This is a genomic window from Chitinophagaceae bacterium, from assembly GCA_016710165.1.
Taxonomy (GTDB): domain Bacteria; phylum Bacteroidota; class Bacteroidia; order Chitinophagales; family Chitinophagaceae; genus Ferruginibacter.
The window spans coordinates 403,263-460,933 of the sequence record JADJLJ010000002.1; the positions used below are offsets into that span (position 1 = coordinate 403,263).

General features: G+C 46.4%; 46 protein-coding genes, 1 tRNA gene and 5 pseudogenes (2 of these 52 cut by a window edge). 28 read left to right on the forward strand and 24 right to left on the reverse strand.

The genetic code is table 11. The features are described 5' to 3' along the window. The 10 genes and pseudogenes from IPJ02_12175 to IPJ02_12220 form a co-directional block, all read left to right on the forward strand. Nucleotides 1–286: the 3' end of an alpha-L-fucosidase gene (locus IPJ02_12175; GenBank protein MBK7376283.1), read on the forward strand. Its footprint begins 1,151 nt before the window's first position; 286 of the gene's 1,437 nt are visible here — the last part of the coding sequence; its start codon lies off the left edge, out of view; the stop codon is at nucleotides 284–286. Between the two features lie 14 nt (nucleotides 287–300). After that, nucleotides 301–2,430 carry an alpha-L-fucosidase gene (locus IPJ02_12180; protein ID MBK7376284.1) on the forward strand — a complete coding sequence of 710 codons (2,130 nt, stop codon included), beginning with the start codon at nucleotides 301–303 and terminating at the stop codon, nucleotides 2,428–2,430. 9 nt (nucleotides 2,431–2,439) lie between these two features. After that, a complete protein-coding gene (locus IPJ02_12185) occupies nucleotides 2,440–3,633 on the forward strand; it encodes a sugar MFS transporter (protein MBK7376285.1) in 1,194 nt (397 codons plus the stop codon). 2 nt (nucleotides 3,634–3,635) lie between these two features. Next, nucleotides 3,636–4,400 carry a glucose 1-dehydrogenase gene (locus tag IPJ02_12190; protein ID MBK7376286.1) on the forward strand — a complete coding sequence of 255 codons (765 nt, stop codon included), beginning with the start codon at nucleotides 3,636–3,638 and terminating at the stop codon, nucleotides 4,398–4,400. Nucleotides 4,401–4,408: 8 nt separating this feature from the next. Further along, entirely contained in the window at nucleotides 4,409–5,263 is an 855-nt protein-coding gene (locus tag IPJ02_12195) for a fumarylacetoacetate hydrolase family protein (GenBank protein MBK7376287.1), read from the forward strand. Continuing rightward, nucleotides 5,260–5,601 carry an L-rhamnose mutarotase gene (locus IPJ02_12200; GenBank protein MBK7376288.1) on the forward strand — a complete coding sequence of 114 codons (342 nt, stop codon included), beginning with the start codon at nucleotides 5,260–5,262 and terminating at the stop codon, nucleotides 5,599–5,601. The genes IPJ02_12195 and IPJ02_12200 overlap by 4 nt, the downstream gene beginning before the upstream one ends. Beyond that, nucleotides 5,598–6,420, forward strand: a pseudogene (locus tag IPJ02_12205) (amidohydrolase family protein). The gene IPJ02_12200 and the pseudogene IPJ02_12205 overlap by 4 nt, the downstream one beginning before the upstream one ends. Before the next feature lie 2 nt (nucleotides 6,421–6,422). Further along, nucleotides 6,423–7,193: an SDR family oxidoreductase gene (locus IPJ02_12210; GenBank protein MBK7376289.1), complete on the forward strand. Its 771-nt coding sequence runs from the start codon at nucleotides 6,423–6,425 to the stop codon at nucleotides 7,191–7,193. Nucleotides 7,194–7,197: 4 nt separating this feature from the next. Next, nucleotides 7,198–7,998, forward strand: a complete 801-nt coding sequence (locus IPJ02_12215; protein MBK7376290.1) for an alpha-L-fucosidase — start codon at nucleotides 7,198–7,200, stop codon at nucleotides 7,996–7,998. A gap of 1 nt (nucleotide 7,999) precedes the next feature. After that, on the forward strand, nucleotides 8,000–8,632 hold the full coding sequence (locus IPJ02_12220; protein ID MBK7376291.1) for an alpha-L-fucosidase: 633 nt from the start codon (nucleotides 8,000–8,002) through the stop codon (nucleotides 8,630–8,632). A gap of 65 nt (nucleotides 8,633–8,697) precedes the next feature. On the opposite strand, the gene IPJ02_12225 is transcribed toward IPJ02_12220, so the two are convergent. The 5 genes from IPJ02_12225 to IPJ02_12245 all read right to left on the reverse strand — a co-directional run bounded on the left by IPJ02_12225 (nucleotide 8,698) and on the right by IPJ02_12245 (nucleotide 14,725). Continuing rightward, entirely contained in the window at nucleotides 8,698–9,252 is a 555-nt protein-coding gene (locus IPJ02_12225; GenBank protein MBK7376292.1) for a hypothetical protein, read from the reverse strand. A 33-nt stretch (nucleotides 9,253–9,285) separates the two neighbouring features. Further along, nucleotides 9,286–10,551, reverse strand: coding sequence for a T9SS type A sorting domain-containing protein (locus IPJ02_12230; protein ID MBK7376293.1), 1,266 nt, complete (start codon nucleotides 10,549–10,551; stop codon nucleotides 9,286–9,288). Nucleotides 10,552–10,563: 12 nt separating this feature from the next. Next, on the reverse strand, nucleotides 10,564–11,601 hold the full coding sequence (locus IPJ02_12235) for a hypothetical protein (protein ID MBK7376294.1): 1,038 nt from the start codon (nucleotides 11,599–11,601) through the stop codon (nucleotides 10,564–10,566). A 96-nt stretch (nucleotides 11,602–11,697) separates the two neighbouring features. Then, nucleotides 11,698–14,010 (reverse strand): hypothetical protein, encoded by a 2,313-nt coding sequence (locus IPJ02_12240; protein MBK7376295.1) that lies wholly within the window; start codon nucleotides 14,008–14,010, stop codon nucleotides 11,698–11,700. A gap of 37 nt (nucleotides 14,011–14,047) precedes the next feature. Continuing rightward, entirely contained in the window at nucleotides 14,048–14,725 is a 678-nt protein-coding gene (locus IPJ02_12245; GenBank protein MBK7376296.1) for a hypothetical protein, read from the reverse strand. 105 nt (nucleotides 14,726–14,830) lie between these two features. Between IPJ02_12245 and IPJ02_12250 the strand changes: the two genes are divergently transcribed. Further along, entirely contained in the window at nucleotides 14,831–15,496 is a 666-nt protein-coding gene (locus IPJ02_12250) for a response regulator transcription factor (protein MBK7376297.1), read from the forward strand. Nucleotides 15,497–15,553: 57 nt separating this feature from the next. Here the strand turns inward: IPJ02_12250 and IPJ02_12255 are convergent, their stop codons facing one another. The 4 genes and pseudogenes from IPJ02_12255 to IPJ02_12270 form a co-directional block, all read right to left on the reverse strand. Next, on the reverse strand, nucleotides 15,554–16,348 hold the full coding sequence (locus IPJ02_12255) for an enoyl-CoA hydratase/isomerase family protein (protein MBK7376298.1): 795 nt from the start codon (nucleotides 16,346–16,348) through the stop codon (nucleotides 15,554–15,556). A gap of 30 nt (nucleotides 16,349–16,378) precedes the next feature. Beyond that, nucleotides 16,379–16,786: a cobalamin B12-binding domain-containing protein gene (locus IPJ02_12260; GenBank protein MBK7376299.1), complete on the reverse strand. Its 408-nt coding sequence runs from the start codon at nucleotides 16,784–16,786 to the stop codon at nucleotides 16,379–16,381. A gap of 9 nt (nucleotides 16,787–16,795) precedes the next feature. Next, nucleotides 16,796–18,315, reverse strand: a pseudogene (locus tag IPJ02_12265) (glutamate--tRNA ligase). 82 nt (nucleotides 18,316–18,397) lie between these two features. Continuing rightward, nucleotides 18,398–19,240, reverse strand: coding sequence for a hypothetical protein (locus IPJ02_12270; GenBank protein ID MBK7376300.1), 843 nt, complete (start codon nucleotides 19,238–19,240; stop codon nucleotides 18,398–18,400). A gap of 77 nt (nucleotides 19,241–19,317) precedes the next feature. Between IPJ02_12270 and IPJ02_12275 the strand changes: the two genes are divergently transcribed. Then, nucleotides 19,318–19,947, forward strand: a complete 630-nt coding sequence (locus IPJ02_12275) for a polysaccharide deacetylase family protein (protein MBK7376301.1) — start codon at nucleotides 19,318–19,320, stop codon at nucleotides 19,945–19,947. A gap of 151 nt (nucleotides 19,948–20,098) precedes the next feature. On the opposite strand, the gene IPJ02_12280 is transcribed toward IPJ02_12275, so the two are convergent. Beyond that, nucleotides 20,099–20,461: a hypothetical protein gene (locus IPJ02_12280; GenBank protein MBK7376302.1), complete on the reverse strand. Its 363-nt coding sequence runs from the start codon at nucleotides 20,459–20,461 to the stop codon at nucleotides 20,099–20,101. After that, nucleotides 20,443–21,000, reverse strand: coding sequence for a hypothetical protein (locus IPJ02_12285; protein ID MBK7376303.1), 558 nt, complete (start codon nucleotides 20,998–21,000; stop codon nucleotides 20,443–20,445). Before IPJ02_12285 ends, IPJ02_12280 begins: the two co-directional genes overlap by 19 nt. Nucleotides 21,001–21,117: 117 nt before the next feature. Here IPJ02_12285 and IPJ02_12290 point away from each other — a divergent pair, with 117 nt between their 5' ends. Together IPJ02_12290 and IPJ02_12295 are read left to right on the forward strand one after the other, a co-directional pair. Then, entirely contained in the window at nucleotides 21,118–21,882 is a 765-nt protein-coding gene (locus tag IPJ02_12290) for a TatD family hydrolase (protein ID MBK7376304.1), read from the forward strand. Between the two features lie 34 nt (nucleotides 21,883–21,916). Continuing rightward, nucleotides 21,917–22,003 (forward strand) — tRNA-Ser (locus IPJ02_12295). A gap of 150 nt (nucleotides 22,004–22,153) precedes the next feature. Here IPJ02_12295 and IPJ02_12300 read toward each other — a convergent pair. Together IPJ02_12300 and IPJ02_12305 are read right to left on the reverse strand one after the other, a co-directional pair. After that, nucleotides 22,154–23,452: pseudogene (locus IPJ02_12300) on the reverse strand (UDP-N-acetylmuramoyl-tripeptide--D-alanyl-D-alanine ligase). Nucleotides 23,453–23,532: 80 nt separating this feature from the next. Further along, complete coding sequence (locus IPJ02_12305; GenBank protein ID MBK7376305.1) at nucleotides 23,533–25,095, reverse strand: SUMF1/EgtB/PvdO family nonheme iron enzyme; 1,563 nt, start codon at nucleotides 25,093–25,095, stop codon at nucleotides 23,533–23,535. 715 nt (nucleotides 25,096–25,810) lie between these two features. Here IPJ02_12305 and porV point away from each other — a divergent pair. The 6 genes from porV (at nucleotide 25,811) to IPJ02_12335 (ending at nucleotide 32,373) form a co-directional block, all read left to right on the forward strand. Further along, nucleotides 25,811–26,965 (forward strand): type IX secretion system outer membrane channel protein PorV, encoded by a 1,155-nt coding sequence (gene porV / locus IPJ02_12310; protein MBK7376306.1) that lies wholly within the window; start codon nucleotides 25,811–25,813, stop codon nucleotides 26,963–26,965. 99 nt (nucleotides 26,966–27,064) lie between these two features. Then, entirely contained in the window at nucleotides 27,065–27,544 is a 480-nt protein-coding gene (locus IPJ02_12315; GenBank protein MBK7376307.1) for a 2-C-methyl-D-erythritol 2,4-cyclodiphosphate synthase, read from the forward strand. Nucleotides 27,545–27,561: 17 nt separating this feature from the next. Then, nucleotides 27,562–29,652 carry a gliding motility-associated C-terminal domain-containing protein gene (locus tag IPJ02_12320; protein ID MBK7376308.1) on the forward strand — a complete coding sequence of 697 codons (2,091 nt, stop codon included), beginning with the start codon at nucleotides 27,562–27,564 and terminating at the stop codon, nucleotides 29,650–29,652. Nucleotides 29,653–29,714: 62 nt separating this feature from the next. Further along, complete coding sequence (dut, locus tag IPJ02_12325) at nucleotides 29,715–30,158, forward strand: dUTP diphosphatase (GenBank protein MBK7376309.1); 444 nt, start codon at nucleotides 29,715–29,717, stop codon at nucleotides 30,156–30,158. 12 nt (nucleotides 30,159–30,170) lie between these two features. Next, on the forward strand, nucleotides 30,171–30,998 hold the full coding sequence (locus tag IPJ02_12330) for a DUF4292 domain-containing protein (protein MBK7376310.1): 828 nt from the start codon (nucleotides 30,171–30,173) through the stop codon (nucleotides 30,996–30,998). A gap of 91 nt (nucleotides 30,999–31,089) precedes the next feature. Beyond that, nucleotides 31,090–32,373 (forward strand): peptidoglycan DD-metalloendopeptidase family protein, encoded by a 1,284-nt coding sequence (locus IPJ02_12335; protein MBK7376311.1) that lies wholly within the window; start codon nucleotides 31,090–31,092, stop codon nucleotides 32,371–32,373. Here IPJ02_12335 and bshA read toward each other — a convergent pair whose 3' ends face one another. Further along, nucleotides 32,374–33,495: an N-acetyl-alpha-D-glucosaminyl L-malate synthase BshA gene (gene bshA, locus IPJ02_12340; GenBank protein ID MBK7376312.1), complete on the reverse strand. Its 1,122-nt coding sequence runs from the start codon at nucleotides 33,493–33,495 to the stop codon at nucleotides 32,374–32,376. Nucleotides 33,496–33,610: 115 nt separating this feature from the next. Here bshA and IPJ02_12345 point away from each other — a divergent pair. Next, nucleotides 33,611–34,988: pseudogene (locus IPJ02_12345) on the forward strand (M20/M25/M40 family metallo-hydrolase). 17 nt (nucleotides 34,989–35,005) lie between these two features. Beyond that, on the forward strand, nucleotides 35,006–35,440 hold the full coding sequence (locus IPJ02_12350; protein MBK7376313.1) for a hypothetical protein: 435 nt from the start codon (nucleotides 35,006–35,008) through the stop codon (nucleotides 35,438–35,440). On the opposite strand, the gene IPJ02_12355 is transcribed toward IPJ02_12350, so the two are convergent. Beyond that, nucleotides 35,441–36,148, reverse strand: a complete 708-nt coding sequence (locus tag IPJ02_12355) for an SAM-dependent methyltransferase (GenBank protein MBK7376314.1) — start codon at nucleotides 36,146–36,148, stop codon at nucleotides 35,441–35,443. Nucleotides 36,149–36,152: 4 nt separating this feature from the next. After that, the gene (locus IPJ02_12360; GenBank protein MBK7376315.1) at nucleotides 36,153–36,932 is read right to left on the reverse strand and encodes an EI24 domain-containing protein; all 780 of its coding nucleotides are present in this window, start codon (nucleotides 36,930–36,932) and stop codon (nucleotides 36,153–36,155) included. Between the two features lie 59 nt (nucleotides 36,933–36,991). Between IPJ02_12360 and IPJ02_12365 the strand changes: the two genes are divergently transcribed. Beyond that, on the forward strand, nucleotides 36,992–37,600 hold the full coding sequence (locus tag IPJ02_12365) for a DNA-3-methyladenine glycosylase (protein ID MBK7376316.1): 609 nt from the start codon (nucleotides 36,992–36,994) through the stop codon (nucleotides 37,598–37,600). Nucleotides 37,601–37,658: 58 nt separating this feature from the next. Here IPJ02_12365 and IPJ02_12370 read toward each other — a convergent pair whose 3' ends face one another. The 6 genes from IPJ02_12370 to upp all read right to left on the reverse strand — a co-directional run bounded on the left by IPJ02_12370 (nucleotide 37,659) and on the right by upp (nucleotide 50,227). Further along, nucleotides 37,659–40,607 carry a hypothetical protein gene (locus IPJ02_12370; GenBank protein ID MBK7376317.1) on the reverse strand — a complete coding sequence of 983 codons (2,949 nt, stop codon included), beginning with the start codon at nucleotides 40,605–40,607 and terminating at the stop codon, nucleotides 37,659–37,661. A 32-nt stretch (nucleotides 40,608–40,639) separates the two neighbouring features. Beyond that, entirely contained in the window at nucleotides 40,640–43,438 is a 2,799-nt protein-coding gene (locus tag IPJ02_12375) for a hypothetical protein (GenBank protein MBK7376318.1), read from the reverse strand. 441 nt (nucleotides 43,439–43,879) lie between these two features. Further along, nucleotides 43,880–47,860, reverse strand: coding sequence for a hypothetical protein (locus tag IPJ02_12380; GenBank protein ID MBK7376319.1), 3,981 nt, complete (start codon nucleotides 47,858–47,860; stop codon nucleotides 43,880–43,882). After that, entirely contained in the window at nucleotides 47,841–48,206 is a 366-nt protein-coding gene (locus IPJ02_12385; protein ID MBK7376320.1) for a hypothetical protein, read from the reverse strand. The genes IPJ02_12380 and IPJ02_12385 overlap by 20 nt, the downstream gene beginning before the upstream one ends. Nucleotides 48,207–48,406: 200 nt before the next feature. Further along, nucleotides 48,407–49,408, reverse strand: a complete 1,002-nt coding sequence (locus IPJ02_12390; protein MBK7376321.1) for a PorP/SprF family type IX secretion system membrane protein — start codon at nucleotides 49,406–49,408, stop codon at nucleotides 48,407–48,409. Between the two features lie 168 nt (nucleotides 49,409–49,576). Further along, nucleotides 49,577–50,227, reverse strand: coding sequence for a uracil phosphoribosyltransferase (gene upp / locus IPJ02_12395; protein MBK7376322.1), 651 nt, complete (start codon nucleotides 50,225–50,227; stop codon nucleotides 49,577–49,579). Between the two features lie 123 nt (nucleotides 50,228–50,350). Between upp and IPJ02_12400 the strand changes: the two genes are divergently transcribed. After that, nucleotides 50,351–50,779 carry a hypothetical protein gene (locus tag IPJ02_12400; GenBank protein MBK7376323.1) on the forward strand — a complete coding sequence of 143 codons (429 nt, stop codon included), beginning with the start codon at nucleotides 50,351–50,353 and terminating at the stop codon, nucleotides 50,777–50,779. A gap of 11 nt (nucleotides 50,780–50,790) precedes the next feature. Here the strand turns inward: IPJ02_12400 and ade are convergent, their stop codons facing one another. After that, on the reverse strand, nucleotides 50,791–52,431 hold the full coding sequence (ade, locus tag IPJ02_12405; GenBank protein MBK7376324.1) for an adenine deaminase: 1,641 nt from the start codon (nucleotides 52,429–52,431) through the stop codon (nucleotides 50,791–50,793). Between the two features lie 109 nt (nucleotides 52,432–52,540). Between ade and IPJ02_12410 the strand changes: the two genes are divergently transcribed. The 4 genes and pseudogenes from IPJ02_12410 to IPJ02_12425 all read left to right on the forward strand — a co-directional run bounded on the left by IPJ02_12410 (nucleotide 52,541) and on the right by IPJ02_12425 (nucleotide 57,245). Next, nucleotides 52,541–53,242: a hypothetical protein gene (locus tag IPJ02_12410; GenBank protein MBK7376325.1), complete on the forward strand. Its 702-nt coding sequence runs from the start codon at nucleotides 52,541–52,543 to the stop codon at nucleotides 53,240–53,242. A gap of 88 nt (nucleotides 53,243–53,330) precedes the next feature. Beyond that, nucleotides 53,331–56,433: pseudogene (locus IPJ02_12415) on the forward strand (glycosyl hydrolase). Nucleotides 56,434–56,587: 154 nt separating this feature from the next. Next, entirely contained in the window at nucleotides 56,588–56,809 is a 222-nt protein-coding gene (locus tag IPJ02_12420; protein ID MBK7376326.1) for a hypothetical protein, read from the forward strand. Between the two features lies 1 nt (nucleotide 56,810). Next, nucleotides 56,811–57,245: a methyltransferase domain-containing protein gene (locus IPJ02_12425; GenBank protein MBK7376327.1), complete on the forward strand. Its 435-nt coding sequence runs from the start codon at nucleotides 56,811–56,813 to the stop codon at nucleotides 57,243–57,245. Between the two features lie 77 nt (nucleotides 57,246–57,322). Here IPJ02_12425 and trmD read toward each other — a convergent pair whose 3' ends face one another. Then, nucleotides 57,323–57,671: the 3' portion of a tRNA (guanosine(37)-N1)-methyltransferase TrmD gene (gene trmD, locus IPJ02_12430; protein MBK7376328.1), read on the reverse strand. Its footprint extends 335 nt past the window's final position; 349 of the gene's 684 nt are visible here — the last part of the coding sequence; the start codon falls outside the window, past its right edge; its stop codon occupies nucleotides 57,323–57,325.

The following is a 57,671-nucleotide window of genomic DNA, read 5'->3' on the forward strand; positions in this document are numbered from 1 at the left end:
AACAACATTCATCAAACCTTACCGGGAAGGCAGGTTTGTTTTCACAAAAAAAGGCAATGCGGTGTATGCCATTTACCTGGCGGATGAAAATGAAGTGCAGATGCCTTCCACGATCGGGATCAGCAGTTTTGAAAGGAAGCCGTCAACCAGCGTTTACCTGCTGGGATATGACAAACCTTTGGCACTTGATAAGAAGAACAATACGATCCGAATTACTGTACCGGAAAAACTGCGGAATGATCCGCCCGCAAAACACGCATGGGTCTTTAAGATCTCAGATCAATAATTCAATTAAAGGAAATGAAAAAAACAGTTCTGCTCTGTCTTTCGTTGGCAACGATGGGATTTTCTTTTGCCCAAACCTACCAGCCTAACTGGCAATCGCTTGACCAGCGGCCCACTCCGCAATGGTTCCGGGACGCCAAATTCGGCATCTTCATTCATTGGGGGGTTTATGCCGTACCGGGCTGGAGTACAAAGGGCAATTATGCAGAATGGTACCAGCAGGGATTGCAGACAACGGATACGGCCCGGCAGCGATATCATAAAGCAAAATTTGGCAGCAGATCTTACTATGATCTTGCAAACGATTTTAAAGCAGAATTATTCAACCCGGATGAATGGGCAAGTCTTTTTGAACAATCAGGAGCAAAGTATATTGTACTTACTTCAAAGCATCATGATGGATTTACGCTGTGGCCAAGTAAGGAAGCAGATAAAACATGGGGCTTTAAGTGGAATGCAGTTGACGTAGGTCCTGAACGGGATCTTCTCGGAGATCTTTTTAAAGCCGTTCGGAAAACTCCTGTTCGTGCAGGGATGTATTTCTCTTTATACGAATGGTTCAACCCGTTATGGAAGGCAGATAAGAACAGGTATGCAGCAGAACACGCCTGGCCGCAGATGAAGGACCTGATCAACACCTACCAGCCCGACGTTTTCTGGACCGATGGTGACTGGGAAGCCCCGCCGGAGACATGGAAGAGCCAGGAATTCTTAACCTGGTTGTATAATGAAAGCCCGGTTAAGGACAAAGTGGTGGTGAACGACCGGTGGGGAGAGGGCGTACGGTTCAAACATGCCGGAGTCTACACACCCGAGTATCAGCCGGAGCTTGATTTTGAGGACCATTACTGGGAAGAGAGCAGGGGCATGGGTTACAGCTATGGTTATAACCGGGAAGAAGATGCATGGGATTATAACTCTGCACAGTCTTTGGTGCTGCAGTTAATAGATAAAGTAAGTCGTGGAGGAAATTTCTTACTGGATATTGGTCCGGATGAACACGGGAAGATCCCTCCCATAATGCAGGAGCGTTTATTGCAAATGGGAGCCTGGCTTAAAATAAACGGGGAAGCTATTTACGGAACTTCCAGGTGGAAGATACACAGCCAGTGGAGTGAAGGCAACCGGGAATACAAAGACCGGAGTGGTGACATGCTTTTAAAAATAACCGTTGACCCCGATCCGGGCTATGCGGTGAAAGAAGTTTTTTATACATACAACAGCAGCACAAATACACTGTATGCCATTTTCCCAAGATACCCGGATGATAAAAAACTGCTCCTGAAGGATGTCAGCCTTTCTGCCGGAACAGCGGTCAGTTTCTTATCCACAAAAGAAGAATTACAGTGGCAGCAGCAGGGAGGCAATACTGTCATCGGTTTACCGGAATACAATCCCAATAAAATAAGGTCGCCTTATGCTTTTGTCCTTAAGATCGGTGATTATGGAAAGTTTTCTCCTAAACCAGCAATTAAAGCAACGTATGGAAAAGGCGCAACAAAACCCGTGATCAGTTTATCGGTTGCAGGTGCAGAAACAATACGTTACACAACTGATGGTACTGAACCGGGACCGAAATCTCCGGTTTATTCAAAGCCATTCAGTATTGATAAGACAAGTATCATCAGGGCAAAAGCTTACCAGGCAGGCGCTTTACCAGGTGCAACATTGGAGGAAAAAGTGAAAACATACGATTGGAAAAATGCGGCGAAAACAGGAAACGTGAAACGGGGAATAGTATATAATTACTATCAGCCTGATAAAAATATCAATATGATTTCCTCATTCAAAACCAGCCTGGTGAGTTCGGGTATTGCTGATGTGATCACGGTAGCCAAAAAGCAGCGGGTTGATAAATTTGCTTTTGAGTTCAACGGCTACATAAAGGTTGCCGGCGATGCAGTGTATACTTTCTATACCCGATCCGACGATGGCAGTAAATTGTTCATTGATGATGAAGAAGTGGTGGATAACGACGGGGATCACGGTACCGTTGAAAAGAGCGGTAAGGCAGCATTGAAAAAGGGCTTTCACAAGATCAGGGTTATTTATTTTGACAGCGGCGGCGGTAATGAACTGAAAGTTCTGATGCAACCGGGGGGTGGGAAAAAAGAAGAGTTGCCGGCAGGAATATTATTTCATTAATTTACCGGTATGAACCAGGCCAAAAATAAATTCCTCTTTCCCCTGATACTTGTTACCAGCCTTTTTTTCCTGTGGGGGCTGGCATATGGTTTACTGGATGTTCTGAATAAGCATTTCCAGGAATCGCTTGATATCACCAAAACACGTTCCACCCTGCTGCAGGCTGCTTATTTCGGCGCTTACTTCCTGGTTGCCTTTCCCGCAGCCATGTTCATGAATAAATATGGATATAAAAAGGGGATCATTGCAGGCCTGCTGTTGTATGCTATTGGGGCCTTCCTTTTTTACCCGGCAGCACAGCAATCCAGTTTTAATTTTTTCCTTATCTCGCTTTTTATCCTTGCCTCCGGGCTTGCCTGCCTGGAAACGGCCGCCAATCCATATGTAACGGTATTGGGAGAGCCGGGCACTTCGGCATTCCGCCTGAACCTTTCTCAGTGCTTTAATGGAGTGGGGTCATTCATCGGGCCCATCATTGCAGCCAATCTCTTTTTCGGGAGCAATAACGAAAAGGGGGATCTTGGTTCTGTTCAGTTTGTCTACATCATTATTGGCGCCCTTGTATTAGTGGTAGCTGCCTTATTCCTGAGAACGGCTTTGCCGGAAATAAAAGAAAGCACCCTGGTTTCAGAGAGCGAACAGGATGCAAAGCCATTAGTGAAGCACAGCCATTTTGTTAATGCGGTGGTTGCCCAGTTCTTTTATGTAGCGGCACAGGTGGGTGTAGCCGCATTGTTCATTAATTATTGCACCGAAGCCGATACCGGTATTACTGCATCCAAAGCATCTTACCTGCTTTCGGTAAGCTTGCTCCTTTTTACCATGGGCAGGTTTGCCGGTACGGCATTGATGCGTAAAATAGCTCCCAACAAACTTTTGATGGTTTATTCACTGATCAATATTCTCTTGTGTATATCTGTGGTATGGACGAAAGGGTGGATATCTGTTTATGCCCTTATGGCGATCTTCTTTTTTGAATCCATCATGTTCCCGACCATTTTTGCCCTCGGGGTGAAAGATCTGGGGCATCATACAAAAAAAGGGTCCTCCTTTATCATCATGTCAATTGTTGGCGGAGCATTGGTACCCTATGTGATGGGAATGTTATCCGAGCAGTCAACTGCAAATGCCTATATCGTACCTTTACTTTGCTTTGTGGTAGTAGCATGGTTTGGATGGAAAGGATATAAAATAAAAGAATAACTATGTTTCGCCTGGATAATAAAATTGCGGTGGTTACCGGTGCAGGCAGCGGCATCGGCAGGGCCATTGCCGTTACATTCGCAAAACAGGGAGCAGTGGTTCATGTTCTTGAACTGAATATGGATAGTGCTGCTGAAGTTGTTCGTGAAATTAAAGAGACTGGCGGGAAGGCCTTTGTGCATTCCTGCAATGTGGCCAGCCAAAAAGAAGTGATCGCGGTATTTGAGAACATCGGTACGGTCCATATTCTTGTTAACAATGCAGGTATTGCCAATATCGGGAAAGCAGATACCACCACAGAAACCGATTTTGACAGCGTAATACAGGTGAATGTAAAAGGAGTTTATAATTGCATCCATGCTGCCATACCGCAATTGAGAAAAGCAAAGGGGGGAAGTATCATCAATATGGCATCCATTGCTGCACATGTTGGTTTGCCTGACCGCTTTGCTTACAGCACGGCAAAGGGTGCGGTAATGGCGATGACACTTAGTGTTGCCAAAGATTATATACAGGAGAACATCCGGTGCAACTCAATTTCCCCTGCCCGGGTACATACACCCTTCGTGGATGGGTTCCTGAAAAGATCATACCCGGGAAAAGAAGAGGAAATGTTTGAAAAACTCTCCAAAACCCAGCCCATCGGCCGTATGGGCAGGCCTGATGAAGTAGCTGCATTGGCTCTTTATCTCTGCAGTGATGAAGCGTCTTTCATAACCGGGTGTGATTACCCGGTCGATGGCGGATTTATTAAACTGAATAATTAAATGTATTTATGAAACTGATCCGCTATGGTGATGCAGGCAGGGAAAAGCCTGCTGTCATTATCAATGATGGCTGGTTTGATGTATCCGGTTACGTGGATGATTACAATGAGAAGTTTTTTGAGAATGACGGACTTTCGTCATTGAAAAAGATCATTGATGAAAGATCCCTAAAACCGGTTCCGGTAAACACAAGGCTCGGTTCGCCAGTCGCCCGGCCATCAAAGATCATCTGCATCGGGTTGAATTATTCCGACCATGCAAAGGAGAGCAATATGCAGTTACCTGCTGAGCCGGTCATTTTCTTTAAAGCAACAAGTGCGATCGTTGGCCCCAACGATGACCTGGTAATTCCTAAAAACAGTGTGAAGACCGATTGGGAAGTGGAACTGGCGGTAGTGATCGGTAAAAAGGCATCTTATATTGAGGAGGGAGATGCCTTGAACCATGTAGCCGGGTATGTATTGCACAATGATTACAGCGAACGGGAATTTCAACTGGAGAGAAGCGGCCAGTGGGTGAAGGGAAAGAGTTGCGACACGTTTGCGCCGCTTGGCCCCTGGCTTGCCACCCGGGATGAGGTAGCGGATGTAAATAACCTCCGGCTTTGGTTAACCGTAAATGGCAGGATCATGCAGGATGGCAATACAAAAAACCTGGTATTTACTGTTCCGCACCTGGTTGCTTATGTAAGCCGGTTCATGACCTTGTTGCCCGGCGATGTCATTTCAACCGGAACACCGGCAGGTGTGGGAATGGGACAAAAACCAGCACCCGTTTATATTAAACCCGGTGATGTGATCGAGTTGGGGATCGACGGGTTGGGGAGCAGCAAACAAACAGCGAGGGCGTATTCATCAAAGTGACACAGCTAAAACGATATTGCCTTGCCCTGGACCTGAAAGATGACCCGGCTTTTATCCGGGAGTATGAAGAACATCACAGGCATGTCTGGCCCGAAATAATAAAAAGCATCAAGGATTCCGGCATTGAAGTGCTGGATATTTACCGCACGGGCAACAGGCTGTTCATGATCATTGAAGCAGGGGATGATTTCAGTTTTGAAAAAAAATCAGCTGCGGATGCATCCAACCCGGACGTGCAGGAATGGGAAGAACGGATGTGGAAATTCCAGCAGGCATTGCCCTGGGCAAAACCAGGACAGAAGTGGGTCATCATGGATAAAATCTTTGAACTGCCATGACCATCGATTCACACGTTCATTTCTGGACTTTTGATGCGGTGAGAGATTCCTGGATCACGGATGATATGAAGATCCTGCGTCGGAATTTTTTACCTGAACATTTATCAATCCTGCTAAAAGAAAATGAAATGGCAGGTTGCGTGGCGGTACAGGCAGACCGGGCGAAACGGAAACGGACTTCCGGCCCGCCTTTCAGAAACCAGCCCGTTCATCAAAGGCGTGGTTGGCTGGGTTGACCTGCAGGATGAGCATATCGGTCAGCGGCTGGAATATTTTTCCCGCTTTCCCATCATCAAAGGATGGCGGCATATTGTACAGGCGGAACCGGATGGTTTTTTAGCAGGAAATAAATTTAAGCGTGGCATACGGGCATTGGCCGCATTCAATTACACCTACGATCTGCTGGTCTACCATCACCAGTTAAGGCATGCACTGGAGTTTGTATCAGGATTTCCGGAACAAAGATTTGTGATCGATCATTGCGCCAAGCCTGATATCAGGAATAATAAAATAGATGACTGGAAAATGTATATGAAGGAAATGGCTTCGTTCCCAAACCTGTATTGCAAATTATCCGGGTTGCTGACCGAAGCGAAATGGAAAGAATGGAAGGAGGCTGATCTTTATCCTTATCTTGATACGGTTTTTGAACTGTTTGGAACCGACCGTTTGCTTTTTGGCAGCGACTGGCCGGTATTGCAGCTTTCGGGTAGCTATGGGCAATGGAAAGACCTGCTGGTCAGATACATGGAAAAATATTCAGAAGCAGACCGGCAAAAAATATTTGGCCTCAATGCAATAAAATTTTATAACCTTTAATTATGGATCTCGGGTTAAAAGATAAGGTCATCATGGTCAGCGGCGGCGCCAAGGGTATTGGCGCAGGGATAACAAGGGCTCTTGCACTGGAAGGTGCCATGCCGGTCATTATCGGCAGGAATGAGGCTGACAATGAATCAATGCTATCTGAAATCGGGGGTAAAGGTTTTGCTGTGACGGCTGAACTTACAAAACCGGATGAATGTAAAAAGGCGGTTGATTCCGTGATCAATAAATTCGGAAAGATCGATGGACTGGTAAATAATGCCGGCGTAAATGACGGGGTAGGGCTGGAAGACGGAAATTATGATTCTTTCATGGCTTCTTTGCATAAGAACCTGGTACATTATTACCTGTTAGCGCACTTCGCATTACCAGGATTAATTAAAAGCAGGGGATCCATTGTGAATATCGGTAGCAAAGTTGCTGAAACCGGGCAGGGTAATACTTCTGCCTATGCTGCTTCCAATGGTGGCCGTAATGCACTGACGAGAGAGTGGGCGGTGGAGTTATTAAAATACGGGATACGGGTCAATGCCGTCATCGTTGCCGAATGTTATACACCCCTTTATGAGAAATGGATAAACTCCTTATCCGACCCGGCACTGAAATTAAGTTCCATCACCGAAAAGGTACCATTGGAAAAACGAATGACCACTGCGGAGGAGATCGCCAACATGGTAGTATTTCTGCTTTCGGGAAGATCAAGCCACACCACCGGGCAGTTGATCCATGTGGATGGGGGATACACACATCTTGACCGGGCATTATAACTGAATGAAACTTTTTCTGATCATATTTTTTGTTTGTTGCCCGTTGCTTTTCCGGGCGCAGACTGTAATTCCCAAACCCACCAAAGCACAGCTTGTCTGGCATGATATGGAGTTTTATCTTTTCATGCACTTTGGACCCAATACATTTACTGACCTGGAATGGGGGCATGGCACAGAAAAAGAAGAGGTCTTCAATCCTACAAACCTGGATTGTGAGCAATGGTGCCGTATTGCAAAAGCATCAGGGGCAAAGGGGATCATCATCACCGCCAAGCACCACGACGGGTTTTGTTTATGGCCCAGTAAGTTTTCGAAACATACTGTCCGGGAAAGCAAATGGAAGAATGGAAAGGGAGATGTACTTAAGGAATTATCGGCCGCCTGCAGGAAATACGGGTTGAAGTTCGGGGTTTATATCTCTCCCTGGGACAGGAACCACCCCGATTACGGAACAGAGAAATACAACGATGTGTTTGTGAATATGATGAAGGAGCTGTTCACCAGCTATGGCCCCATCTGGGAACTCTGGTGGGATGGCGCCAATGGCGAGGGGCCCAATGGAAAGAAACAGGTGTATGACTGGAAGCGGTTTGAGAGAACTGTCCGTGAACTTTCACCCCGTACTGTTGTGTTCAGTGATATCGGTCCCGATATCCGCTGGGTGGGAAATGAAAGCGGTATTGCCGGGGTCACCAACTGGAATACACTGGATACTGCAGGTTTTACAAGGGGTGCAGGCGGCCCCCCAGGATACTCTAAACACAGGAAATGTAAATGGAAAGAACTGGATACCGGCCGAATGTGATGTGAGTATAAGACCCGGCTGGTTTTACCATAAGGCAGAAGACAGCAAAGTAAAAACGCCTGAACAGTTATTTGATCTGTATTTAAAAAGTGTTGGGCGTGGGGCAAATTTATTATTGAATGTACCACCCGATGGGAGAGGGTTGATACATGAGAATGATTCGACGGCGTTGGTTGGATTTAAGAAATTGAAAGGAGGAAGTTTTAGCAACAATCTTGCAAAAAATTCAATAGTTAATATTACTTATGGGCACGCTCTGTTTACTACAAAAAAACTAACTGATGATAATAGTCAAACAATAGAAACATTTCAAGATCCGGATGAAGATGTTAAGGCAATTGGAAATGATGGTATCAATATTTCATTCAAAGCAAAGACCGAAATAAATTGTATTTCCATAAATGAAGCATTAGTACATGGACAAAGAGTGAGAATATTTGAGGTCATATTAATGGATGAAAACGTAAAAGTATTGTCCCGGATACCGGGGAAAACAATTGGCCGAAAGAGAATAATCACTTTTGAAAAACAAAAAGTAAGGAATATCAATATTCGCTTTTTTGAAGCAAAGAATAATCCAATTATCAGCGAAGTTGGCGTGTACCTAATTGACGAAAAACTCGTTGAAAAATAATTTGACGCATGGCAGCTGCAGGATAATTACCCGGTAAAGACCATGGAGGATGAGGGCATATTCATTCAGAAGACCTCAATGGTGACTGTTGCCTTTTTTATTCCGGCAACATCCCTGAAAGCCAGTATAAGGTTTATCTTGTGATCGCTTTTTTCTTTGGGCGAAAAAACATGGAACTCACTTCCATAACTGCCATCCTGTTTGGAAAAACTGAATTTATCTGAAAGCCCTTTCTGTATTTTGTCTGACAGATCGTTAAAGACCCCCGTTCCCCATGCTTCATGCCCGTTATCCACGTAAATGGCAGCATACCGGGTCTTGTTGAGTACCTGGGTAGTGTATTTGCGGAATATTACCCTGCAACTGGCTGCACCTTTAAGCTGGTAGGACGTATTGTAAACATAGTTGCCTATGCCCATCATGTTCGTCTTTGTTTCCGATTTGTTCTCTTCTCCCTTGATCGATTCAAATTTTGATTCTGCCAGTAACACTAATTCCTGAAGCTGTACAGCCAATGTTGTTTGTGAATTATTTACCCTGGTTGACTTTACCGGCCGCCTCTGCGCAGGAAGCTGATAATAAATTATTGCGAAACTGAGAACAAAAAAGAATGCTTTCATGGTAAAAAAGTTTGTTGATTAAATGATGCTTATTTAATGGCTGACCATGAATTTCTCCACGCCCATAACCTTTCCATCTTTGCTGAGTACGGCCAGGTAGGTACCGGCAGCCAGTTCATGAACCGGCAGAGAATACGTACCTGCATTCAGGATTATCTCTTTCAGTTTTTTACCCGAGGCGTCAAAGATCAATAAACTTGCAGGAAGCTGATTGGTCTTTATAACCAGGTCAGCACCGTTCGTGGGGTTATTGTATAATGCAAAGCGGATATCATCGCCGAACTTTGCAGTTTTTGTTTCTGAATACTGCAGGCTGTTGTCAATGTCCACTTCTTTCAGGCGGTAATAGTTAATTCCTTTTTTTGGCCCGGGATCAAAATAATTGTAATTAATATGTGCAGTGCTGTTGCCTGCTGCTTTTACCGATCCAATCTTTTCAAAATGCAAACCATCCATGCTTCGCTCAATATCAAAGCGGTCGCTGTTCTGTTCGGTGGCCGTTTGCCAGCTAAGGTGTGCCTTCTTCCCTTCCGCCGTTACATTAAAATAGACCAGTTTAACCGGCAGTGGCTCATCTTTATCAAACTGGATCACGTTGGTAAGCGACCATTTCCCATTGGCTTCTTTGGTGCGGATAAAAAGATAATGAAGTCCATTGGGTATGCCGGATAAGCTGGCCCCGAAAGAAAAATCCGGCACATTGGTCCCTAACCCGGTTCCAAAGGGTATGGCTGTTCCGTTGCCAAAGCCGGGATCGGTATCAAAGAAATATTCTCCACCCAGCAGGTTATCCCGGGCAATGTCCTTAAAGAATAGCCAGCGGCTGGTGAGCGACCATGTTCCGTTAACGTCTTTTGTTCGCAGGTAAACAGAGTGCAGGCCCATTCCGAATGGACTGATGTCGACCGGTATCAGTACATTGCTGATGTTTGTACCTGCACTGACAGCAACATCGGTTCCATTGCCAAACCCCGGATCGGTATCAACAAAATACTCAGCCTTGTTTACATTGCCGGCTGCAAAGTCCTTTACAAACAGCCAGCGTCTTGTTAAAGACCAGTTTCCGCCATCATCTCTTGAACGCAGGTAAACATTGTGAAGCCCTTTTCCCAGTGCAGATATGTCGACCGGGATCAGCAGGTCGGTAATATTTGCTGCAGCTGTTATGGAAACATTGGTTCCGTTGCCAAACCCCGGATCGGTATCAATAAAATACTCAACCTTATTGATGACCTGGGCGTTCAGTTGCATGAACGTGAACAGCAATATCAGGATCCCGGCATATTTAGCTGCTTTCATGACTCCGTCTTATTAATTATTTGTTCTTGTGCTGATGGTGATATTGAGTGTATTGGATGTAACCGTGACCGGGGCAGAAAGCTTATAGATGCTCGGCACATTTGAAATACCCGACAATACATAGGAAATCCCGGTTGCAGAAGATCCGAATATGCCGCAATCACCTCCTGCAGAAACACCGTTCCAGGCGGCGCCGATGGCCGGGCTGCCGGCTTTCAGCTGCCAGCGGCTGTCTTCGCTGAAACCCGGGTTGGTATTGGCCACGTCTTCAAAAACGGTTGACATGGGTACACCCGACTGGTTGCTGTTCAGTGTTCCGAACTGCGTGGAATTGCCAATGTTGCTGCGGCTGTCACAACTGGTCAGATTTACCGTATGAGTATTCACGCAGATATTATTCCATACCCTGAATCCAGTTAAATTACTTACCCCGAATGAAGAAGCAGATGATATGATATTATTCATGAAATCCCCATTGCTGGTTGAGCCAAAGCTTATCGCATTTGCAATTACATTGTTATTGACCTGGAGGTTGGTAGCAGGGTTGCCATCCCCGCCGATGGATGCATTGGATACATTATCAATATAATTCTGGAGCACCTGGATATTGCTGCTCAAACCCAGTGTAATATTGGCTAACCTGTTCCTGCGGATGATGATATTGGAAACCCCGTTTGTAACGGTCAGGGTATTGCTTAAGGTAACACCTTCCAGCACACTTCCATTGCTCCCGGTATTGAACAGCACGGTCGACAACAGCGATGTGGCAGGATTGGCCTGCAGGTCCGGATTTGCATTGCCTCCCGGCGTTCCCAGTAAATAGCCGTTGCCGATGATGATAAGTTGTTTTGAAAGCGTAAGGGCGCCATACGATGCCCCACTGGCTTCCAGATGAACGGTATCGCCATTCAGCACGCTGACTGAATTATTAGCAGCCTGGGCGGTTGTAAAGTCTGCCGGAACACCCGTGTTATTCACCCGCCAGATCTTTGCAGAAGCATTTACAACCAGGAAAAAACTACTAAAAAGAAGGGAAAGATATTTTTTCATAAAGAGTTCATTTGACCTTACGAAACTATCTTCCTGGTAAGGATTGGTCAATACTCCCGTGAGAGTATTTTTAAACGGGCCAAATGTACGGGATGATCAATGCGCCACTGAAACGGTGATGCCTGTTCCTTTACCCGGGGAGGAATCAATGGTAAAAACCAGGTTAGCTTCTTCAGCCCTTTGCTTCATGTTTTGCAGACCGTAATGACCGGATGGATTGCCGGCATTTGAGTTAAACCCCTTCCCGTTGTCACGGATGGTAATGGAAAATATATCATTGGTTGAATGGGCTGAAAGGATCAGTACGGATGCACCGGCATGTTTACACACATTGGCGATGGCTTCCTGGCAGATGCGGAATAATTGAAGGGCCTGGCCGGAATTCAACTGCAGGTTTGTATCAATGCGTTCCTCTGTTTGTAAACGGATGGCCGGAAAAGCATCAAGATATCTTGCTGCATGACTGACCAGTTTGTCAAAAAAGTCAATGGCGCTTATCTTGTCTTTGTTCAGTATCCAGATCGTTTCCCTCAGTGTCTGCATCAGTTCACCGGCTCCTTCTTTCAGGCGGTTGATCTTCTGTTCCACCGGCTGTTCACCTTCCTGTGCCATTTGAAGTTGCTGGATATTATTGCTCAGCCAGCTTACCTGGGCGCCCAGGTTATCATGGAGGTCGCGGCTGAGCCTTTCTTTTTCTTTCTGCACTTCCTGGCCCAGTTGAAGTTGTCTCAGTTTTTTCTGGTACCTGTTCCTGGAAATGAAATAAAAGATACCGCCTACGGCAGCAAGTACCAGTAGGGCAAAAATTATCCTGGCCCAGCTGGTTTGATACCAGGGGGGTAAAATATGTATCTTCAGCACTAGGGGTTCCTTACTCCATACGCCTTCGTAGTTGGCACCCAGTACATAAAGCTGGTATTCACCGGGTGGAAGAATATACTGAACGGTGTTGTTTGTTTGCGGAAGTGTCCAGTCTGCCTGGAATCCTTTTAACCAGAATTTATACTGGTTTTTCTCCGGTACGGTAAAATCCATGTACGAGAATGACAGGCTAAGATTATTTTGCCGGTGATCTAACCGGAGGGTATTGAAAAACTCAGGCTGCAGGTTAGGTAAGTAAGGTTGATTATTCACCAGTAGTTGGGTTAGCATTGTCCGGGAAGGCTCGCCTTTGCTTACTAAGTTCCGGGGTTTGAAGAAATTAATTCCGTTCACGCCTGCAAAATACAAGGTGCCATCAGCGCCCTTGCAGTAACCTTTTGTGTTGAACTCATCGCCTTGCAGACCCTCCCTGGCCGAATAGCTGGTTACCCGGAAGGAAGGATCGATCTTTGCCAGCCCGCGGTTGGTACTTATCCAGCCATTTCCCTCCTCATCAAACAACACACTGTATACAAATGAATTTGGCAGGCCGTCTTTTGTATTCAGGTGCCTGGTCATTTTATTATCCTTCAGGATGTATAAACCATCGGTTGTTGCCAGCCATATACTGCCATCGGGACTCCGGTTGATATGCTTTACATAGGTTTGCGGGAGGGGGATCTTTTGAAAATAATTGTTTTCATATAGCCATACCCCGGTCAGCGTGCCTATGAAGATCCTCCCGGAACCATCGTTAAAAAAACTGGTGATCAGATCTTTTTCCGGAAGGGTGCAGATGGGGGAGCTGGAAAAACCGGTTTTATCTTTCCGGATGGAAAGGATGCTGTTATTATAGCTGAACCATATCTCTCCATCCCGGATCTTTTGCATACCCAATTCAAAGACCCGGAAAACAGAATCGGTACGGGGCAGCAAATGGGATAACAGTTGCAGCTTACCGGTACGGGTATCAACCCCATAGAGTTCCTGCAGGGTTGATTTTACAATAAGTGTAATGGAATCGATCATTGCCATGGCGCGGGGGCTGCCAAACTTTTTGTGTTGTCCGGGCAATTCGATCTTCTGAATGAATTTTCCTTCTTTATCATATACTTCAATGTCGCCGAAGTAGATGCCGGCAAATACTTTTCCCCGGTCATCGGTTGCCAGTGTGTAGGTCAGTGCATTTTTAACGGGCCGGCTGAACCCGTTGAATTTTTGCAGGGAGATAACTTTAATGCCACCGATACCGTTGTATCCAAGCCAGTTGTTCTGGTGATGATCGGCCGTTGCGGTATTGAAGTAGCGGATCATGTCTCCCGGAAAATATTCATCATGCGGGAATACGGTAAGGGTTTCTTTAGGGGCATCGTACAACCATATTTTATGGATCCCCGGAAGCAGGTATTGATCGTTGGCAATCTTCCTTGGCAGCACGGCGTACCGGGTATTAAGGTCTCCGGCATCCGGGGGCGATCGAAGGACCTTTACCGGGGTAAATGGATCCTTTGCCAATGCCTTATACAACCTGTTGTCCGACACGATCACCAGGCTGTCTTTACCACAGGAATAAGAAAATGTACTTTTATCTTTCCGGGTTGCTGAACTGTTTTATTCCACTGCCGGTTACCTGGTAAAGGTCGCCGCTTTTTTCCTGTCCTTCCCTGAACCAGAGCTTATCGCCTTTCGATCGTACCCGGGACAGGATATAGATCGTGGATGCGTGAAACGTTCCGGGGAAAGGAAAAAGTTTTTTTACATGCAGCGATGTTTTATTTACCTCAAAGACCCCATAAGGATAATTAATGACCCAGACAGCGGTATCGGTCTCATTTACGCAGAACAATGGGTACCGGAACGGCAAGGAAGCCACGATGGCTGATGAAAGATCAATGAACTCATTTTTACCCTTTGGTTTAAAACAAATGCCTGTCCGGTGGGTGATCCAAAGATTTCCATCGGCATCTTCATAGATCTCTGATACGGAGTTCTCTGCAATGCTTTTTTTATCCTGTGCATCGTGTTTGAAGGTCTGGAACCGGTAGCCGTCGAACCGCTGCAGGCCATCGGCGGTGGTGATCCATAAAAATCCCTGTCTGTCAAAATGGAGGTCATTGACCGAATTGAGGCTTAACCCGTTCTCCGTGCTGTATTGAATCAACGGGCGTTGGGATTGGCCGTACAAAGCCGTAGCGGCGCAGCAGGATGCTGTGGTAAATAGAACGACTGCGTAACGGTTGATATATTTTACGATGCCAGGCAAGAGGCGTGAAAATTAGTATTAATTTAAGCTAAAAAAAATAATCGGAAGGGAGTATTGCAGATTGGGATTTTAATCAGCATTTTTGACTGAACAATAAAACAACGGATGCCAACCCGGATAGCCATCGCCGACGATAAGCAGATAAACCGGACTTCGGTAAAGGAGAAGATCATGTCGTTCGAAGAAATTGAGCTGGTGCTGGAAGCAAGGAACGGCCATGATTTCCTGGAGCAGCTGAAACAATTACCGGGTGAAAAAAGGCCGCAAGTGGTGTTAATGGACCTGGAGATGCCCGTGATGGATGGTATACAGACGATCCGTCTTGCTTCTTCGGCCTACCCTGATATAAAATTTATTGTGCTTACCGTATTTGAGGACAATGAAAAGATATTTGAAGCCATAAAAGCAGGGGCAGGAGGATATTTACTTAAAGATGATACCGCCGTTAACATCATTGATGCCATTACTACGGTTGTTGAATACAATGGGATACCCATGAGCCCGGCCATTGCAAGAAAGACGATGGAGTTGCTCAAGCGATCAACGGTGCCGGTTCACGATGAGGCCATTGGCGACGTACCGCTGCTTACCGACCGGGAAATGGAGATACTTAAAGAGATGGTCACGGGAAAGAACTATAAGGCCATTGGAGAAAAACTATTCATCTCTCCACTTACCGTACGGAAACACGTGGCGCATATCTATGAAAAACTGCACGTAAACTCCCGTGCACAGATCATCAATCTTGCTCATAAGAACAAGTGGGTTTAGATAACGTTTAAGGCGTTTGGGACGTTTAAGCGTTTCAGGGTTATCCTTAATGCAGGTTTATTTTCCTTTGAAGTTGGCTTTTCGTTTTTCGAGGAAGGCACTGGTGCCTTCTTTCATGTCTTCGGTGATAAAGCAATCGCCGAATGCTTCCATTTCTTTATCGTACCCGCTTTTGCCATTGGTGTAAGCGCTGTCGCTTACCGTGGCCACATTCACACACTCAATGATCTTTCCGACAGCGATCGGGGCCTTTGACCGGATTACCGTTAAGATATCTTTGGTTCTTTCCAGTAAACTTTCAGCCGTGGTCACATGATTCACCAAACCCAGCTGAAGGGCTTCATTGGCATCCACCATATGTGCTGTCATCTGCAGTTCCATGCTTTTCCCTTTGCCCACCAGTTGTGTCAGGCGTTGGGTGCCGCCATAACCGGGTATCAAACCCAGGTTTACTTCCGGCTGACCGAATTTTGCATTTTCACTGCATAAACGGAAATGACAGGCCATGGCCAGTTCGCAACCACCGCCCAATGCAAAACCATTTACGGCAGCAACGATTGGTTTTTTGCTGTTCTCAATTTTAAAGAATACATCCTGTCCACGTTTTGCCAATGCCATTGCCTGTTCTTTATTCAAACCGCCAAACTCCGTAATATCTGCGCCGGCAATAAATGCTTTTGGACCGGCGCCGGTTATTATGGCAGATCTTATTTCCGGATTGTTGTTTATTTCATCAACGGCTTTGTCCAGGTCGGTGAATACCGATGCATTCAGTGCATTCAGCTTATCGGGCCGGTTGATGGTGATGGTGAAGATTCCGTTCTCCAGGTTGGTGAGGATGGTGCTGTACATAAATACTTTTATTTTTTCTGAAAAGTGCGTTTAAAAATTCCTGTGCTCTTTTACCCAGGCTTTAATATAGCCGGCGATCTCGGATGTGGTGGCGCCCGGAGCAAAGAGTTTTCCCACCCCCATTTTATTCAGTTGTTCCATATCTTCTTCCGGGATGATGCCGCCGCCGGTAAGCAACACATCATCCATCTTTTTCTCCTTCATCAGGGCAATGATCTTTGGAAAGACGGTATTGTGTGCGCCGCTTAGAATGCTTACGCCAATGGCGTCCACGTCTTCCTGCAGGGCGGCATTCACCACCATTTCGGGTGTCTGGCGCAGGCCGGTATAGATCACTTCCATGCCGGCATTCCGTAAAGCCGTAGCGATCACCTTGGCTCCACGGTCGTGGCCATCCAGTCCTACTTTGGCAACCAATACTCTGATGGGTCTGTTCATAATTTAAAATTAACCAAAAACTGCAATAGCATTTTTAATTCTGAGGATTGTTTCTTCCTTACCGATCAATTCTGCGATCTGGAAAACCGGGGGGCCGAATTTACCACCCACCAGCATGATGCGTAAAGGCAATTGCAACTCTCCCGGCTTGATATTCTTTTCAGCCGCCAGGTCTTTGAATGTTGTTTCAAGAGACCGCAATTCCCAATCCCCGGTTCCAGCTATCCTTTCAGCGTATTCAGTAAAGAAATCCTTCTTCTCCTGGTTCCATTTTGGTTTCACTGCATCCACATCTAGTTGTCCCGGTGTTTTAAAGAAGAAAGAGGATTGCTGTACAAAATCAGGAAGCAGGGTACAGCGGTCTTTGACCAGTTCAATTATTTTATCCAGTAATGGATCATCGGGAACAATAATCCCGTTTTTATCCAGCAGGCTCTTAACCTCAAACCTCAAACCGGAAACCGCAAACCTTTTTATCCATTCGTGGTTGAACCATTTTGCTTTTTCGTAATCAAATTTGGCGCCTGCCACATGCACCCTGTCCATCGAGAATTTTTCGATCAATTCCGCCATGCTGTATATTTCCTGCTCGGTACCATCATTCCAGCCAAGCACCGCCAGCAGGTTGACGAATGCTTCCGGTAAAAATCCTTTTTCTTTGAATCCTTCGGTGAGTTCATTGGTTTTCGGGTCGGTCCAGTTCATGGCAAAAACAGGGAAACCGTATTTTGCCCCGTCACGCTTGCTGAGCTTTCCGTTCGGTCCCAGTATCAACGGCAGGTGCGCCCATTGGGGCATTTCTTTTTCCCATCCCAGGTATTTCCATAGCAATAAATGAACGGGGGTACTGGGAGCCATTCTTCACCCCGAAAGGCATGCGTTATCTTCATCAGGTAGTCATCCACCACCACGGCGAGGTGATACGTAGGCATGCCGTCTGCTTTGAGTAAAACCTTATCATCCACCAGGCCTGTTTCAAAACTTATTTCTCCACGGATCATATCCGTAAAAGAAATGACATCATTTTCCGGCATCTTGATGCGGATGACATACGGTGTATTTTTTTCTAATAATTCAGTTGTCTCTGCTTCGGTCAGCGTCAGGCTGTTCTTCATCTTTTTACGGGCACGGTGGTCATATTGTGGCGAAGGGTTTTCTGTCGTTCTGAGATCCTCCCGCATTTTTTCCAGGTCTTCTTTGGTATCAAATGCGTAGTAGGCATAACCATCTTTTACCAGTTGCCCGGCAAACTGCCCGTAGGTCTCTTTTCTTTCGCTTTGACGGTATGGGGCAAAAGGGCCGCCGTGCAAGGGGCTTTCATCCGGTTCAAGTCCGCACCATTTCAGGCAATTGAAAATATATTCTTCAGCGCCCGGTACAAAACGGGTCTGATCGGTATCCTCGATGCGCACGATAAAATCCCCGCCATTTTTCTTCGCAAAAAGATAATTGTATAAAACGGTGCGTACACCACCCAGGTGTAAACCTCCTGTGGGGCTCGGGGCAAACCGGACTCTTACATTGCTCATAGGCTGCAAATATAAGTTGAGTTGGGGCATGAAAAAACCGTCCCGCCCATGGCGGGACGGTTTGATGTATTAAAAAACCAAATTAGCGGAGAATGATCGTTCTTGGTGGCCGGCCATCAATGGAGATGGTAGCCAAGTTGTCGCAGGTGCCGTTTCCAAAATCAATGATCGCATAATGGTTCGGTCCTTCTACTCTTAATGTACCCTCATCGATATTAGCGCAGTCAGTTCTCTTATGTAATGCGGTTAAAATAGTACCGGTTCTTGTTCTTCCGGCTGAATTTGTTACGGTATGGTTGCCGGTGATAGTGAACTCGTCATCTATCCACGTAGGGGTAGTTACCCCTTCAATTTGTGTAACACTCTTCGTACCGCTGTGCAACCAGTATCTTCCGGTAGGAGCGGTGATCTTGCCATTTGTTGTTACCCTTGTCCAGCTTCTTGTATTTGGAGTACTTGTATTTGTCCATACAATGTTGCCTTCAACTTTGTACAGGTTAACGTAATAATTGTCAAATGTCATGGTTGCTGTACTGCCGGGTTTCCTGACCGAGTCGGTGATCACGATATTGATCTTACCGCTGCGGGTTACACCCATATAAGTACAAGCAGTTCCAAAATCGATAACGATCGTTTTAGGGAAACCTGTTTGTGGGGTTACGGTTACAGTAGCACAGGGAATAAAATTGTCTACAGTTCCGGTTCCTGGGGCAAAATTGCCTCCGGCTACGTTTTGTTCAACGGCTGCCTGCATGAACAGGTCATTTGCATCTTCTGAAAGGTTGTCAGCGATGGCCTGGTCGCCACTCAGTTCGAAAGTGGTTTCTATCTCATCACTGTTAGAATTGTCGGCTTTTTTACAGGAATTGAAGCCAATGGCCAGCGTAATTGCCGCAAAAACGGGTAAAAGCTGTTTGATTTTCATAATGATTAATTTTTAGTGGTCTTAAGACTGTATGAGGTGAAAAAAGTTTAAGTCGGGATAAAAAATTAATTTGCCCTATGTTTTACCTTGCCAAAACGCCCAACTGGGTAAAAAAATTGTTCGGCAGAAGTACCTGGGAGATGCCGGGTAACGGAAAAAACATATTCTTAACATTTGACGATGGTCCGCACCCGGTGATCACCCCCTTTGTGCTTGATGAACTGGACAAATACGGGGCAAAGGCCACTTTTTTCTGCATAGGCAGGAATGTAGCTGAGAACCCCTTGGTTTATAAGGAAATACAGGCCAGGGGGCATGCTGTAGGCAATCATACCCATAACCACCTGAACGGGTGGAAGACAAAACCGGGGGATTATCTTGCTGATGTGCTGCAGGCCAGGGAATATATCGGTTCCGGTCTTTTCAGGCCTCCCTACGGGCGGATCACCCGGAGGCAACATAGGGAACTTATACAATTGAAACAACCATTCCAGGTGGTGATGTGGAGCGTTTTAAGCGGCGATTTCGATACCGGCCTGTCCCCCGGGCAATGTTGCGCAAACGTCATCAATAATGCCCATAACGGCTCTATAGTTGTTTTTCATGATAGCGGGAAGGCAGAAAAAAGGATGCGGTATGCATTGCCCGAAGTATTAAAGCACTTTTCCGAACAGGGCTATTCGTTCCAAAAGATCGGACCGGTTTAATTATAAAGCGGCCAGAAGATCAGGACAAATGGGTAGTAAAAAAATTGGGCCGGGGTAGAAACCCTGGCCCGTTTTTAATCCGTACCCTATGAAAACTGGGATAAATGTACATTGTTGTTATTAAATAAGCAACAATTTTTTTCCTGTTTCTTTAGAGCCTAATAATGTGGGGCACACCGTTGATATATATTATTGCTATGTTGTCACATACTCCGTTTCCATAATCCAGTAACGCTTCACGGCCGTCCCTTACCAATCTTACCGTTCCTTTTACTATCCAGGGACACGTAAATTTTTTGATCAGGGGATCTACCACAAGTGCAGACCAGGTATGACCACCAGAGTTGGAACCATGGCCATTGCCGGTTATTTTGTATACATCATCCAGCGGGAAATGAGCGGTACCATTTCCTTCTATCTGAAGTACATTTTTCACACTGTTCCACTTCCTCCACCTGTTTGTGTTCATATTGGTGATCTTACCATCAATAACCACTACTTTCCAGCCCTGCATATTGAGGTACTTGTATTTTCAGTGATATGGGTGCCTTCCACTTTAAAACTGTCAACAAAATAGTCGACAAACGTGGTGGAAACTTTTGCACCGGGTACCACCATCGGGTTGGTATAAATGGATACGATCTTCCCTTTCCGGTATTTCCCATCACGGCAAAGGCAGCCGGTTCCGAAATCAATGGTAACTGTTTTTGGAAATACACGCGGAATGTTTGGCACTACGGTGATGGTGAAGCAACGGGTTTGATTCGTTGGGGTGGTAGTACCCAGTTCAAACAGGCCTGAAACGTTTGCTCCCACACCCAGGTCTTCGCCAACCTGGCCTGTGTTCATGCTGGCAGTGATGTTGAAAACATCATCAAACTGGGCCTCTGTTTCGGCCTCATCTGTTGTTGCTTCCTGTGTGGCAACCAGTTCTGCCGGGGAATTATCGGTTACCGGGCTCATGCTGTCATCTTTTTTACAGCTTGTGAATGTTATAGCTCCAAGGAGGCCGAAGGCCAGGAGCCATGTGGTGAGGTTAATAGTCTTTTTCATAAAAGTAATTTTTTAATAAAGGTGAATAAGTGAACAGGAATAAGACTGATGCTTGTTAAAAGGGTTTAAAGAATCGTTAAATTAATTTTAGGCATTTTTGCATTTTAAATAAAGAGAATGCTGATAGATACCCATTGTCATTTGTACCTGGATAATTTCAAACCGGACCTGGCGGAGGTAATGCGGCGTGCGGATGATGCAGGTGTTAAACGATTTTACCTGCCCGCCATCGACAGCAGTGAAACGGAGAATATGCTGAAACTTGAAGCCAGCTATCCAGGTATCTGTTTTGCCATGATGGGCCTGCACCCCTGTTCCGTAAAGGGAAACTATAAGGATGAACTGGATATGGTGGGAGACTGGCTTGCCAAAAGAAAGTTTGCAGCAGTAGGAGAGATCGGCCTTGATTTTTACTGGGATAAAACGTTTGCGGATGAACAATATGCTGCATTCCGGATGCAGATCGAATGGTCTTTACAATATGGGCTTCCCATCGTGATACATACCCGTAATGCCATGCAGGAGACCATTGATGTGGTCAGCGAATATGTGCCACGGGGTGTACGGGGCATTTTTCACTGCTTTGGCGACAGCTACGAAAATGCCAGCCAGATAACTGGTATGGGATTTTACCTCGGCATTGGGGGGGTACTTACCTATAAGAAATCAGGATTGGCTGAAGTGCTGGCAAAGGTCGATTTGAACCATGTGGTGCTGGAAACAGATTCGCCCTACCTTACCCCGGTCCCGTTCCGGGGCAGGCGAAATGAAAGCAGTTACTTAAAATACGTGGTTGAAAAACTGGCCGAAATAAAGAATATGCCCGCAGAAGAAGTTGCTGCAATAACAAGCAGCAACGCTCAAAAAATATTCGGCTTATAAAGGCCGATACTGTATTTTTGCCCCCCTGATAAAAGGAGACTTGTCCGAGTGGTTGAAGGAGCACGCCTGGAAAGTGTGTATAGGGGAAACTCTATCGGGGGTTCGAATCCCCCAGTCTCCGCTTGAAAAAAGAAAAATTCTTTCTGTACATCCTTTAACGCATGAAGGATTTTTCTTTTTTATGAAAGGGAAACGCTGTCGGGTGTTCTCCCGAAAGATCCCGGGCCCCGGTCTCCGCCGCAACCTCCCCGGTATAAACGAGGGAATTTTTTTATTCCAGTACCTTTTCCATTTGCGTGCTTCGGGAACCTTTTATGAGGATGTTTGTATTGGAAAAATGCTGTTGCCGGAACCATTCCCTGGCCCGGGACGAGTCATCGAAGTTTAAAAACGGGTGATCTACATTTTTAAAATCTCCCCCAACAAGTACCACCTCTTTCCAGGGATATTTTTTTAATAAGTTCTACCAGTTGCCGGTGTTCATGCAGGCTTTCCTTCCCCAGTTCCATCATTCCTCCCAGCAGCAGCACTTTCCCCGTTCCGTCCATGTTGGCAAAATTCTCGATCGCTGCTTTCATGCTTGTAGGGTTTGCATTATATGCATCCAGGATGATCCTGTTGGTATCTTTTTCAATCAACTGCGACCTGCTGTTGGAAGGAACGTAATTCTCCAGGGCCATTTTGATCTTTTCTTCCGGCACGTTGAAATACTTTCCCACGGTCACTGCAAGCAGGATGTTTGGAAGGTTATATTCACCCACGAGATTTGTTTTTATGGTATCCAGCGCTGCCCCGCCGGTCATCATTACCTCCAGCAACCCCGCACTGTTCTTAACCATTCCGGTCACTGCGGCAGCATGGGTGCCGTACGTGATTATTTCCGGGATCCCTGCGCTCATTTCCTGCAGGTAATCGTAATCCCACATAACAAAAGCAGTTCCACCCCTGGCACGCAGGTAGTCAAATAATTCTCCTTTTCCTTTTTAATTCCCTCTACTCCGCCAAAGCCTTCCAGGTGTGCTTTGCCGCAATTGGTAATGATACCATGGGTTGGCCGGGTATAGCGGCAATATCCTTCAATTTCTTTCTGGTGATTGGCCCCCATTTCGATGATGGCTATTTCTGCATCGCTTTTTATCCTCAGCAGGGTCAGGGGAATTCCTATGTGATTATTGAGATTGCCTTCCGTGCTGTATGTTTTGTATGTGGTACTTAATACAGCATGCACCAGTTCTTTAGACGTGGTTTTTCCATTGCTGCCCGTAATGGCAATGAACGGGATCTTTTTACCCGAAGAGGGGTTTTCAAACTGCATCCGGTGATGGCCGGCCAGGTCTTGCAATGCCTGTAACGTATCGGGCACTTTGATTATCCTTTCATCCGGTTGCGGAGGCTCTTCATCAACGATTGCGTACACAGCGCCCTTTTCCAGTGCCTGTTTTGCAAACAGGTTGGCATTAAAATTCGGGCCTTTCAGGGCAAAGAAGATATCCCCTTCTTTTAATTTCCTGGTATCTGTTTCTATGGAAGGATGTTGCTGGTAGAGTTTATATAATGCGGAGATTTCCATGGTTCAAAATTAATGGAGATGCCGGGAATAGCTGTATAAAAAAACTCCCGGTTGTGCCGGGAGTTTTTTTATCGGATGTTTTATTTCTTTTTCTTTCTTGAATTCTGCTTGCGGGTCCCAAAAATGTTACCCTCCTTAAATCCGGGGCCTTCCGGCGGACCAAGATAGGTCTGGGCGCATCGGAAACCAACCGTACTTGCAGCCTGGTCTTCTTCCATGAACCTGCGGGTTCCGGGAGATAACCAGTAAGGCCTGTCGTTCCAGCTGCCACCTTTGATAACTCTTGATTGATCGCTGATCAATGAAGTAATGCCATAGCCGTAAAATACACCACTTGCAGAGTCGCCATCCAGGTAATTGATCACGTTATTCTTCTGGTAGTTGCTGCGGTTCTTTACTTCTTCATCAGAGATATCTACTTTTTTCAGGCGGCCCATGCTGTCTCTTTCGTATTCGCCGGATGAATTCTTGTAATATTTCTGGAATTTATTACCCCGGAAGTAGTTGAAGTCCTGGGCATCAGTAGGTGTTAAAGGCCGGTAAACGTCTCCAACCCACTCACTCACGTTACCACTCATATTATACAGACCAAAAGCATTTGGATAGAAAGATTTGATGTTTCCAGGAATGGCAGCACGGTCATTCAAACCACCGGCTACACCCATATTATCACCACTTCCACGCTTGAAGTTTGCCAGGAATTTACCCTGCCAGCTTCCACGGCGGTTATCACGTAATCCGTTCGGGTTATTGCTCCAGGAATAGATCTGCTGGTTTGAGAACAATTCCTCACCGCTTTTACCCTCTTTTTTCCGGGGAGACGGGTTTTGGGCCAGCATGCCATAAGCGGCGTATTCCCATTCTGCTTCTGTTGGCAGGCGGTATCCCATGTTCAGGATGCCATCGTCCATCCGTACAGAAGACCTTGGTTTGCCGTTTACGTCTTTCAGATTAGATTTTTTAGGCTTATTCCGGCCCTGGATCATATCCGGAGCCATCAGGTAAGTTTCTGTATTAAAGGAACCATCGGCACCTGCACCTTTCATTTCCCTTTTGATGGCATCTTTTTTAAGATACCCTTTAGTTTGCAGGTTCAGTTCATTGACACGGTCTGTCCTCCAGATACAAAAATCATGTGCCTGGCGCCAGCTGACACCAACCACCGGGTAATAATTGTATGAGGGGAAGCGGAAATAGTATTCAACGTACGGCTCATTATAGGCTAATTCTTCACGCCATACCAGTGTATCAGGCAATGCCTTATTCAGGATATTGGTATCGCCGGAAAAGGTATTTTCCAGCCAGTAAAGGTATTCACGGTAATGAACGTTGGCCACTTCTGTCTCGTCAATAAAGAACGAAGGGACGGTGATCCGGCGTGGAATATTATTCCAGTCGCCCATTACGTCCTCGTCCTTGGCGCCCATTACAAATGAGCCACCCTGTACAAAAACCAGTCCGGGCCCTGCCTTTGGATACTTCACTTTTGCAACATGGAAGTTTCCCATGTTCTTGTCATCATAATTCCAGCCGGTGGCCGATGATTTACCACTCTTTTTTGAACCGCTTTTCTTACAGGCACTTAGCGAAAGTGCTGCAATTAAAAGGATCGCCAGACTTTTACCTGAAAATAGTTTTTTCATGTTCATTCGTTTGTTCAAATTGTTTAACGAAAGGTTTTCTTAATTATTGTATGGGGTTATACGGCTGCGAATATAAATACTTTAAGCGATATTGGGCCTTTTACCATACTTTTTTTGCAGTTAAATATCCACTAAAACAAACCGGGTATGAATATGGAACATTTGGCACGACCGGCGGCAGATACTGCCTGCGGCCAGGCCGGGTTATAAAAAATACAAATTCCGGGTAACGGGTATGTAAAAATTAGCTTTATTTTTTTGGTGAATAAGAACAAGAGTTTTAATCTTGCAGTCGATACACGACAAAAAGTATTCTTTGTTTTGTAAGTTCTTTTTGATTTTGGATGATCGTATTTTCAGTAGCCCGAAGCCAGCAAAGCCATACAGGGATTGCTCAAAATGCCATTATACCCATATCCCTGCAATAATCTTGCCGGCAAGCCGTTATTGTAAATCCAACGTAGAGGCTAAGCACTACAACTGCTGAATGTCTTACCCCGATTTCGATTTGCAGATAACCTTGCCAGAATAAGGGTATTGTTTTCAGAGGGAAAGCCCTTATCTTTGAAAAAACACCTTTTTTTGAGGTTTTTTTAACAAGATTTTATAATTTAGTTGTTCATTTGAATAAAACTATTATTTTTACAACATAATACAACCATTAAACTTAACGCTTATAGAGGTAAGTCTACCTAACCAAGACAAAACAAAACGCATGAAACAAGCAACTTTGAAACTTACTGCCCTGGTAATGTTACTGGGAGGAACACTAACTGTATCTTATGCCCAGAACAAGATCAACCCCGTAACATCTGCTGTTCCGTTTTTACGTATCACACCTGATACCCGCAGTGCAGGTATGGGTGATGTGGGTATTGCAATTGCGCCTGATGCGAATGCAAATTATGCTAATATAGCCCGGACTCCTTTTGCTTCCAGCAAAATCGGGGTAGCGGTTAACTATTCTCCCTGGTTGAGGGATCTTTCAGTGAATGATGTATTTATTGCTTCTCTGGCAGGATACTATAAAATTGATGATCAACAGGCTTTATCTGCTTCCATGAGGTATTTCAAACTCGGACAGATTCAATTTACTGATCAGCTTGGTAACGACCTGAACCTGTATAACCCCAGGGAATTTGCAGTCGACCTGGGCTATTCAAGGAAGCTATCCAGCAAATTCGGTATCGGTATCGCCGTTCGCTATGTGAATTCTAATTTATCAAGTGGCAACTTCAACGGTCAGAATTATAAAGCAGGATCTTCTGTTATGGGTGATCTGCACCTGTACCACCATGGTGCTAAAGAGAACGGACAGGGTTTAAACTGGGGTTTGACTTTAAGCAACCTTGGATCCAAAGTATCGTATTCAAGCGATGCAACTCAAAAAGATTATATCCCGGCTAATCTTGGATTAGGACTGGCTTATACAAAAGTTTTCGACGAAGCAAACAAGATCACGCTGGGTCTTGATGTAAATAAATTACTGGTTCCAACACCTCCGGTTTTAACGGGTGTTACTTCTTCTGACTCTGCAGCATTGGCTAAATACCGTAACTACGGTGTTGCCAACAGCTGGATCAAATCATTCGGTGATGCAGACGGAAAGATCAATGAAGAGATCCAGGAGATCAACCTGTCTGTGGGTGCTGAATACTGGTACAACAACCAGTTTGGTTTCAGGGCCGGTTATTTCTACGAGAATGCCAACAAGGGTAACAGAAAATATTTCACTGTAGGTGCAAGCGTAAGCTACAGTGTGGCTACTTTGAACTTTGCTTACATATTTGCAAATGGAAGTGGTACAACCCGTAATCCATTGTCAAATACTTACCGCTTTGGCCTGGTATTTAATTTTGGCGGAAAATAATTAAGTTTCTTTTCATGCAAAAAGCGTCATGCCCCCGGTATGACGCTTTTTGTTTTTAGTATCATTGAAAAATCGGATATTTACCGAATAAAGCATGACATGGCATACAGGATAGGTTCAGGAGTAGATTTTCATCAATTGGCTGAAGGAAGGGAATTATGGATAGGAGGAATCAAAATACCACATACGAAGGGTGCATTGGGCCACAGCGATGCGGATGTTTTACTCCATGCGATCTGCGATGCAATTTTGGGTGCGCTGGCACTTGGGGATATTGGCACTCATTTCCCGGATACCGATGACGCTTTTAAAAATATAGACAGCAAAATATTACTCAGGAAATGTATCGACCTTATTGATGACCGGGGATACAAAGTAATAAATATCGATAGTACCCTTTGCCTCCAATCACCCAAAATAAAACCGTATGTTTCCCAAATGCAGGAAACCATTGCTTCCATAGCAAAGGTCACTGTAAAAGATGTTTCGGTAAAGGCAACCACCACCGAACATTTGGGTTTTGTAGGTCGGGAAGAAGGTCTACAGGCTTTTGCAACTGTCCTTCTTTCGTTAAAATAAATTTGAAAACAGAAGCTTTGAAAACAGCATTTCTTGCATACTGCCTGGTTTTTTGTACACTCTTTTCGTTTGCCCAGAAACAAACAAACATCTGGTATTTTGGCGATAAGGCAGGCCTGGATTTTAATAATATCCCACCCCTTACATTGCGGGATGGCAAGGCCAGTTCCTTCGAGGGCAGTTCTACCATTTCTGACAACAACGGGCGATTGCTCTTTTATACCAACGGCCAGGTGATCATGAACCGGCAACACCTGCAGATGAAGAACGGTGGCAATCTGGGTGGCCATCAAAGCAGCACCAATAATACACTGATTGTTCCCTTACCCGGCAATGACAGCATTTATTATGTTTTTACAACCGGGGCTGCCTTGCAGGAAACTCACCAGTTCCAGTACAACATCGTAAACATGAAAGGGGATGGTGGCCTGGGAGAAGTAATAGCAGGTAATATCGTGATCGAAGACGTGATCTTTGAAAAGATTGCCGGGGTTAGGCATTGTAATAAAAGGGATGTCTGGATTGTTGTTCATGAATGGGGCAGTGATGAATACCATACCTATTTACTGACGGCAGGCGGATTGAACCCGGTGCCCGTAGTAAGCAATACCGGTTTAATAACAACCGGTTTTGAAAACAATGCGATCGGTACGTTAAAATTCTCTGCAAAGGGAAACAAACTTGCAGCGGTCCATTCTTTTGAGAATGATGTGGTGGAATTGATGGACTTTAATAACACCACGGGTGTGCTGTCCAACCCGGTCACGTTCAAGCCAAATGCCACACCCCATACCCCTTCCTTCATAGGGGTGTACGGTGCTGAGTTCTCCCCAAATGGAAATTTATTGTACGTGTCTGCCAATAATTCTGCGGCAGAGCCATGTGTGCTGTACCAGTTTGATATCACTTCCCATAATGCTGCCACCATCATCGGTACAAAACAAACCATCGCCCAAACAACACCCTGGTATGCCGGTGCCCTCCAATTGGGGCCCGATATGAAGATCTATATGGCCATGTGGAAGGACACTTCTGTATCTGTTATTGATGACCCCGATGTGTATGGCCCGGGTTGTAATTTCCGGTATAATAAAATTTTTATCGGACCTGCCGGTTCAGAACCTGTTCAGTTTGGCATGGGCACTTTTATTCAGAGTTATTTTGATTCTTCTTCCAATCCCTACGATTTCACCCGTTCGGGAAGCTGTTTGAACCGGAATATCAGTTTTACCCTCTCCCGGACCAGCGGGATCGATTCTGTAAAATGGGATTTTGGCGATCTGCAGCAGTCCCAGGTACTGCAGCCAACACATACGTATGCAGCGCCGGGATTTTATGACGTAAAACTTGTCGTTTACAAAATTGACTGTTCCGGTCAGAATGATACCATCAATCGCAGGATATGGATAGCTGATACCGGTTCTTTTTTAGGGGCAGATACTTCCAGTTGCAATTTACTGGCACTTACCATCGGTGTGGAAGAAATAGACGGAGCCAACTATTTATGGAATACGGGGCTTAATGGAAACAAGATCACCACCGGAGCATTCGGGACTTACTGGCTTGAAATAGAACAGAACGGTTGCAGGATAAGGGATTCGGTCAATGTTACTGAAAAACCAAAGCCAACCGTGAGTCTTGGGCCAGATACTACCATTTGCAAGTACAAACCTGTTATCCTGACCACCGGCAGTACGGTGTATGATACGTACCTGTGGAATACCGGGGCCGGCACCCGATCCATCCTGGTTGATAAAGTAGGCACATACTCCGTTGAAGTTACCCTGAATGGTTGCGTGGCAACTGATACAGTCAATGTGGTGGCAGGGGATTGCGATATATTCATTCCCTCAGCATTCACACCAAATAACGACGGCCTGAATGAGACATTCGGCGTACTTGGAGATGCAACCGTTAAAAGTTTTTCCATGGAGATCTTCAACAAGTGGGGCCAGCTGGTTTATAAGAGTGATGCTATTTCTCAAAAATGGGACGGAACCTTTAAAGGGAAAAAAGTGCCCAATGGGGCATATCCCTGGACCTTGTATTATGTTACCGGGAATGGGGTACGGAAATACCTGCAGGGCATGGTAATGGTAATCCGGTAAAGCAGTATGTTAAAAAATCCTTTCGTGTTTGATTTCCTTTGTACATTATTACCTTTGCCAGCATGCAAAATATCCGGGTTAACATCATAAATACATCTTCCAATGAACTTCCTGCCTATGCCACTTCTGGATCTTCCGGCATGGATATAAGGGCTAATTTACAATCGGACGTGTTATTGCAGCCACTTGAACGGCAGTTGATACCAACGGGTCTTTTTATAGAATTACCGGAAGGCTATGAAGCCCAAATGAGGCCCCGAAGCGGTTTGGCAATAAAACAGGGGATCACCTGCCTGAATTCCCCCGGTACCATAGATGCCGACTACCGGGGTGAATTGAAAGTAATATTGATCAATCTCAGCAATATGCCACAGGTCATTCAGCACGGCGACCGTATTGCACAAATGATCGTTGCAAAAGTGGAGAGGGCGGAACTGGTAATGGTGAATGAATTAAATGGCTCACTTCGGGGAGAAGGAGGCTTTGGCCATACAGGCATTAAATGAAACAATGATCACATGATGAAACAACCGGTTTTTATTTTGGGGGTACTCGTACTGGCCATTTCCGTATTCAGTTGCCGAACCGTTAAACAGATCAATAAGGTAATTGCTCCAAAAGATACAACAGCCGTTAATACGGCAGATCCTACGAAGGCAGATTCTTTATTGATGATCAGCAACACGATCACAGGACTTAATAAGAACTATATAGATTTCCGGACATTTAATGCGAAGATAAAAGTAGATTACCAGGACAATAAAGGGAAACAACCGGATGTTACTGCCATTGTCCGGATCGTAAAGGACAGCGCCATCTGGATTTCGTTAACCGCTTCCATTCTGAATATCGAGATATACCGGGTACTTGTAAAAAAGGACAGTGTTATCCTGCTGAATAAACAGGAAAAGGTGGTCCAGTACCACTCGCTTGATTACCTCCAGGAAGTGACACAGATACCTTTTGATTATAAGACCCTGCAGGACCTGCTTGTTGGTAATCCCATCTTTTTGGACAGCAGCAATATCGTTTCTTATAAGAAGACTGAAAACCAGGTGCTGCTTATGTCTGTAGGCCTGTTCTTTAAGCACCTGCTCACCCTCTCGCCTGATGATAATGTATTGCAGCATAGCAAACTGGATGATGTGGACATGGCCCGGAACCGCACGGCTGACATCACCTACAGTGAATACGAGAGCAAAAACGGGTATAATTTCTCCACGTACCGGGAAATAACCGTATCAGAAAAAAACAAACTCGACATCAGTCTTAAGTTCAGGCAGTATGAGTTTAACAAAGAATTATCAGTGTCTTTTAATATCCCGAAAAATTACACACGCAAATAAGCGTTATCGGAAATTATTCACGGCCTGTGGGTTTTGAATACGGTATATCTATTGGTTTGAATTGTATTTTTGCTGAACCCAATCTCTTATCATGGTTAAATTGATTTTTTCTTTCGTGGCAGTCACTTTCTTAGGCACCGTTGCTTTTGCCCAGCAGCAGACCCGTGAGGAACTTGAAAAGCAGCGTGCCCAGCTTAAAAAGGAAATGGAACAAACCCAAAAACTGCTCAACAGCAACAAGGCAAAAACGAAGGAGAACCTGGTTCAATGGAAACTTATCAATGATAAGGTGAACCTGCAGAACCGGATCATTGATAATTTAAGCCGGGACATCGGCCTGCTGGACAACAATATTTACACCAACCAGCGGGAGATAAACCGGTACAACAAACTGCTGGATACTTTGAAAGAAGAATATGCCAAGAGCATGGTGTATGCCTATAAGAACCGGGGTAATTATGCTTTTCTGAACTTTATCTTTTCTGCCGCCAGCTTTAATGACGCCATCCGCCGGGTTGCCTACCTGAAATATTACCGGGATTACCGGGAGAAACAGGGAGAGAATATATTGCGGACACAGGAACTCCGCCGCCAGCGTATTGCCGAGCTCGGGGGCATTAAAGTGCAGAAAAGCGAAGTGCTTAAAAGCAAGGACAAGGAAATGACGGCATTGGAGGCGCAGAAACTGGAGAAGGATAAGATAATGAATGAACTGAAAAAGCAGGGAAAGGAATTGAACTCCCAGCTGGCGGCCTATAAGAAGCAGATGAAAAAAGTGGACAATGCCATCAATGCAGCTATTAACAGGGCCTTGGCCGATGCGAAGAAAGCCGCTATCAAAAAGGCCAATGAAGAATCAGCTAAAACAAATGCAACGGCTACAGCACCTGTAAAAACCCCTTCCACAACAGTAAAAGCTGTACCTAAAAAAGTGCCGGAAAGTATCCTGTTGAATTCAGAGAATATGGCGCTGAATGAAAATTTTGTGAAGAACAGGGGAATACTGCCCTGGCCGGTTGATAAAGGCGTAACCATCATGCACTACGGCAGGAACCAGTTGCCCAGTGGCAGTGTGATAGATGTGACGGGAATAACTGTTGGAACCGATATTGGCAGTAATGTAAAAGCTGTTTTCGACGGGGTGGTATCCAACGTAGTATTTATTGAAGATATGGAGGTGGTGATCATCCAGCATGGTAAATACTTCAGTACCTACAGCAATCTCAGCAGTGTTTCGGTACAGCGGGGCCAGCATGTTAAGACGGGGCAGGTGATCGGAAAGGCTGCTGCAAACCTGGACGGCATCGGCGCAATTGATTTCTTTATCAATGATGAGCGGGGAAATATAGATCCCGAGAAATGGTTGAAGCGGTGATCACCGGATCATCCGGTTGTACAAAGCTTCGTATTGCGGAACTATCTTATCAATATCGAACTTCTTGGCCTGGGCCAGTGCATTGGCTTTAAAGGTTTTCAGCGACTCATCGTCTTTTAATATTACCAGTGCATTTTTACTCATGTCATCCACATCGCCCACATCACTCATGAAACCACTGTAGCCATTTACATTTATTTCAGGCAAACCACCGGCATTGGTGGATATCACAGGAACCTCGGCTGCCATGGCTTCCAATGCAGCCAGGCCAAAGCTTTCGTACTCACTGGTGAGTAAGAACAGGTCGGCGATCGGCAATATGTCTTCCATCTGTTCCTGCTTGCCCAAAAACTTAATGTCTTTGTGCGATTCACATTGCCTGGCTGAATCTTCAATATGCGACCGCTCCGGTCCATCACCCAGCAGCAATAAGGTAGCAGGCATTTTTTCTCTTACCAGTAAAAAAGTAGAGACCACGTCTTCCACACGCTTTACCTTCCTGAAATTGGAGGCGTGCACCAGTATTCTTTCGCCATTGGGGGCGATCAGTTTCTTAAAGGCGTCCACCGGCCTGCGGTGGAAACGTTGTACGTCCACAAAATTGTGGATCACTTCGATGTCTTTTTCAATGGTGAAGTTCTTAAAGGTCTCTTCCTTCAGGTTTTGAGACACGGCGGTAAGTGCATCACTTTCATTCATGGAAAAAGTAACCACCGGGCTGTAGGTCTTGTCCCTGCCAACCAGGGTTATATCGGTTCCATGCAGGGTGGTGATCACCGGGATCTTTTTGCCTTGTTTGGCCAGTATCTGTTTGGCCATATATGCCGCTGCTGCATGCGGGATGGCATAATGCACGTGCAATAACTCCACGTCGTTGTTCAGGATCACATCCACCATGGTACTTGCCAACGCAGTTTCATACGGTGGGTAATCAAATAAAGGATAGGTAGGCACCCGTACTTCATGGTAAAATATATTGGCATGAAAGCCACTCAGCCGTACGGGTTGCTGGTAGGTTATAAAATGGATATTATGCCCTTTGTCGGCAAGTGCCTTGCCCAGTTCTGTTGCCAATACACCGCTTCCGCCAAATGTGGGGTAGCAAACAATACCAATATTCATGAGAAAGCCTTTTTTGTAATTTCTGTGAAACTGCAATTTACCGATTTATTTTTCACCAGCTCCTCCACTCATGTATTGCCATTAAATCAGTAAGTTTGTTTCCTTAACTGCCTGTATGCACAAAAGATTTTTCTCCCTCGCCGCATTCCTGTTCGTGCTTTCAGGTATGGCACCGGCACAAAATGATGATTCTGTCACCATCCGGCGGATCTCCAATGAGATACTGGCCAAAAGTACGGCCTATGACAACCTCCGTTACCTGTGTAAGAAGGTAGGCCCGCGCCTGAGCGGATCACCACAGGCACAAAAAGCCGTGGAAGCAACATTCCGCATGCTGAAAGATGCCGGGGCGGATACGGTTTACCTGCAATCCTGTATGGTTCCGCATTGGGTAAGGGGAGAAAAGGAGCAGGGGTATATACAGGTGGGCGAATGGCACGAAATATCAATTGAAATTATGTGCCCTGGGTAATTCCGAAGGAACCGGGAAGAAAGGGCTTACCGCATCGGTAATAGAAGTACGGAATTTTGAAGAACTTGACCGGTTGGGTACAGACCTGGTCAAAGGAAAGATCGTATTCTTTAATTACCCGATGAACCCTGCCTATGTAAGGTCTTTCATGGCATATGGAGAAAGCGGTTCCTACCGCACAAGAGGCCCGGCCCGTGCCGCAAAATACGGTGCGGTTGGTGTGATGATCCGTTCGCTGGCAAGTAACCTGGATGATTTTCCGCATACCGGTACTACCATCTACAACGATTCTTTTCCTAAAATTCCGGCAGTTGCCATCAGTACCAATGATGCAGAATGGCTGAGCAACCAGCTAAGAAAAAAAATGGTGACCACCGCTTATTTCAGAACCACCAGTACGATGCTGCCCGATGCGCCTTCATTCAATGTGGTGGGGGAGATAAGGGGTACCGAGTTCCCTGCGGAGATCATTACGGTTGGCGGGCACTTAGACAGTTGGGACCTGGCCGAAGGAGCCCAGGATGATGGGGCCGGGTGTGTGCAAAGTATTGAAGTGATCAGGGCTTTTAAAGCGCTCGGTATAAAACCCAGGCGAACCATCCGGGCTGTCATGTTCATGAATGAAGAGAATGGCGGAAGGGGTGGAGCCAAATACCTTGAGGTCGCAAAGGAAAAGAATAAGAAACACATTTTTGCCCTGGAGAGTGATGCAGGTGGCTTTACACCAAGGGGCTTCGGACTGGATATGCCCGAAGAAAAGAGGCAGAAAGTGATAAGCTGGAAAAACCTGTTCTATCCCTATGGCGTGTATGAACTTGCTGCCGGCGGCGGGGGCTCCGATATTGCTCCGCTGAAACAGGTAGGAACAGCCCTGGCGGGCCTCAGCCCGGACAGCCAGCGTTATTTCGACCTGCATCATGCCGCCACCGATACGTTTGAAGCAGTAAGTAAAAGAGAACTGCACCTGGGTGCGGTAAATATGACCGCATTGATCTACCTGGTTGATAAATATGGTTTATAGTGCTTAAATAATAATTTATGGAAGACGTAAAATTGAATGCCGGAACAAAAGAGCAACCCAAAAAGAAAAGTGGTTTCCGGAAATTCCTCCGCTGGTTTGTGTTCATTGTCCTGGTATCTGCTGCCATCTCATTCTGGTGGAAGTATTATTTTGTTTTTGGCGAAGGGGTGAAATCCGGAGAGCTGAACTACGTGGTAAAAAAGGGAAATGTTTTTAAGACATACGAGGGAAAGCTTATCCAGTCAGGCTTTCGTTCCAAAACACCCGGCACCATCAGTTCTTATGAATTTGAATTTTCTGTTACCAACGACAGCATTGCAAACGTACTGATGAATAACAGCGGGAATTATTTCGACCTGCATTATAAAGAATATAAAGGCAGTCTGCCCTGGCGGGGTTTCAGCAAATACATCGTGGATAAGATCATCAGTACGAAACCTGTTGAGCGTTGATCAGCCCGCATGCAGTAAAAATATCACCGGCTTCTTGTGCAGGTCAATTTTCTCTTTTTTCCATCCGGCAATGCTTTTTGTTTTTATATGCTCGTTTTCAGAAGTCAATTCCGATGCAATACAAAGCCGGGTAGCGGGTTTACAGGACTTCAGCAATGTTTCCAGTAACTGGTTATTCCGGTAAGGGGTTTCTATGAATACCTGTGTGCTGTTCTTCTTTTGCGATGCAAGCTCTAAGGAAGCGATCGCTTTACTCCGTTCTGCTGCATCGATGGGCAGGTATCCCAAAAATTCAAACTGCTGGCCGTTCATGCCGCTTGCCATCAGGGCCAGGAGAACGGAACTTGGCCCTACCAGGGGTTTTACGGTTGCATTCATCTCCTGTGCAGCCCCAACCAGGACCTGCCCGGGGTCGGCAATGCCCGGGCAACCTGCTTCGCTGATGATGGCAATATTTTTCCCTTCTTTTATTTTCTGCCTGAATATTTCCAGCATTTCATTTTCTGCCTTGTGGATGGTAAACCATTCATAATCGTCGATAACAATTTCCCTCCAGATACTTTTTAAGAAACGGCGGGCTGTGCGTTCATTCTCGGCAAATATTACAGAAGAATCCTTTACAGCATCAATGATATAGGCAGGTATGGTTTGCACGGCGGTTTCATGCAATACAGAAGGTACCAGGTAAACAGTAGCGGGCTGTCTCATAGATCTAATTTACAGGGGCAGTGATGCCGGCATTTTTTGCATTATATAAACTGATGGTGGCGGCGATCACCGCATAACTGGGGGCAAGTATCCATCCAACGAGCGGCAATATGTGCATCATGTAAAAAATGATCCCGTTGCCGATGGCAAGTCCTTTATGCCTTCCGATGAACAAGATGCTTTGTGAAGTGGAAAGTTTATTTCGTTCACAGCTGTAATCGAGCATCGAAAAGCCGAGATAGTAACATTCGATCAGCAAGGCCAGCAAGGGGGTGACCCATCCAACCAGGGGCACAAAGGATAATACCAGGATGGAAACCGTGTAAACCGTTTGCCAAAGCATGTTTCGCAAAGCCAGGCGGATGCCTCGCAGGATATCCTTCATCAATTGTTTAAGGCTGAATGGAAAATCCTTTCCTTCAATGATCGATTCTGTCTTTTCACTCAAATAGGCAAATAACGGCGAGCCGATGATGAGGAACAGGTATTTGAACAGGGAAAAATAAAATAACAGCAAGACCAGCTGCAGCACCAGTTGCCCGAATATCAGTAAAAAGCTCAGCCAGCTGCTTTCCATCCGCTCCATCCATTCTTTAAGCCCGCTTTTCAGCAGCATGTAGCCAATGGCGCTGTTGCTTGATTTCATGAACAGGTAAATGCCCAGTAAAAAGAGAACGGCATAAATAAGCCCGGGTATGAGTATCCACTTCCATAGCCGGTGTTTTATGATAAAACGGTGCGCATGAAAATAGGCCTGGACAGAAGTGATGATTTCCTTGAGCATGTTTATTTCATTTGGCTATTGGCCCGAATCCGTATTTTAGCTTTAAAGTTAATAATATAATGAAGAAACTGCCGCTTCAATTTTACCAGGGCCCCGATGTGATTTTAATAGCCCGTGAACTTATTGGTAAGGTCATCATTACAGAGATCGGCGGGGTGACCACTTCGGGAAGGATCGTGGAAACAGAAGCGTATATCGGGCTCACCGATAAAGCATCCCATTCATTTGGCGGCAGACGCACGGCCCGTAACGAGCATATGTACGCAAAAGCAGGCACCGCTTATGTATATATATGCTATGGCATGCACCATCTCTTTAATGTGGTCACCAATAAAAAAGAAGTGCCCGATGCCGTACTGGTAAGGGCGGTGGAACCCATCGCGGGAATTGATGTGATGCTGAAACGTACCGGCAAGAGGGTTTTTGATAACACACTTACCCGGGGTCCGGGCAATGCTGCCAAAGCGCTGGGTATTTCCAAAATGCATTCCGGCACAAACCTGCTGGGTGCAGCGATCTATATTGCTGCTGACGGGTATGGATTGAATGAGCAATTGATCGGCGCCAGCAAACGTATCGGCGTGGAGAGTGCAGGCGAAGCAGCTCACTATCCTTACCGGTTCTTTTTAAAGGGCAACCCCTTTGTCAGCGGTTCTCCAACAAAATAAAAAACTCCCGTTACGATCTGTAACGGGAGCTTCGGGATCATTGAATCAATAACCTGTGTTACCGGATCACCACTTCCCCTGTCTTTATTTTTTTGCCACCGGCATCTCTTAATACTACATAATAAACCCCGTGACCGCTGCGGCGCAGGTCAACCTTCTCCAGCTGGTATGGCTGTGATATAGAAAGATCTTTGCTGTAAACCAACTTGCCATCGCTTGCATGTATGGTCAGTTTCTGGGTGGTCCGGTTGGTTGATGAAGCCCCCGGAACATAATAAGACACCGTAAATAAACCGGTATTAGGACTTGGATAGATCCACAGCTTGCTGCTTGCAGAATCTGATATGACAATGCTTGCAGGTAATGATGTGCACGATCCAATAGTGGCTATTACCGTATAAGTACCAAGCTGGTTCACATCAGCCGTGTACGTGTTTCCGGTTGGCGTAATAGAGGTTCCATTCAATGTCCATACCGTGGTGAAACCTGTTGCAGGAGTTACGGATGCTGTGATGGTAGTTGTTCTGCCAGGCAACAGCCTGGTGTATGGGGATGCGGTTAGTGTTACCGAAGGCTGGGCGCTGATAGTAAGTGTAGCACTGGCCGTGTTAACAATACTGCAGGGTGCTGCCCCGGTAACAACAGCACGATAACGGTTGCCATTCATACCCGGTGTAACATTCGTTAATGTCAGTGTGGTTGTGATAGCTCCGTTGTAGATACCTCCGTTCACTACATTGTTCCAGGTTGCACCGCCGTTGGTACTCTCCTGCCATTGATAGGCAGGTGTGGTGCCGGCTGCCAGTGTGCTGAAGCTGGTTGTACCGGTAGCGCAAATAGTGGCATCAGCCGGTGCAGTGGTGATCGTTATTGGTGTGTAAACGGTTATGGTCACTGCAGAACTTGTTGCAGAAGGAGCACAGGTTCCGCTGATGATGCACCGGTATTGATTAGTATTCATTGCAACTGTAACACCTGTCAGTGTTAAGGTATTTGTTGTTGCACCGCCATAGATACCACCGTTGGTTATGTTGGTCCATGAGCCACCACCGTTGGTGCTTTCCTGCCACTGGTACGTTAATGCAGTACCATTGGCAACTACATTGTACGTTTTTACCTGGCCGGCACAAACCGCAGCACCTGTTGCAGGTTGGGTGGTTATTGCCGGGGCAGTATCAACGGTTAATATTGCAGAATTTGAATTTACAGATCCTCCGGGAGGTGCTCCGTTCACAACAACGCGGTATTGATAGCCGGACATACCTGCAGTAACACCCGTTAAAGTTAAGGTCGCTGATGTAGCGCCCGAATATATACCTCCATTGGTGATGTTATTCCAGTTACCTCCGCCATTAGTACTTTCCTGCCACTGGTAAGTTGGTGTAGTACCTGTAACCGCAACCGTAAAGCTGGTTTGTGCGCCTGCACAAATTGTTGTAGCGGATGGTTGAGTAACGATAGTAATTGGAATATTCACTGTTAACACACCACAATTTGATGTTGCCGCCGGTGAACATGTTCCGTTAACAACGCAACGGTATGCATAGCCATTCATCGCTGCTGTTGTTGGATTGATGGTTAAAGTAGCAGTAGTGCCGCCTGAATACGGAGCTGTATTGGGCACATCTATCCATGGACCGCCGCATCCACCGGTACTGTACTGCCATTGGTAAGTAAGTGCCGTACCTGTAGCAGTTATGCTGAAGGCTGCAGGGCTACCGGCATATACAACCGGATTAGCAGGTTGACCGGTGATTGCTGCCGCTGTATTTACAGTAAGTGTTGCAGCCGAAGAGTTTGCAGCACTGCAGCCTGCAGCACCGGATACAACACAACGGTACTGGTTGTTATTCATCACAGCAGTTACACCCGTGAGTGTTAATGTTGTTGTTGTTGCACCACCATATATACCCCCGTTGGTAATATTATTCCATGTACCGCCGCCGTTGGTACTTTCCTGCCATTGATAGGTTGGCGAAGTACCGGTAGCAGCAACCGTGAATGAAGTATTTGTTCCGGCACAAACCGTAGAGTTAACAGGTTGTGTGGTAACCCCGACAGGCGTATTGACTGTCAGTAATCCACAGTTTGAAGTAGCTGTCAATGGGGCACAGATCCCGGTAACGATGCAACGGTAACCATATCCATTAAGAGCCGTGGTTGCCCCGGCAATGGTTAAGCTTGCCGTGGTAGCACCGGAATAAGGAGCTCCGTTGTTAACGTCCACCCATGGCCCTGCACATCCTGCCGTACTGACCTGCCATTGATAGGTTAATGATGAGCCGGTAGTTCCAACGGTGAATGAAGTGGTTTGTGTTGCACAAATGCTGCTGTTAGCAGGCTGTGCGGTTATATTCGGTGCGGTATTTACGGTTAAGATGCCTGCAGTTGAATTAATAGATGCACAGTTGCCATTGATCACGCAGCGGTATTGGTAGTTATTCATACCTGCGGTAACGCCGGTTAATGTTAATGCAGTTGTGGTTGCACCACCGTATACACCTCCATTGATAATATTATTCCATGTACCGCCACCGTTGGTGCTTTCCTGCCACTGGTAGCCCAGTACCGTTCCGCTGGTGGTTATGGAGAAACCTGTATTTTGTCCTGCACATATTGCAGCATTGGCGGGTTGCCCGGTTATAGACATAGCAGATCCTACAGTAAGTAATGCTGCATTCGACGTTGCCGCAGAAGGGCATGTGCCTGTTACGATACAACGGTACTGGTAGTTATTCATACCGAGGGCACTAGGATTGATAGAAAGTGTAGCCGTGGTAACATTTGAATAAGGCGCCCCATTGGCCAGGTTATTCCAGGTACCGCCGCCATTGGTGCTTTCCTGCCACTGATAGGTAAGTCCGCTTCCTGTTGCAGTTACGCTGAAGGTAGCCAGGTTACCGGCGCAGGAAGAAACATTTGATGGCTGACCGGTTATCGCCGGAGCGGTATTCACTGTTAGTACCGCCGCATTCGAATTCAATGAACCACAGGAACTGTTTAGCAAACACCGGTATTGATAGTTGTTCATGCCGGCGGTCACTCCCGGTTAATAGTCATGGTGGCAGTAGTAGCACCACAATATATTCCCCCGTTGGCAATGTTATTCCATGTACCGCCGCCATTGGTGCTTTGCTGCCATTGGTAGGCAATGCTGTACCTGTCACAGTAACACCGAATTGATACCGGATCTGGTGCACAAACAGTAACAGATGGAGGGGGTTGTGTATTGATGACCGTAGCTGCATTAACCGTTAATACAGCGGGATTGGAGTTTACGGTAAATGGTGCAAAGTTTCCTGTTACCACACAGCGGTATTGATAAGTGTTCATACCAATAGTGGCTCCGGTAATGGCCAGGGTTGCTGTTGTTGCACCACTGTACACCCCGCCATTGGAAATATTATTCCAGGGGCCGCCTGCACCAGCAGTGCTTAGCTGCCATTGATAGGTTAAAGGAGCTGTACCTGCAGCTACTACGCTGAAACTGGTATTGGCTCCTGCACATATTGTTGCGTTGGATGGCTGGTTTGTTACAGACGCTGCGGTACATGTTGCAGAAGGAACCGTGGCTGACCAAATGCCACGGCCATGCGTTCCGGCTGCAATGGTACGATCGGAAGAACGATACTTGATCATATCTGTCCGTACATTCGGGAAAGTTGAATTGGCTGCCCAAACCGTACTTGTACCATTGATAAGATCCGTTTCCCAGACACCTGTTTCGGTGGCAATAAAGGCTTTGGTATCGGTATCCGGGTGAAATAAAGCCCACCGTACCGGCATATCGGGCAGGTTGCCATCAATATTCGTCCAGGTAGTACCGCCATTGCTGGTTACCCATACATTTTGTACGCCGTAGTTGGTGAAGCATGCGATCAGGTTCTGGTCATTGGATCCGGTAACGATACAATTGACATAGCCCGCCGGCATACTGGCGCCGCTGTTGAGAACCGTTCCGGCAACCGAGGTACCAACGTTTGCGTTATCAACCTGTACGATAAGCCCGTTGCCCGTACCAAAATAGACCCGGTGGTTGGTATACGGAGATGCATGTACAGCAGAAACATTCTGGCCCGAAAAAGAAGCGGCGCTGATCACTTCGGTGAAAGAACCGGTCTGCGGGTCATTCCATCGTAAGAACGTGCCTGCATTATTACATGCATAAATGATGTTGGTATTGTTGTCATAATCCCAGGGATTCACAAAACGCCCGGTACTCTGGTTGTTAACCGGTGTTGACCAGCTGTTCCCGTTATTAATACTTCTCCGGTAAACATTATAAACGTAAGAGCCAAACTGGTATTGAGGCTGATTCTGGTCAATGGCACTGTAACAACCGTCGCCGCCAACAACCTCAACAGAGCTGTCAAGTCCGGGATGGTTAAGACGGTGCATTCCATTATCCTGTGCCCCGGCAATAAAGTGATTGGGCAAAGTAGGATGAATGGCAATTGAATAAAATTGTTTGAGACGCAATCCTTTGTTACGGTCCCGTATCGTTGTGCCTCCATTGGAAGAATAGTGTACTCCTCCATCGCAGGTAAACATCAGCTTGGTACCACCATCCCACCATTGTATATTATGCTGGTCGGCATGAACATATTGACCGGTACTTGAAGCCCAGGTAGATATCTTAGTCCATGATGCACCTCCATTAGAGGTTTTATGACAATCCAGTCCCCCTACAATGCATTCATCGGGGTTGGCAGGATTGATCCCTACAGACAGGTCGTACCAACCCTGGCCATTTGCCCAGTTCCCGGTTGGCTGGGCGGCAGTAGATGCCCAGTTTTCTCCTCCGTCCGTAGACTTCCATATAGTTGGTACGGCATGACTTGTATTGTCGGGACATGCATACAGCACATTCCCCATGATCCCTAATTCCGTTCTTTGGTTAAAGGTAGTAAACGGGGTTGTTGCTGTTGTCCATCCTGATCCGGAAGTAACGGTAGCAGGGATATCCGTAAAGCGGTAACCCGAAGTGCTGAAAATGCCTGTGGCCACATGCAATCTTCCCGGGCCGGATGTGGAACTGATCTCAAGGTCGCATACACTGGCACCGATGCCGGTGGGTGTAATGGATGTCCACGTGGTCCCGCCATCTGTTGACCGCAACAATCCCGTGTTTCGGGTACCTAAATATACATTGCCCTGGTAATCGCATACTATTCTTGTACCATTGATATAAGTACTGGTGCTGGGAAGAAAGTTCCATGTAACACCGGCATCCGTACTTTTAAATACACCTACTCCTCTTACTGCATCCGCATTTCCATAAGATTCCCCTGTGCAGAAATACATGATATTCTGAAATCCGGGCCTTGGGTCCTGGCAAATGGCTGCTATGGCCAGGTTTGCCAAAAAATCATTTACCAGGGTCCAGTTAGCCGGTGCAACGGTTATATCGGTGGTCTTCCATAGGCCACCATCAACGCCGCCTACCCAAACTGTTTTATGCGTTGGGTCAAGAGAATCCACCATGGCTGCCCGGATCCTGCCCGCGGTCTGGTCATTATTGGGGCGGGGGTTGCCGCCAATGGAAACATCACCATTGGGCCCTCTTTCAATCCACGACAAAGCGGATATTATGTTGGAAGATGATTTTGCCTGTTCGGTCTGCTCGATCGCGATCCTGAGTTTTTCCCAGGGCACTTTACCGGTTGCAAGGTCACGGGTACGCTCAATTTCAAATTCAATGGCTTTATCCGGGCCATCGTATCCATCTGTCTTTTCTTTATGCCCGGTTGATTTTTTTTCCTGGCACCCGTTTGTGAAGGCAAGGGAAGCGATGAGAAAACAAAGAAATACATTCTTTACATGGAAGAATTGTTTCATAAAATTTCCGTTTGATTTTTTGATTTTAGACCGGTAGGAGGAATGACTGTACCTGTACTACCCGGATCTGTTTTTTTGATATTGCAAAAAAGGTTTGTGTTAATGATTGTTCAGCTACCCGGTTGTTTTCAGTAAAGTGAGTAAACTCCGTTGGCCGGAACTTAAACGGTTGCTGAAGAGCAGGATAAGCACAGCATTTACCCGGGCTTAAAAAAAGCAACAATAAAAATGATATCGCACTGGTTTTTTTGATTTGCCGGGTTTTATCAGGACTTTAAAGCCTGAACATGTTTTGAATTAACGGTCTGACAGGCCATTTGAGTATGGAAAATTACAGCTAATTTTTGGCAAAAGTCTGCCGGGGGTTTGATTTTTTAAAACACCCGGTAATAAAAACTCCCGGCAATTGCCGGGAGTTTGTATTAAAATTCCGTATACGGTTTATTTCACTACCACTTCGCCTGTTTTGATCTTATTTCCATTTGCTTCCCTCAGAACCACGTAGTACACTCCACCACCATTGCGGCGCAGGTCTATCTGGTGCAACTGGTATGGCTGGGTAACAGGGTATTCCTTATTAAGTACCCTTCTTCCATAGCTGTCGTAAATGGTGATCATCTGCTTGGTGCTGTTTGTGACAGATGCACCCGGTACATGGTAAGACACGGTAAACAATCCATTGTTCGGAACCGGGTAGATGAACAGCTTTTTGCTGGCAGAATCACGGATGTTCAGCAGTTCTGACTGACAGCTTCCCGAAGCGCTTGAAACAATTACCCTGTAATCGCCGAGCCTGTTAACAGTAGCCACAAGCGTATTACCGGTTTCCGGCTGCTGAGTTCCGTTCAGGTACCATGCAAAGGTCAAACCAGGACCCGGGGTAACATTAACCGTTAAGGTAGTGTTCCAACCTGCCAGTAAACTTGTATAAGGGGCTGCAGTTATTACCGGTTGAGGGGTAACATTCAGCACACCCGCATTTGAATTCACCGCTCCACAGGGAGCTGCACCGCTAACTACGCAGCGGTACTGGCTTCCGTTCATACCGGCTGTGATCCCGGTCAGTGTTAATGTAGTGGTTGTTGCACCGCCGTATACACCGCCATTATTGATATTCGTCCATGGTCCACCGGCACCTGTAGTGCTGATCTGCCATTGGTAAGTTGGTGATGTACCCGTTGCAGCAACGGTGAAGCTGGTACTGCCGGTAGCACAGATATTGGTGGTTACTACCGGTTGGGTAGTAATGGAAACGGGCGTATTTACAGTAAGCGCTGCATTATTGCTGGTTGCAGCAGGTGCACAGGTTCCTGAAATTATACAACGGTATAATGAGCCGCTCATGCCGGCTGTTACACCGGTGATGGTCAATGAAGCAGTGGTTGCACCGCTATATACACCTCCGTTCACAATTGGGGTCCATGGTCCGCCTGCACCGGTTGTACTGATCTCCCACTGATAGGCTGGAGCTGTTCCGTTTGCAGCCACGGTATAGGTAACATTGTTTCCTACACAAAGCGTGGTGGCAGCAGCAGGTTGTGTTGTGATGGAAGGAGCCGTATTCACCGTTAATATAGCTGCCGTTGAGTTGGAAGCGGCACAGGTTGCTGCGCCATTTACCACACAACGGTATTGGTTGTTATTCATGCCCGCTGTAACACCGGTTAAAGTAAGTGTAGCAGTGGTGGCACCGCTGTATACTCCCCCGTTTACTATGTTATTCCAGGATCCGCCGCCATTGGTGCTTTCCTGCCATTGGTAGGCTGGAGTAGTACCCGTTGCAGCAACTGTGAATGTTGTTTGCAAACCGGCACACAATGTAGCGTTAGACGGCTGCGATGTAATAGCTATTGGTGTGTTCACTGTTAATGTCACACAGTTTGAAGTTGCAGCCGGTGCACACGTTCCGGTTATGATGCAACGGTAAGCGGTACCGTTCATTGCAATAGAAGTAGGGTTAACGGTCATTGTTGCCGTGGTAACACCTGAATAAGGTGCCGCATTGGCAAGGTTTGTCCATGGTCCTGCGCAAGACGCTGCACTCTGCCATTGATAGGTAAGGCCTCCACCTGCAGCAGTAACACTGAATGTGGTACTTGCAGCGCCACAAACTACCGAAGCAGCAGGCTGGCTGGAAATGGAAGGAGCCGCATTTACTGTTAATGTTGCAGCATTGGAATTTGTTGATCCGCAAAGAACAGACGCAACACAACGGTATTGATAATTATTCATGGATACCAGAACACCGGTAAGGGTTAAGGTGGCGGTTGTTGCACCGCTGTAAATACCTCCGTTTGTGATGTTGCTCCATGAACCACCGCCATTGGTGCTTTCCTGCCATTGGAAACTGGTAGCAGCTGCCGATGTGATGCTGAAGCTGGTATTGGTTCCAACACAAATCGTTTGTGGATTTGGCTGGGCAGTAATAGAAGGTCCTGCACCCGGATTAACTATGTATGTCAGGATCACCGATTTGATCTCAGCACCTGCTGTACCGGTGATGGTTACCGGGTAGTTGCCCGGTGTTAAAATGTTCATGTTGTTAAGTGTTACCACGGTGCTGTTACCCGGAATAACAGGGTTCACTGAATAAGTAACATTGGTGCCCGGAGGATTGCCGGTTGCAACCAGGTTGATCGGGGTCACAAAACCCAGCACACTGGTTGTTCCAAGGGTGGCAGCGCCAGATGCGGTTCCGCAGGTCACTGAAGTTGGAGCAGCTGGTGGTACAAAAGTAAAAGTAGGGTTACTTGCTGTTATGGTAAAATTGGCATTGGTAATATCAAAGAAAATATTATCAGCAGCTTCCACTTTGATCCGTGCTGTTGTGGTGGCAACAGAAGGAATTGTCAACGCTTCAGAACCATCATTGGGGGTGCTGGCTGAAATTACAGTGGGATATGTATTGCCTCCGTCAGTGGATAAGGAGATCTTCACGTTGGCACAACTGATCGGAGCAGTATTGGTTCCGGCAACGTTCCATGTGATCGTTTGCATGGAACCGCCAGCCCAGGATTCGCCGCCATTGGGGGCAGTTACCAGGAACGGAGCAGTACCTCCTACATTTACCGTGAAGACGGTTGCGGTCTGGCATCCGCCTGCACCACTGGAAGCAACACCGCCGCCAGCAGCTTTGTTGTCACGCACGGTCAGTTTAAACTTCATGGCCCTGGAAACGGGTGATAAAGTTTCTCCTTTCAAACCACCCATCGCAGACGGCGGGTTTGCAGGATATCCTGCCAATATAACTGCAATATCCGGGAAGGTCCTGCTTCCACTTGTTTTTGGAATCCTTGATTTGAACAACGGTACACTGTTGCCCGCAGCAGCAGTTGCCCCGGCATTCCAGGTTGTATTACCGGTTCCGGAAAAATCCCATTGTTCCCAGCAATAGGTCAATGGATCATTATCCGGGTCAGTTGCTGAACCGGTTAACGTGAATGGGGTGCTTACCGGTATGGTCAGGTTATTATTAGCGAGGGCATTAATAATGGGGATCTGGTTTCCGGAGGGGTTTGTTGTTCCGCAGGCAGAACCGGCACCCGAAACGAAGTTGCTGATCTCGTCAAAACTCATCCCATGAAAGAAGGGGTCGCTGTTCGGCTGAATATTTTCTCCGCCGCAGATACCTGCATAGGCCTGTATGGTGGTTCCGCTGCCTGGTTCAAGCTTGGTTGAATTGGGGGAACTGCCGCAACCGGCCATGGTATGGTTGCCGCCAAACTGGTGACCCATTTCGTGCGCTACATAATCAATATCATAAGGATCCCCTGTAGGATTGGGGCTTCCGGTTATACCTCTTGCTTTTGATGAACCACAAGGTGAATTCAATTGAGCCAATCCACCGCCACCGGTACTGAAGGTGTGGCCAATATCATAGTTGGGCGATCCGATAAAGTTATCGCAAACCGTCTGGCTTTCGTTTATTAAAACGTTTGCATTGTTGTTCCCGGTAAATGGATCGGTAGCTGCATCTAAAAATTCAACGTTGCCGTTGGTGGCTACCAGTGTCATGCTTATGGCCAACTCTGTTCTGTAAACGCCTACCACCCTGTTTACGGATGTTACGATCGCATTGTGCAGGATCACCGGGTTGGTGCCCGCATTGATGCCGGGTGCCTGGGCGTATTCACCGGTACATGCCACAGCCAGCCGGTAAGTCCTCATTTCTGTTCCGCGGCAGGCAGCGGTAATGATATTATTGATGGGTGTTGGAGCATAATCAGGCACATCACAGGCCCAGGCTCCTTTCGTATAAGGGAGGTCTTTTCTGAAATAGCTTATTAATTCAGTGGTATGACCTACTGCATACGGATCTATGTAGTATGAACCGTTAACGGTTAAGACCTGCGCATGAAAACCACGGGGGCCATAATCGAACCGGATACTGGCATAGGGGTCGTTAATACCCCTGGCCGGCAAATGTTTTTATCTCAGGAAATTTTGCTTCCAGGCCGGGTTCCTGGATGCTGCTCTCCCAAACCCTGAAACGGGCAACCCTTCCGTCGGGCATGGGGATCTCCATTACGGGAGCCGTGTTGGGGTTTATGTTTTTTTCTGAGGGAAGAGACCAAAGAAATGATCTTAACTGGTTATTGTCAGCTTTAATGGTCTGGTATTTTGTTGGTACAATCACCCGTTTGCTTCCGCTGGCCAGCGAGATCGCATTTTCACTGACTGCAGTAAAAAATGCGTTTTGTGCCGAAAGGGAAATGGAAACAGAAAAAAGTACCAAAGCGATAAATGAAATCCGGTAGATTTTTTTCATACTCTGTTTGTTTATAAAGGAATAAAAATTTTAATGGTTCTTTTAAAAAAATTCGATGCCCGGCAATGGGGAACCGACTGAATCAATTCCTGCCGACCGTACAATCAGTCTCTGATGTCAAAATGAAAATGTGCAACTGAAACCATGCAGAAAACAAGTCAAACCGTTCTTTTCTTTTCAGCACATTTTTCTTTGTTTTCTTAAAACTTAGGGCATGGAATTCCCTGGTACTCTGCCGGCCGCTTGATGAAGATCAGGGAAAATTCCGATCCTCCGCGTGAGGCAGTAGCTGCCTTCAAACTGGAAATATTAAAATCATAGCTGGCGCCGATACGCAGTCCGCCAAACTCAATGCCGACATATGGAACGATGGCATCGTTGAAGCGAACCCAGCTGCCAATATATAGACTGCTCGGGTTTTCTGCTTCCTGGTTCAAATTGACGGCCAGGGCAGCGCCCACTGTTGTTTCGCTTGCCTTATTTTGTATCTGGTGGATCAGGGAAGTATGAACGGTCAGCAGGTCAGATAAAGGGAACGAGCCGCCGCCGTGAATGGAGATACGTCCACTCAGGTACCAGTTCTTATCCTTAAAACCAACTTTTGGCCGGTTGATATGATACATGGATGCCCCTAAATAGAAATTATTCTGGCCATTGGTGGAACCGGAATAGAGCAAACCGGCATTGACATCAAAATAACTTTGGTTGTTGCCGTTCGTAATAAGATCCGAAGTGGTTCCTGTAAACCCGTTTTGCGTAAGCATATCTTCAAAGGTCAGTTTGCTTACATCCAGGTTAAGGCTGGAGTAGGTGGCCTGGAAACCTGCACCAATGGTGCTGTAGCCATTTTCATCCAGTGCCTTGTGATAAGACATGGACAACGAACCGTAATTCAACTTTAATATATTGTTGGCGCTTGCATCGGTCAGACCTGAAATGCCGATCCCAAATACATCCCCACCGGGTATCTTACTTTTTAAGATCGGGAAATCCAGCGAGGCGCTTGTGGTCACGTATGCTTTTGGAATGGATGGCCACTGATCCCGGTGGTTTGCAGCCAGGCGCCATGTGCCGCTGAACTTACCGGTAAAGGCAGGGTTCAACGTAAGCGGGGATGCAAAAAACTGTGAAAAATGGGGATCCTGGGCTGTAACCGAAAGGGTAAGCAATAGGGCACTTGCAAAAACTATTAATTTTCTCATTTTTATTGACTGTTCAGAACCCTAAAGATAGGGATTTGCGGTAAAAAGCTGCATAGAATTAATTCGGGATTTTGAAGAGATTTTCCGATCCGGCTCAACCGGTTGATCTGCCAAGGCATAGGCAGGAATTATTTTGATAATACCAGGCTGATATTCAGTAATTAAGGATTAATTCTGCATCTTGGAACCAAATGCCAGGTCCCCGGCATCACCAAGGCCCGGAACGATGTATCCCTTGGCGGTGATCTCGTCATCAATATCCCCACACCAGATCGTGGATTTTGGGAAGGCCCGTTTAACGTATTCGATACCTACCGTACAGGCGATGGCACAAACAATGTGGAGCTCTTTAATGGTGCCTTCTTCCTTTAAAAAATCAATGGCTTTCACCAGGGATGAGCCGGTGGCGATCATGGGGTCGCTGATGATCAGTATCCGGCCTTCGATCTCGGGGCAGCTCATGTATTCCAGCCTGATCTCAAAACTGCCATCGGGGTGATGCTTCCGGTATGCACTGATGAATGCATTATCTGCTTTGTCAAAAAAATTGAGCAGACCGTTGTGCATGGCCAGCCCGGCACGTAAAATAGTTGCCAGTACGGGTTGTTCTGCCAGCACCCTGCTTTTGCTGGTGCCAAGGGGAGTGGTTATTTCCTTTTCCTGCCAGGGCATTTTCTTACTGATCTCATAGCCGGCTACCTCTGCGATCCGTTCAAGGTTCCGCCTGAAACGCATCCGGTCATTCTGAATATCAATATCCCTTAACTCACCTATCCAGTTGCTCACCAGGGAATGTTCTTCGCTGAGGTTGATTGTCATTGCTTGCAGTTTTGTGTTTTACAGCAAAACCAGACAAAACTAAAATAAAAAAAGCAGCATCGGGCTATTTTTTAACACAGTATTTCACAAAAATGTAGTTTTATTGTATTCAAAATAACGCAAATGAAAAGAGCGATCTTACTGGCTTCAATCGCAACAATGGCCTGCATGGGCTGCAGCAGCGGGGATGATAAAACGGCGGATAAGGCCAAATCCAAAGACAAGTACGAGCAAACCAAGGAAACACTGGAAGAAACCGAAAAGAAAAATCCCCGGCGTTTTTTAAGTGTGAGTGGCCACGATAAGAAGAACCTGTGGCGGCAAACGGTAATTAAAGGAACCATTTCCAACAATGCAAAAGTGGCCAGCTATAAAGATGTGGATGTAGAACTTTCCTTTTACAGCAAAACTGGGGCGTTGCTTGAAAAAGACCATGAGGTCATCTATGAGACCATTGCACCGGGGAGTAAAGCCGATTTCAAGACCAGGTATTTTGCACCAAAGGGCACAGACAGCGTGGCGTTGAGGATAGTAGCGGCCAAAACGGAGTAGATATTTTTTTCTTATACAAACCGGAATGCATCGCCGTCAAACAGGCCCCGGTCACTTAGTTTTACATGCGGTATCACCAGCAATGCCATGAAAGACAGGGTCATGAAAGGTGCTGCCAGCGTTGACCCCATCTCTTCCTTCACCATTTTATCAATGGCCGTATAAGCAGCAGCTACCTTATACCCGTCCTCATTGCTCATTAAACCGGCAACGGGCAACCCCAGCACTTTTTCCTTGTTTTCATAAACGGCACTCACGCCCCCTTTTTCTTTAATGACCAGGTTCACTGCGTTCATGATGCTTTCGTCATCCACGCCCACTGCAACAATATTATGACTGTCGTGTGCAACAGAAGAAGCGATGGCTCCTTTCTGTATCCCGAAATTTTTAATGAACGCTTTGGCAACCGGGGCATCTTTATAACGGTTCACCACAACGATCTTTAGAAGATCATTTGCTGTATCGCTTTCATACGAACCGCCCTCCATGAGCGGTTTGCACAATACCTTATTGGTTATTAACTGGCCATCCAGTGCTTCTATGGCATACATATTTTCTTTGAGACCGGAGGCCTGGAACCGGAAGTCTGAAATGTTCTTTTCCCTGCAATTAAAATTATTCAATAAAACCGGTGAATGCCCAATGACCAGTGACCTTCCTTTATCCGCAACCAGTTTGCCGTCAATATAGTTCTGAATAACATTGAAATTTTTGAGATCTTCCACCACGATAAGATCTGCTGCATCGCCTGCTTTCAACAACCCGACATTCATTTTGTAATGCTCCACCGGGTTGATGCAGGCAGCCTGCAATACCTTAAAAACATCAATGCCTTTTGCAACCGCTCTTGCACACAGTTGATTGATATGCCCGTCGGCCAGGCTGTCCGGGTGCTTGTCATCGCTGCAGAACATCATCATCGCATAATGTTCATGCAGGAGACCGGCCAGGGCTTCAAAGTTTTTGGCAGCGCTTCCCTCCCGCACCAGGATCTTCATTCCGTAATTCAATTTATCCAGCGCTTCTTCTGCCGTAAAACACTCATGGTCGGTTGATATGCCTGCATCAATGTATTTCTTTGCATCAGCACCCCGCAATCCCGGTGCATGCCCATCCACCGGCTTGCCGTATTTTTTTGCCGAAGCGATCTTTTCATGCACTTCTTCATCGCCGTGCAGCACACCCGGGAAGTTCATCATCTCACTCAGGTAATTTATTTCTTCTTTTTGCAGCAGCTTGTCTACATCGGCTGCATTGAGCGCTGCACCTGCTGTTTCAAAAACAGTGGCCGGTACGCAACTGGGCGCCCCGAAATGAAATTTGAAGGGGACGGTCTTCCCGTTCCCTATCATGAATTCGACCCCCGCCATACCACATACATTGGCAATCTCATGCGGATCACTGATGGTTCCTACGGTGCCATGCACCACGGCCAGTTTTGCAAATTCGGAAGGCACCAGCATGGAACTTTCAATGTGGACATGGCTGTCTATAAAGCCGGGAAGGATATAGCCTGCCTGTCCGGTAGGCAGGTTTGGGGTTGGGAGTTCAGAGATGGATACAATTTTCCCGTATTCAACAGCTATCTCTCCATAGAAAATGGTTTTTGACGGGATGTCAACAATATTGCCCTGTATCTTAAATTTATCCATATGCCTGGCCTTTAATTTTTACCAAAGGTAGATGGTGCCGGATAAAAGGGAAGCCAAAAATTACATACAGTTAAGAATTAAACTATATTTACACCCTAAAAAAATTGACATGAAAAATTTGATCATTTTCGGACTTTTTATCCTTACGCTGGTGTTTGCACAGTTTGCCCAGGCTCAAACAGCGGATGACGTTGTTAACAAGTACATAGATGCCCTGGGTGGTAAAGAGAAATTATCTTCTTTAAAATCGGTAAGGCTATCCGGCAGCATGAACATCCAGGGTACTGATATTGCCATTACCATAACCAAGCTGCACATGAAGGGGATGCGCATGGATATTTCGGTGATGGGCACGGAGAACTACCAGATCGTTACGCCGGGTAAAGGGGTTACTTTTATGCCGGTACAGGGTATGGCTTCGCCAACCGATATGTCGGAAGAACAGGCGAATGCGGCCCAAAGCCAGCTGGATGTACAAAGCGCCTTGCTGGATTATAAAGAGAAAGGCACTTCGGTTGAACTGTTGGGAAAAGAGAAAGTGGACGGCGTGGACAACTTCAAACTGAAGGTTACCTATAAGAACGGGATCGCAACCACGTATTATATCGGGTCTGATACGTACCGGCTTAACAAAACCGTAAGTAAAAGGACCATCAACGGGGAAGAAATGGAGATCGAGAATACCTATACCAACTATAAGCAGGTAGACGGTTTCTGGTTCCCCTTTACCAGCACCAGCAGCGTACAGGGTGAAACGAACTACGACAAGATTGAAACAAATATTACGGTAGACGAAAACATCTTCAAGTAATAAAAAACAGGTTTTTTTTTAAAAGCCCCGCTTTCCGAGCGGGGCTTTTTCATTTCATTTTGTACCTTACTTCAATAATTCATTTACGATGCAAAAACTAACGCTGCTTGCTGCAACATTGCTTGTTGCCTTCTCAACCCCGGCACAAAAGAAACAAACTGCCCCCGTCAGTAACGATGAAAGTATTTTATTCAGCAAGGTAAAATACCGTTCCATCGGCCCATACAGGGGAGGCAGGAGCGGCGCTGTTGCGGGCGACCCGGATCAAAAGAACACTTTTTATTTTGGCGGAACAGGGGGTGGTGTATGGAAGACCATCGATGGCGGCAGCAACTGGAAGAACATCAGCGATAAATATTTTGGCGGCAGCATCGGCTGTGTTTCTGTAGCGCCCAGCGACCCAACCGTCCTGTATGCCGGGGAGGGGGAAAATTCGTTGCGGGGAAATGTGAGCGAAGGTTTTGGAATATGGCGTACCGATGATGGCGGCCGCAGCTGGAAGCATACCGGGTTGAAAGACACCCGCCATATCATCCGCATTGTCATTCATCCAAAAAATCCTGATATCGTTTGGGTGGCGGCCATCGGGCATCTCTTTGGTCCCAACGAAGAACGGGGGATTTTTAAAACGGTGGATGGTGGCAAGACATGGAAGAAAGTGCTTTACGTTAATAACCAGACCGGTTGCAGTGACCTTATCATGGAACCGGGGAACCCGGCCGTATTGTATGCAGGCACCTGGCGCATACTGCGTACGCCATACAGCCTCGAAAGCGGCGGTGATGGAAGCGGTTTATGGAAAAGCGTTGACGGCGGGGAGACCTGGAAGAATATTTCGGCAAACAAAGGACTGCAAAGGAATTTGGGGAATTGTGGGAGTTACCGTTTGTCCCTCCAATACGGATAAGCTATATGCGCTGATGGAAAATAAGGACGGTGGACTGTATGTAAGCAATGATGCCGGCGAAAGCTGGATATTGCAAAGCAGCGATAATAATATCCGCCAGCGGGCCTGGTATTATACCAAGGTTTTTGCTGACCCGAAGAATGAGAATGATGTATATGTGTTAAATGTGAGTTTTTTAAAGAGTACGGATGCCGGTAAAACGTTCAAACCCATCCGGACTCCGCATGGTGATCATCATGATCTCTGGATCGACCCGGCTGACCCAAAGAGAATGATCGTTGCTGATGATGGGGGTGCACAGATCAGTTTTGACGGCGGCGAAAACTGGAGTACTTACCTGAACCAGCCTACCGCCCAGTTTTACCGCGTAAGTACCGATAATTATTTCCCCTACCGCATACTGGGTGCTCAACAGGATAATTCAACCATACGTATTTTATCAAGAAGCAGTAGCGGACAAATAACACAAAGCGACTGGCAGGAAACAGCTGGTAGTGAAAGCGGTTACGTGGTAGCTGATCCATTGAACAACGATGTTGTATATGGAGGAAATTACAGCGGTTATTTATCAAGGCTTGATCACAAGACCGGGGAGAACAGGGCTGTAAGTGTTTGGCCCGACGATCCCTTAGGCGCCGGTGCTGATGTTTCCAAATACCGTTTTCAATGGAACTTTCCCATTTTCTTTTCTCCGCATAACCCTAAGAAATTATATGCGGGCGGCAACATGTTATTTGCCACCGAAAATGAAGGTGCTTCCTGGACGGCATTGGGCGGAGATCTTACTACCAATGACAAAGAAAAACAACGTTCCAGCGGCGGTCCCATTACAAAGGACAATACCGGTGTGGAAGTGTATTGTACCATTTTCACAGCAACCGAATCTGCTTTGGAAAAAGACCTGCTGTGGACAGGCAGCGATGACGGTTTGATCCACGTAAGTAAAGACGGAGGCAGGAACTGGGATAACGTAACGCCTAAAGAGGCCGGGCAATGGATGATGTGGAATTGCGTGGAGACCGATCCGTTCAAAAAGGGCAAGGCATATTTTGTGGGCACAAAATACAAGAGTGACGACTTTGCCCCGTACATTTTTAAAACAGAGGATTACGGAAAGACATGGACAAAGATCACCAACGGGATCCCCGGCCTGCATTTCACCCGGGCGTTGAGGGCCGATAGAAAAAGACCGGGCCTGCTGTACTGCGGAACGGAATACGGCATGTACATCAGTTATGATGATGGTGCCAGCTGGAAACCCTTCCAGCTGAATTTACCGGTGGTGCCCATCACCGACCTGGCGATAAAAGAAAATGACCTGGTCGTGGCAACACAGGGCAGGTCGTTCTGGGTGCTGGATGACCTGGGTGTAGTGCAGCAAAAAGACAACAGCATTATTGATAAAAATCTGTTTGTGTTTGAGCCGAATGATGCCTACCGGTTTGATGGATACCAGAACCTGAATGCTAAAAATGCCGGGATGAACCCGCCCAATGGCTCCATCATCAACTATTACCTGAAGCATGTATCCGACTCTTCCAAAGTAAGTATCGAGATACTGGATAAGAATAAAAAACGGATAAAACTTTTTGCCAGCAATGCAAAGGACGACAAGATCGAAGTGAGCAAAGGCATGAACCAGTTTGTATGGAACATGCTGTACCCGCCGGCCGAAAGGGTGGAAGGGCTGATCCTCTGGCATGGTACGGTGCCCGGCCCCAAAGCCGCTCCCGGAAGATATTATTACAAGATAAAGGCTGATGCGGATTCTGCGGAAGGAAGTTTCATCATCCGGGCAAACCCCGTGTATAATGTTTCGCAGCAGGATTACGAAGAGCAGTTTAATTTCCTCATCACCATACGGGATAAATTCAACGAGATACAAAAAGCGGGAAAAAATATCCGGGACATCCGCAGGCAGATCAATGATTTTATCGACAAGCAGGGAAAGGGCTGTCCCAAAGAGATCAAACAACAGGCAGACAGTATCAATAAACAAATGACCGTGGTGGAAGAGGCCCTGCACCAGACCCGGGCAAAGAGCGGGCAGGACGTATTGAATTACCCGATCCGCCTGGATGATAAAATATCCGGATTGTATGATTTTGCTGCCAGCGGAAACAGCGCCCCGGCCAGGCAGGTGAAAGATGCGTATGCAGAATTATCGGCACAGGCAGACCTGCAGTTGAACAAACTGAAAAAGATCATCGAAGAAGACCTGGTAAAACTGAATGACATGATACGGGAGAAGGCGCTGCCGGTGATCGGGGTGAGGAAAGACTGATGCAGGATACCAGATGCCAGATGCAAGATACCAGATGCAAGATGCAAGATACCAGATGCAAGATACCAGATGCAAGATGGATCGATATCCTGCATCTTGAATCCTGTATCTCGTATCCTGTATCCCGTATCCGGGTATCCCTGTATATTTGCGCATGAATTTAAAAGCTTTCTCTTCTTCTTTCATAACCAAGTTCATCTTTTTAAAAAGGGCATTTGGCAACAAGCCATTCTGCCTGCTGGATATCGGCGCCGGTAACCATTCTGCCACAAAAGCAAAAAAAGTTTTCCCGGATTGTGAATACCATGGCGTTGACATGGAAAGGGATTACAACAACAGCGAAGCCGATTTTAAACTGATGACGGCTTTTTTATGAAATGGATCTTACCAAACTGAACTTTTCTTCCATCCCCGATAATTATTTTGATGCCATCTTAATGGTTCATGTCATTGAACATTTATACAACGGCGATGAAGTGATCAGGGGACTGTTGCCTAAACTGAAAAGCGGCGGCTATATGTACCTGGAATACCCCGGCGAAAAAAGTACCCGCCTGCCTTCCATGCCCGGCTCGCTGAATTTTAAAGACGATCCAACCCATGTACGTGTTTACTCCGTAGCGGAACTGTCAAAATTGTTTGGAGAGAATGGCTGTACGGTTTTAAAAGGAGGACCGAGAAGGAATGCCTGGTTCATACTGGCCATGCCGTTCAGGATCATCAGGACCTGGCTGCGTGGAAAAAAACTGCAGGGGAATGTTTTCTGGGATCTCTTGGGGTTTGCGGAATATGTGTGGGTGAGGAAGAAGTAAAACCGATACAGGATACAAGATCCCGGATATTACATCTCGTATCCTGTATCTCGTATCTGGCATCCTGTATCCTGTATCTAGTATCCGGTATCCAGCAAATCCGGCCTCCGCTCTTCCGTCCGCTTTACCGACTGCTCATGCCGCCACTCTTCGATCAGTTTATGATTGCCGCTTAATAATACATCGGGCACTTTCCATCCACGGAATTCTTCGGGCCTGGTATAAACAGGAGGAGCTAACAGATTGTCCTGGAAAGAATCGGTAAGCGCCGAAGTTTCATCATTCAATACGCCGGGTATCAGGCGGCCGATGGCATCTACCAGCACCGCAGCGCCTAATTCGCCGCCACTTAAAACATAATCACCAATGGATATTTCTTTGCTGATGAAATGATCCCGCACCCGCTGATCGATCCCTTTGTAATGC

What these genes read in the sequence shown, in the direction of transcription:
- IPJ02_12180 (MBK7376284.1), top strand. Translation starts at nt 301, where the DNA reads ATGAAAAAAACAGTTCTGCTCTGTCTTTCGTTGGCAACGATGGGATTT.
- IPJ02_12185 (MBK7376285.1), top strand. Translation starts at nt 2,440, where the DNA reads ATGAACCAGGCCAAAAATAAATTCCTCTTTCCCCTGATACTTGTTACC.
- IPJ02_12190 (MBK7376286.1), top strand. Translation starts at nt 3,636, where the DNA reads ATGTTTCGCCTGGATAATAAAATTGCGGTGGTTACCGGTGCAGGCAGC.
- IPJ02_12195 (MBK7376287.1), top strand. Translation starts at nt 4,409, where the DNA reads ATGAAACTGATCCGCTATGGTGATGCAGGCAGGGAAAAGCCTGCTGTC.
- IPJ02_12210 (MBK7376289.1), top strand. Translation starts at nt 6,423, where the DNA reads ATGGATCTCGGGTTAAAAGATAAGGTCATCATGGTCAGCGGCGGCGCC.
- IPJ02_12215 (MBK7376290.1), top strand. Translation starts at nt 7,198, where the DNA reads ATGAAACTTTTTCTGATCATATTTTTTGTTTGTTGCCCGTTGCTTTTC.
- IPJ02_12225 (MBK7376292.1), bottom strand. Translation starts at nt 9,252, where the DNA reads ATGAAAGCATTCTTTTTTGTTCTCAGTTTCGCAATAATTTATTATCAG.
- IPJ02_12230 (MBK7376293.1), bottom strand. Translation starts at nt 10,551, where the DNA reads ATGAAAGCAGCTAAATATGCCGGGATCCTGATATTGCTGTTCACGTTC.
- IPJ02_12235 (MBK7376294.1), bottom strand. Translation starts at nt 11,601, where the DNA reads ATGAAAAAATATCTTTCCCTTCTTTTTAGTAGTTTTTTCCTGGTTGTA.
- IPJ02_12250 (MBK7376297.1), top strand. Translation starts at nt 14,831, where the DNA reads ATGCCAACCCGGATAGCCATCGCCGACGATAAGCAGATAAACCGGACT.
- IPJ02_12255 (MBK7376298.1), bottom strand. Translation starts at nt 16,348, where the DNA reads ATGTACAGCACCATCCTCACCAACCTGGAGAACGGAATCTTCACCATC.
- IPJ02_12260 (MBK7376299.1), bottom strand. Translation starts at nt 16,786, where the DNA reads ATGAACAGACCCATCAGAGTATTGGTTGCCAAAGTAGGACTGGATGGC.
- IPJ02_12270 (MBK7376300.1), bottom strand. Translation starts at nt 19,240, where the DNA reads ATGAAAATCAAACAGCTTTTACCCGTTTTTGCGGCAATTACGCTGGCC.
- IPJ02_12275 (MBK7376301.1), top strand. Translation starts at nt 19,318, where the DNA reads ATGTTTTACCTTGCCAAAACGCCCAACTGGGTAAAAAAATTGTTCGGC.
- IPJ02_12280 (MBK7376302.1), bottom strand. Translation starts at nt 20,461, where the DNA reads ATGCAGGGCTGGAAAGTAGTGGTTATTGATGGTAAGATCACCAATATG.
- IPJ02_12285 (MBK7376303.1), bottom strand. Translation starts at nt 21,000, where the DNA reads ATGAAAAAGACTATTAACCTCACCACATGGCTCCTGGCCTTCGGCCTC.
- IPJ02_12290 (MBK7376304.1), top strand. Translation starts at nt 21,118, where the DNA reads ATGCTGATAGATACCCATTGTCATTTGTACCTGGATAATTTCAAACCG.
- IPJ02_12305 (MBK7376305.1), bottom strand. Translation starts at nt 25,095, where the DNA reads ATGAAAAAACTATTTTCAGGTAAAAGTCTGGCGATCCTTTTAATTGCA.
- porV (MBK7376306.1), top strand. Translation starts at nt 25,811, where the DNA reads ATGAAACAAGCAACTTTGAAACTTACTGCCCTGGTAATGTTACTGGGA.
- IPJ02_12315 (MBK7376307.1), top strand. Translation starts at nt 27,065, where the DNA reads ATGGCATACAGGATAGGTTCAGGAGTAGATTTTCATCAATTGGCTGAA.
- dut (MBK7376309.1), top strand. Translation starts at nt 29,715, where the DNA reads ATGCAAAATATCCGGGTTAACATCATAAATACATCTTCCAATGAACTT.
- IPJ02_12330 (MBK7376310.1), top strand. Translation starts at nt 30,171, where the DNA reads ATGATGAAACAACCGGTTTTTATTTTGGGGGTACTCGTACTGGCCATT.
- IPJ02_12335 (MBK7376311.1), top strand. Translation starts at nt 31,090, where the DNA reads ATGGTTAAATTGATTTTTTCTTTCGTGGCAGTCACTTTCTTAGGCACC.
- bshA (MBK7376312.1), bottom strand. Translation starts at nt 33,495, where the DNA reads ATGAATATTGGTATTGTTTGCTACCCCACATTTGGCGGAAGCGGTGTA.
- IPJ02_12350 (MBK7376313.1), top strand. Translation starts at nt 35,006, where the DNA reads ATGGAAGACGTAAAATTGAATGCCGGAACAAAAGAGCAACCCAAAAAG.
- IPJ02_12355 (MBK7376314.1), bottom strand. Translation starts at nt 36,148, where the DNA reads ATGAGACAGCCCGCTACTGTTTACCTGGTACCTTCTGTATTGCATGAA.
- IPJ02_12360 (MBK7376315.1), bottom strand. Translation starts at nt 36,932, where the DNA reads ATGCTCAAGGAAATCATCACTTCTGTCCAGGCCTATTTTCATGCGCAC.
- IPJ02_12365 (MBK7376316.1), top strand. Translation starts at nt 36,992, where the DNA reads ATGAAGAAACTGCCGCTTCAATTTTACCAGGGCCCCGATGTGATTTTA.
- IPJ02_12375 (MBK7376318.1), bottom strand. Translation starts at nt 43,438, where the DNA reads ATGAAACAATTCTTCCATGTAAAGAATGTATTTCTTTGTTTTCTCATC.
- IPJ02_12385 (MBK7376320.1), bottom strand. Translation starts at nt 48,206, where the DNA reads ATGAAAAAAATCTACCGGATTTCATTTATCGCTTTGGTACTTTTTTCT.
- IPJ02_12390 (MBK7376321.1), bottom strand. Translation starts at nt 49,408, where the DNA reads ATGAGAAAATTAATAGTTTTTGCAAGTGCCCTATTGCTTACCCTTTCG.
- upp (MBK7376322.1), bottom strand. Translation starts at nt 50,227, where the DNA reads ATGACAATCAACCTCAGCGAAGAACATTCCCTGGTGAGCAACTGGATA.
- IPJ02_12400 (MBK7376323.1), top strand. Translation starts at nt 50,351, where the DNA reads ATGAAAAGAGCGATCTTACTGGCTTCAATCGCAACAATGGCCTGCATG.
- ade (MBK7376324.1), bottom strand. Translation starts at nt 52,431, where the DNA reads ATGGATAAATTTAAGATACAGGGCAATATTGTTGACATCCCGTCAAAA.
- IPJ02_12410 (MBK7376325.1), top strand. Translation starts at nt 52,541, where the DNA reads ATGAAAAATTTGATCATTTTCGGACTTTTTATCCTTACGCTGGTGTTT.
- IPJ02_12420 (MBK7376326.1), top strand. Translation starts at nt 56,588, where the DNA reads ATGAATTTAAAAGCTTTCTCTTCTTCTTTCATAACCAAGTTCATCTTT.
- IPJ02_12425 (MBK7376327.1), top strand. Translation starts at nt 56,811, where the DNA reads ATGGATCTTACCAAACTGAACTTTTCTTCCATCCCCGATAATTATTTT.